The sequence below is a fragment of the Subtercola sp. PAMC28395 genome (assembly GCF_018889995.1).
GTDB lineage: Bacteria > Actinomycetota > Actinomycetes > Actinomycetales > Microbacteriaceae > Subtercola.
The window spans coordinates 1,256,662-1,314,332 of sequence record NZ_CP076547.1 but is presented as its reverse complement, the minus strand read 5'-3'; the positions used below and the strand labels follow the sequence as shown (position 1 = coordinate 1,314,332).

The 57,671-nt window shown below is 61.8% G+C and carries 47 protein-coding genes and 1 tRNA gene (2 of these 48 only partly in view); 14 read left to right on the top strand and 34 right to left on the bottom strand.

Features of this window, described 5'->3' with window-relative positions; all coding sequences use genetic code 11:
- On the bottom strand, positions 1 to 2,446 hold the 5' portion of the coding sequence (topA, locus tag KPL76_RS06070; protein ID WP_216335567.1) for a type I DNA topoisomerase. The gene continues 476 nt to the left of window position 1, outside the view; the window shows 2,446 of its 2,922 coding nt (coding positions 1-2,446); it begins with the start codon at positions 2,444 to 2,446; the stop codon falls past the left edge of the window.
- Between the two features lie 200 nt (positions 2,447 to 2,646).
- Between topA and KPL76_RS06065 the strand changes: the two genes are divergently transcribed.
- A complete protein-coding gene (locus KPL76_RS06065) occupies positions 2,647 to 2,892 on the top strand; it encodes a hypothetical protein (protein WP_205110738.1) in 246 nt (81 codons plus the stop codon).
- Between the two features lie 12 nt (positions 2,893 to 2,904).
- On the opposite strand, the gene KPL76_RS06060 is transcribed toward KPL76_RS06065, so the two are convergent.
- The 5 genes from KPL76_RS06060 to KPL76_RS06040 all read right to left on the bottom strand — a co-directional run bounded on the left by KPL76_RS06060 (position 2,905) and on the right by KPL76_RS06040 (position 6,708).
- The gene (locus KPL76_RS06060) at positions 2,905 to 3,294 is read right to left on the bottom strand and encodes an Rv3654c family TadE-like protein (RefSeq protein ID WP_216335566.1); all 390 of its coding nucleotides are present in this window, start codon (positions 3,292 to 3,294) and stop codon (positions 2,905 to 2,907) included.
- Complete coding sequence (locus KPL76_RS06055; protein WP_216335565.1) at positions 3,291 to 3,650, bottom strand: TadE family type IV pilus minor pilin; 360 nt, start codon at positions 3,648 to 3,650, stop codon at positions 3,291 to 3,293. The genes KPL76_RS06060 and KPL76_RS06055 overlap by 4 nt, the downstream gene beginning before the upstream one ends.
- A gap of 34 nt (positions 3,651 to 3,684) precedes the next feature.
- Positions 3,685 to 3,915 carry a DUF4244 domain-containing protein gene (locus KPL76_RS06050; RefSeq protein ID WP_216335564.1) on the bottom strand — a complete coding sequence of 77 codons (231 nt, stop codon included), beginning with the start codon at positions 3,913 to 3,915 and terminating at the stop codon, positions 3,685 to 3,687.
- A 261-nt stretch (positions 3,916 to 4,176) separates the two neighbouring features.
- Positions 4,177 to 5,289: a hypothetical protein gene (locus tag KPL76_RS06045; RefSeq protein WP_216335563.1), complete on the bottom strand. Its 1,113-nt coding sequence runs from the start codon at positions 5,287 to 5,289 to the stop codon at positions 4,177 to 4,179.
- A 51-nt stretch (positions 5,290 to 5,340) separates the two neighbouring features.
- The gene (locus KPL76_RS06040) at positions 5,341 to 6,708 is read right to left on the bottom strand and encodes a CpaF family protein (protein WP_216335562.1); all 1,368 of its coding nucleotides are present in this window, start codon (positions 6,706 to 6,708) and stop codon (positions 5,341 to 5,343) included.
- A gap of 621 nt (positions 6,709 to 7,329) precedes the next feature.
- Between KPL76_RS06040 and acs the strand changes: the two genes are divergently transcribed.
- Positions 7,330 to 9,372, top strand: a complete 2,043-nt coding sequence (gene acs, locus KPL76_RS06035) for an acetate--CoA ligase (protein WP_216335561.1) — start codon at positions 7,330 to 7,332, stop codon at positions 9,370 to 9,372.
- A 77-nt stretch (positions 9,373 to 9,449) separates the two neighbouring features.
- Here acs and KPL76_RS06030 read toward each other — a convergent pair whose 3' ends face one another.
- The gene (locus KPL76_RS06030; protein ID WP_216336132.1) at positions 9,450 to 9,998 is read right to left on the bottom strand and encodes a RidA family protein; all 549 of its coding nucleotides are present in this window, start codon (positions 9,996 to 9,998) and stop codon (positions 9,450 to 9,452) included.
- A gap of 74 nt (positions 9,999 to 10,072) precedes the next feature.
- Positions 10,073 to 10,321, bottom strand: a complete 249-nt coding sequence (locus KPL76_RS06025) for a DUF4177 domain-containing protein (protein WP_216335560.1) — start codon at positions 10,319 to 10,321, stop codon at positions 10,073 to 10,075.
- A gap of 49 nt (positions 10,322 to 10,370) precedes the next feature.
- On the opposite strand from KPL76_RS06025, the gene KPL76_RS06020 reads away from it, so the two are divergent.
- From KPL76_RS06020 to KPL76_RS06010, 3 genes are all read left to right on the top strand, one after another.
- Positions 10,371 to 12,884: a transglycosylase domain-containing protein gene (locus tag KPL76_RS06020; RefSeq protein ID WP_216335559.1), complete on the top strand. Its 2,514-nt coding sequence runs from the start codon at positions 10,371 to 10,373 to the stop codon at positions 12,882 to 12,884.
- Between the two features lie 13 nt (positions 12,885 to 12,897).
- Positions 12,898 to 13,863, top strand: coding sequence for a metallophosphoesterase (locus KPL76_RS06015; protein WP_216335558.1), 966 nt, complete (start codon positions 12,898 to 12,900; stop codon positions 13,861 to 13,863).
- A 124-nt stretch (positions 13,864 to 13,987) separates the two neighbouring features.
- Positions 13,988 to 14,061, top strand: a tRNA-Pro gene (locus KPL76_RS06010).
- Between the two features lie 246 nt (positions 14,062 to 14,307).
- On the opposite strand, the gene KPL76_RS06005 is transcribed toward KPL76_RS06010, so the two are convergent.
- The 7 genes from KPL76_RS06005 to KPL76_RS05975 all read right to left on the bottom strand — a co-directional run bounded on the left by KPL76_RS06005 (position 14,308) and on the right by KPL76_RS05975 (position 24,200).
- On the bottom strand, positions 14,308 to 16,650 hold the full coding sequence (locus KPL76_RS06005; RefSeq protein WP_216335557.1) for a transglycosylase domain-containing protein: 2,343 nt from the start codon (positions 16,648 to 16,650) through the stop codon (positions 14,308 to 14,310).
- Between the two features lie 343 nt (positions 16,651 to 16,993).
- Positions 16,994 to 17,674: a thymidine kinase gene (locus KPL76_RS06000; RefSeq protein WP_216335556.1), complete on the bottom strand. Its 681-nt coding sequence runs from the start codon at positions 17,672 to 17,674 to the stop codon at positions 16,994 to 16,996.
- Positions 17,675 to 17,743: 69 nt separating this feature from the next.
- On the bottom strand, positions 17,744 to 18,904 hold the full coding sequence (locus tag KPL76_RS05995) for an Rv2578c family radical SAM protein (protein WP_216335555.1): 1,161 nt from the start codon (positions 18,902 to 18,904) through the stop codon (positions 17,744 to 17,746).
- A gap of 112 nt (positions 18,905 to 19,016) precedes the next feature.
- Complete coding sequence (locus KPL76_RS05990) at positions 19,017 to 19,427, bottom strand: hypothetical protein (protein WP_216335554.1); 411 nt, start codon at positions 19,425 to 19,427, stop codon at positions 19,017 to 19,019.
- 389 nt (positions 19,428 to 19,816) lie between these two features.
- Positions 19,817 to 20,596, bottom strand: a complete 780-nt coding sequence (locus KPL76_RS05985; RefSeq protein WP_216335553.1) for a copper resistance CopC family protein — start codon at positions 20,594 to 20,596, stop codon at positions 19,817 to 19,819.
- Between the two features lie 145 nt (positions 20,597 to 20,741).
- The gene (locus KPL76_RS05980) at positions 20,742 to 22,331 is read right to left on the bottom strand and encodes a glycoside hydrolase family 5 protein (RefSeq protein WP_253202200.1); all 1,590 of its coding nucleotides are present in this window, start codon (positions 22,329 to 22,331) and stop codon (positions 20,742 to 20,744) included.
- A gap of 537 nt (positions 22,332 to 22,868) precedes the next feature.
- A complete protein-coding gene (locus KPL76_RS05975) occupies positions 22,869 to 24,200 on the bottom strand; it encodes an alpha/beta hydrolase-fold protein (protein WP_216335552.1) in 1,332 nt (443 codons plus the stop codon).
- Between the two features lie 314 nt (positions 24,201 to 24,514).
- Here KPL76_RS05975 and KPL76_RS05970 point away from each other — a divergent pair, with 314 nt between their 5' ends.
- Complete coding sequence (locus KPL76_RS05970; protein ID WP_216335551.1) at positions 24,515 to 24,763, top strand: hypothetical protein; 249 nt, start codon at positions 24,515 to 24,517, stop codon at positions 24,761 to 24,763.
- Positions 24,764 to 24,845: 82 nt separating this feature from the next.
- On the opposite strand, the gene lepB is transcribed toward KPL76_RS05970, so the two are convergent.
- From lepB to KPL76_RS05955, 3 genes are all read right to left on the bottom strand, one after another.
- Positions 24,846 to 25,733, bottom strand: coding sequence for a signal peptidase I (gene lepB, locus KPL76_RS05965; RefSeq protein WP_216335550.1), 888 nt, complete (start codon positions 25,731 to 25,733; stop codon positions 24,846 to 24,848).
- A gap of 62 nt (positions 25,734 to 25,795) precedes the next feature.
- Positions 25,796 to 27,178, bottom strand: a complete 1,383-nt coding sequence (locus KPL76_RS05960; RefSeq protein WP_216335549.1) for a hypothetical protein — start codon at positions 27,176 to 27,178, stop codon at positions 25,796 to 25,798.
- A 122-nt stretch (positions 27,179 to 27,300) separates the two neighbouring features.
- Positions 27,301 to 28,899 carry a DUF4214 domain-containing protein gene (locus tag KPL76_RS05955; protein WP_216335548.1) on the bottom strand — a complete coding sequence of 533 codons (1,599 nt, stop codon included), beginning with the start codon at positions 28,897 to 28,899 and terminating at the stop codon, positions 27,301 to 27,303.
- 28 nt (positions 28,900 to 28,927) lie between these two features.
- Here KPL76_RS05955 and KPL76_RS05950 point away from each other — a divergent pair, with 28 nt between their 5' ends.
- The 3 genes from KPL76_RS05950 to KPL76_RS05945 all read left to right on the top strand — a co-directional run bounded on the left by KPL76_RS05950 (position 28,928) and on the right by KPL76_RS05945 (position 30,626).
- On the top strand, positions 28,928 to 29,359 hold the full coding sequence (locus KPL76_RS05950) for a hypothetical protein (RefSeq protein ID WP_216335547.1): 432 nt from the start codon (positions 28,928 to 28,930) through the stop codon (positions 29,357 to 29,359).
- A 411-nt stretch (positions 29,360 to 29,770) separates the two neighbouring features.
- Positions 29,771 to 29,905, top strand: a complete 135-nt coding sequence (locus tag KPL76_RS14870) for a hypothetical protein (RefSeq protein ID WP_256438727.1) — start codon at positions 29,771 to 29,773, stop codon at positions 29,903 to 29,905.
- A gap of 565 nt (positions 29,906 to 30,470) precedes the next feature.
- Positions 30,471 to 30,626 (top strand): hypothetical protein, encoded by a 156-nt coding sequence (locus tag KPL76_RS05945; protein ID WP_216335546.1) that lies wholly within the window; start codon positions 30,471 to 30,473, stop codon positions 30,624 to 30,626.
- Between the two features lie 35 nt (positions 30,627 to 30,661).
- On the opposite strand, the gene KPL76_RS05940 is transcribed toward KPL76_RS05945, so the two are convergent.
- A complete protein-coding gene (locus KPL76_RS05940; protein ID WP_216335545.1) occupies positions 30,662 to 31,378 on the bottom strand; it encodes a DUF4214 domain-containing protein in 717 nt (238 codons plus the stop codon).
- 13 nt (positions 31,379 to 31,391) lie between these two features.
- Here KPL76_RS05940 and KPL76_RS05935 point away from each other — a divergent pair, with 13 nt between their 5' ends.
- Positions 31,392 to 31,580 (top strand): hypothetical protein, encoded by a 189-nt coding sequence (locus KPL76_RS05935; RefSeq protein ID WP_216335544.1) that lies wholly within the window; start codon positions 31,392 to 31,394, stop codon positions 31,578 to 31,580.
- A 124-nt stretch (positions 31,581 to 31,704) separates the two neighbouring features.
- Here the strand turns inward: KPL76_RS05935 and KPL76_RS05930 are convergent, their stop codons facing one another.
- The 4 genes from KPL76_RS05930 to KPL76_RS05915 form a co-directional block, all read right to left on the bottom strand.
- Positions 31,705 to 32,298, bottom strand: a complete 594-nt coding sequence (locus KPL76_RS05930) for a low molecular weight phosphatase family protein (protein ID WP_216335543.1) — start codon at positions 32,296 to 32,298, stop codon at positions 31,705 to 31,707.
- Between the two features lie 126 nt (positions 32,299 to 32,424).
- Positions 32,425 to 34,047: an HNH endonuclease signature motif containing protein gene (locus KPL76_RS05925; protein WP_216335542.1), complete on the bottom strand. Its 1,623-nt coding sequence runs from the start codon at positions 34,045 to 34,047 to the stop codon at positions 32,425 to 32,427.
- A gap of 330 nt (positions 34,048 to 34,377) precedes the next feature.
- Positions 34,378 to 34,824, bottom strand: a complete 447-nt coding sequence (locus KPL76_RS05920; RefSeq protein ID WP_216335541.1) for a hypothetical protein — start codon at positions 34,822 to 34,824, stop codon at positions 34,378 to 34,380.
- Positions 34,825 to 35,002: 178 nt separating this feature from the next.
- Entirely contained in the window at positions 35,003 to 35,671 is a 669-nt protein-coding gene (locus KPL76_RS05915) for a hypothetical protein (protein WP_216335540.1), read from the bottom strand.
- On the opposite strand from KPL76_RS05915, the gene KPL76_RS05910 reads away from it, so the two are divergent.
- Positions 35,661 to 36,128 carry a hypothetical protein gene (locus KPL76_RS05910; RefSeq protein ID WP_216335539.1) on the top strand — a complete coding sequence of 156 codons (468 nt, stop codon included), beginning with the start codon at positions 35,661 to 35,663 and terminating at the stop codon, positions 36,126 to 36,128. The two genes, KPL76_RS05915 and KPL76_RS05910, sit on opposite strands and share 11 nt — an antisense overlap.
- Before the next feature lie 229 nt (positions 36,129 to 36,357).
- A complete protein-coding gene (locus KPL76_RS05905; protein ID WP_216335538.1) occupies positions 36,358 to 37,782 on the top strand; it encodes a polysaccharide biosynthesis tyrosine autokinase in 1,425 nt (474 codons plus the stop codon).
- 78 nt (positions 37,783 to 37,860) lie between these two features.
- On the opposite strand, the gene KPL76_RS05900 is transcribed toward KPL76_RS05905, so the two are convergent.
- The 4 genes from KPL76_RS05900 to rfbA all read right to left on the bottom strand — a co-directional run bounded on the left by KPL76_RS05900 (position 37,861) and on the right by rfbA (position 42,803).
- Positions 37,861 to 39,363: a sugar transferase gene (locus KPL76_RS05900; protein WP_216335537.1), complete on the bottom strand. Its 1,503-nt coding sequence runs from the start codon at positions 39,361 to 39,363 to the stop codon at positions 37,861 to 37,863.
- Between the two features lie 173 nt (positions 39,364 to 39,536).
- Positions 39,537 to 40,931: a bifunctional dTDP-4-dehydrorhamnose 3,5-epimerase family protein/NAD(P)-dependent oxidoreductase gene (locus KPL76_RS05895; protein ID WP_216335536.1), complete on the bottom strand. Its 1,395-nt coding sequence runs from the start codon at positions 40,929 to 40,931 to the stop codon at positions 39,537 to 39,539.
- Positions 40,931 to 41,929: a dTDP-glucose 4,6-dehydratase gene (gene rfbB, locus KPL76_RS05890; protein ID WP_216335535.1), complete on the bottom strand. Its 999-nt coding sequence runs from the start codon at positions 41,927 to 41,929 to the stop codon at positions 40,931 to 40,933. Before rfbB ends, KPL76_RS05895 begins: the two co-directional genes overlap by 1 nt.
- Positions 41,930 to 41,933: 4 nt before the next feature.
- Positions 41,934 to 42,803 (bottom strand): glucose-1-phosphate thymidylyltransferase RfbA, encoded by an 870-nt coding sequence (gene rfbA, locus KPL76_RS05885; RefSeq protein WP_216335534.1) that lies wholly within the window; start codon positions 42,801 to 42,803, stop codon positions 41,934 to 41,936.
- Between the two features lie 592 nt (positions 42,804 to 43,395).
- Here rfbA and KPL76_RS05880 point away from each other — a divergent pair.
- On the top strand, positions 43,396 to 43,821 hold the full coding sequence (locus tag KPL76_RS05880) for a hypothetical protein (protein WP_216335533.1): 426 nt from the start codon (positions 43,396 to 43,398) through the stop codon (positions 43,819 to 43,821).
- Here the strand turns inward: KPL76_RS05880 and KPL76_RS05875 are convergent.
- From KPL76_RS05875 to KPL76_RS05845, 7 genes are all read right to left on the bottom strand, one after another.
- Positions 43,818 to 45,299, bottom strand: coding sequence for a malate:quinone oxidoreductase (locus KPL76_RS05875; RefSeq protein ID WP_216335532.1), 1,482 nt, complete (start codon positions 45,297 to 45,299; stop codon positions 43,818 to 43,820). The genes KPL76_RS05880 and KPL76_RS05875 overlap by 4 nt on opposite strands.
- Positions 45,300 to 45,399: 100 nt before the next feature.
- Positions 45,400 to 46,713, bottom strand: a complete 1,314-nt coding sequence (locus KPL76_RS05870) for a UDP-glucose/GDP-mannose dehydrogenase family protein (protein ID WP_216335531.1) — start codon at positions 46,711 to 46,713, stop codon at positions 45,400 to 45,402.
- 146 nt (positions 46,714 to 46,859) lie between these two features.
- Positions 46,860 to 51,485, bottom strand: a complete 4,626-nt coding sequence (locus KPL76_RS05865; RefSeq protein WP_216335530.1) for a DNRLRE domain-containing protein — start codon at positions 51,483 to 51,485, stop codon at positions 46,860 to 46,862.
- Between the two features lie 933 nt (positions 51,486 to 52,418).
- Positions 52,419 to 53,687, bottom strand: coding sequence for a hypothetical protein (locus KPL76_RS05860; RefSeq protein WP_216335529.1), 1,269 nt, complete (start codon positions 53,685 to 53,687; stop codon positions 52,419 to 52,421).
- Positions 53,688 to 53,709: 22 nt separating this feature from the next.
- Complete coding sequence (locus KPL76_RS05855) at positions 53,710 to 54,969, bottom strand: hypothetical protein (RefSeq protein ID WP_216335528.1); 1,260 nt, start codon at positions 54,967 to 54,969, stop codon at positions 53,710 to 53,712.
- Between the two features lie 129 nt (positions 54,970 to 55,098).
- The gene (locus KPL76_RS05850; protein ID WP_216335527.1) at positions 55,099 to 56,046 is read right to left on the bottom strand and encodes a hypothetical protein; all 948 of its coding nucleotides are present in this window, start codon (positions 56,044 to 56,046) and stop codon (positions 55,099 to 55,101) included.
- On the bottom strand, positions 56,036 to 57,037 hold the full coding sequence (locus KPL76_RS05845; protein ID WP_216335526.1) for a hypothetical protein: 1,002 nt from the start codon (positions 57,035 to 57,037) through the stop codon (positions 56,036 to 56,038). Before KPL76_RS05845 ends, KPL76_RS05850 begins: the two co-directional genes overlap by 11 nt.
- A 454-nt stretch (positions 57,038 to 57,491) precedes the next feature.
- Between KPL76_RS05845 and KPL76_RS05840 the strand changes: the two genes are divergently transcribed.
- Positions 57,492 to 57,671, top strand: partial view of a glycosyltransferase gene (locus tag KPL76_RS05840; protein ID WP_216335525.1) — the 5' portion only. It continues 942 nt past the right edge of the window; only the first 180 of its 1,122 coding nucleotides appear in the window; its start codon is at positions 57,492 to 57,494; its stop codon lies beyond the right edge, outside the window.

The window sequence follows — 57,671 nt, the reverse complement described above, 5'->3', positions numbered from 1 at the left end:
TCGGCTCACCGAGTTCGGGGTCGTCACCGACCGTTCTCGGCAGGGAGAGCAGTTTCAGCGCGGTCTCGAGGTCGATGGCGGCGAGATCCATCGTCTTGAAGAGCGAAGCGGTCCGCGGTTTGACGGCAGCGGCGGCCTTGGTCGCCTTCTTGGCCGGTGCCTTCTTGGCAGGCGCTTTCGTGGCGCTGGATGTACCAGCCGCAGCAGCGGTAGTCGCCTCAGCGACCGGTTCAGCGAGAAGCGCAGCCGCAGCTTCAGCCAGCGCGATCGTCGCTTCCATGTCGACGACTGGTTCCGGCTCGAGCTCGGTGACGTAGGGGCCGAACCGGCCATCCTTCGCCACGATGTTCTTGCCGTTCTCGGGGTTCACACCGATCACGCGGTCGGTCACGACGGGAGCCTCGATGAGCTCCTGCGCCTTGGCAAGCGTGAGTTCGTCTGGAGCGAGCTCCGGCGGGATGTTGACCCGTCGCGGAGGGGTGATCTCCCCGGTCGAGGTGTCCAGGTCATCCGCGACCTCGAGGTAGGGGCCGTACTTGCCGATACGCAGGGTGATCTCGTCAGACAGCGCAATCGAGTTGATCGCGCGGGCATCGATGTCGCCGAGGTTGTCGATGACGTCGCGAAGGCCCTTGTGACCCTCGTTGCCGAAGTAGAAGCCGTTGAGCCAGTCAACGCGGTCTTCCTCACCACCAGCGATCTTGTCGAGGTCGGATTCGAGTTCGGCGGTGAACTCGTAGTTCACCAGCTCGGCGAAGTACTCCTCGAGCAGCCGCACGACCGAGAACGCGATCCAGTTCGGCACGAGCGCCTGGCCGCGCGGGGTGACGTAACCACGATCGATGATCGTCGAGATGATCGAGGCATAGGTCGACGGGCGCCCGATACCCAGTTCGTCGAGCGTCTTTACCAGGCTTGCTTCGGTGTAGCGCGGGGGCGGGCTGGTCTCGTGGCCGGCCGCGTCGACAGAGACCGCGGCGAGCGCCTGGCCCGTGACGAGCGGCGGCAGCTTGGATTCTGTCGGCTCGTTCGAGGCATTCCGCTCTTCGTCGACGCTCTCTTCGTACGCGAGCATGAAGCCGCGGAACGTGATGACCGTGCCGCTGGCCGAGAATTCCGCCAGCGTGGTCTTCGTCAGGCCCTCGACCGGGGTGGGGCCCGCTTCGATGGTGACCGAAGCCGTTGAACCCTTTGCGTCAGCCATCTGCGAAGCCACAGTGCGCTTCCAGATGAGCTCGTAGAGCTTGAAGTCGTTGCCGCGGAGGGCCGAGGCAACCTGCGCGGGAGTGCGGAAGGTCTCACCGGCCGGGCGGATCGCCTCGTGGGCCTCCTGCGCGTTCTTGCCCTTGCCCGAGTAGAGGCGAGGTTTGTCGGGCACGGTCTCTGCGCCGTAGAGCTGGGTCGCCTGCGACCGGGCGGCGTTCAGGGCCTGCTGCGAAAGCGACGGCGAGTCGGTTCGCATATAGGTGATGTACCCGTTCTCGTAGAGCGACTGGGCAACACTCATGGTCTGCCGGGCGGAGAACCGGAGCTTGCGCGCCGCCTCCTGCTGCAGGGTCGATGTGGTGAACGGCGCAGCCGGTCGTCGCGTGTACGGCTTCGACTCGACGTTCGAGACACGGATGCTGACGCCGGGGTCTGCGAGCGCCCCAGCCAGTGCCTGCGCCTGCGCTTCGCTGAGCATGGTGGCCTTGCTCTTGAGCTGGCCCTGCTCGTCGAAGTCTCGACCGGTCGCGATCCGTTCGCCGTTCACGCGCACCAGTCGAGCGCCGAACGGGAGTGCATCGGCTTTTCCTATGCTGGCAGCGTCTGCGAGCACTGCGTTGAGATCCCAGTAACTGGCCGCGGTGAACGCCAGGCGTTCGCGCTCGCGTTCCACAACAAGGCGGGTGGCTGCGGACTGCACGCGCCCTGCCGAAAGACCGGGGCCGACCTTGCGCCACAACACGGGCGAGATCTCGTAGCCATAGAGGCGGTCGAGGATGCGGCGGGTCTCCTGCGCATCGACCAGGGCTTCGTCGATGTCACGCGTGTTGTCCCTTGCGTGCTCTATTGCCTCTTTGGTGATCTCGTGGAAGACCATGCGCCGCACAGGAACCTTCGGCTTCAGCACTTCGAGCAGGTGCCACGCGATGGCTTCGCCCTCGCGGTCCTCATCAGTTGCGAGGTAGAGCTCGTCGGCGTTGGCCAGCGCCTTCTTCAGCTCGGCTACCGTCTTCCTCTTCTCCGGCGACACCACATAGTACGGAGCGAATCCGTTCTCGACGTCGACAGAGAACTTGCCCAGAGAGCCCTTCTTGAGCTCCGGCGGAAGATTCTTCGGCTCGACAAGGTCGCGAATGTGGCCGACCGAGGCTTGGACCTCGTAACCGTCGCCGAGGTACTGCGCGATGGATTTCACCTTGGTGGGTGACTCGACGATGACGAGCTTTCTCGGGCCTGACACTGTGCTCCCTGACGTTTCATGGGTTTGCGGGCCAACACCTCGCGTGCTGGTCCGTCAGGCACACCATACACACCCCCTCCGGTGCATTGCCTAATTACGTGGCGCCACGGACCGGGTCGCACACGGTGTTTTTGCCCTTGTCCACACAGGAATGAGGAGGATGATGAGGGTCATAACTCAATGGAGAGGAGTTGACTGACGTGTCAACAACCAACGCTTCGACCTATACAGCGAAGCTCACCGACGGGCCACTCGAGGGCAAGACCATCCGCACGGACTTCACTGTGGAAGGCGATCCGCAGCCCAGATTGACGATCCCCACGAATTCAGAGGCGAAGGAATACCTCTATATCCGCGGAGGCAGCATCGAGTTCGGAGCCGACGACTCACACAGCCGCCAGCCGAGTGCAGTGGACTATCGATTTGTGCAGGCGGTCTTCCACTGACCGACCGGCCCATCACCCCGGTGGTGGTCCGGCCCTGGCGCGCACAGTGACCGATACTCCCCAGATGGTTCTGGTCACCTCCACCTTCGCGGCGACGCCCTCGACCGTACACTCCGTCAGTTCACTACCGCCGAGCTCGGCGGCTCTTGCCGCGTTCTCGCAGGGATAGCCACCCACCGCACCCGATTCCGTGTCTGCTGCTGCGAGCGCGGCGGATTCCGCGTCGGCACGGAGTTGCCCTTTCTCGCTGAGCGCGGTCGACACGGCGAGCACCAGGCCGACAACCGCCATCAGTACGGCGATGACGGCGAGGGTGATCACGGAGCCCGATCCACGGTCATCGCGCAGCAACGACCACAGCCTCGCCGGGCGGCTCCATTCGCGATAGTGCCCGGCCATCATCTACCCCCGCCCATCGCGCACGACCTGGCGACGACATCAAAGCCAAGTTCTGTCGGACCCAGGGCCACGGGCGCTGAAACGGTTGCGCAGATGAAGTCGCCCTCGGTAGTCGTCTGGAGGGAATGCGCGCCGACCAGTTTCGTCACGGATGCGTCAGCGTAGGCCGGCGACTCGTCCCTGCCAAGACTTCGTGCCGCAATCGATGCTGCATCGACCAACCGGAGGCGGAGATTTCCCGCCTGCAGGGCACCGAGCGCGAGCACCAGCACCAGCACCGCGGCCGGGAGGGTCAGCGCGAACTCTGCCGTGATGGTTCCCTCGTCTCGGCCCACTGCTGCCCGGAGACGCCTGCACATCGAAGAAGGCGACGTGCGGCGAGTCGACGACGGGTCAACCGGCGACGGTGAGCGCATGGTGGATCATCTCCGTGAGCATTCCGCGTACTTCATCACCCCTCAGAATGACGACGAGCAGGCCTGCGAAGCCCACGGCCGCCATCGTCGCTATGGCGTATTCGGCCGTGACGGAGCCAGTCTCGTCAGCAAGGGCCGACTTCAGGGCGTTGATACGGGCTCGAGCGGCCCTGAGTGAATGGCTGGTTATGGTTCTCAGTCGCGTCATGAGGAGATCTCCGGTCTGTGCTGTGAATGGGGCGTGTGGTGAATGGATGTGTTGTGAATGGGGTGTGTGGTGAAGAGAGGTGCTGCGTACGGGTTGTGTTGCGGTCGGGGTGGCTGGCGTGTTGGTTGGTGTGTCAATCGTCCGTTTCAGAATCCACTGACAGAGGGCATTTCCCACGATCTGTGGAGGGATGACGGAGAACGCGATTGGGGAGGAGACCGTACGAGACCGTCGACGGCTTGGTGCAGGATCACGGGGAACTCAGCTCGATGGGCTTCCGAGTGTCGTAGCGATGACGCTGAGCACGAGCGGAGCGACGCCCAACAGCATGAAGGCCGGCAGCACGCAGACCCCCATGGGCACCGTCAGCCGAACCCCGAGAGATGCCGCCCGAGCCTGGCTCAGTGCCAGTGCGGCGCGGCGGGCTTGGGCCCCCTCAGCGCGCAGGAGTTCGGCCGCCGGAACCCCGGCTCGGCGGGAGAGGTCGAGAACATCATCCAATCGGCCCTGCCCACCCGGGTCTTCGAGACGGTTCATGGCCAGTGCTTCGGCCACGATTCGGCCTGCGCGATCCAGTGATACTCCCCCACTGAGAGCGACAGACGTGAGTTCGAGGGTGATTCCCGGGAAAGCGAGGGAGGGCATTGCCGACGAAACGAGGGCCGAGTTCCACCAGTGCGAGACCGCGAGCAGCCCTGCGCCAGCTCCGAGACAGATGAGACCTGGCAGGGTGGTCACGAGCGTGGACACCGTGTCGAAGCCGAGAACAGTGCCCAGTGCCAACCCGAGGATCGGCAGCGCCGACATGAGCCGCGCACTCAACACGGGAGCGGAGAGCGCGACGTCGATCGCACGCTGGATGTCGCCGAGTTCGACCAGGGCGGCAGCGAAGTGCCGGAGGCACACACTGACCGGGGCTCCGCTCACCGTCGCCACAGACCAGGCCGCCGCGACTGCTGACCACGCTTGGCGCGTGCGCGGATCACAGGCTCGCGCTGCAGCAGCGATCGCAAGGTCGAGGGCACTGCCTCTCTCGAGCGCGCTCGCCACTGTCGCAAGAACTGCATCGGTGCTTCGTGCACGGGCGGGCCTGGCGGACGTCGGGTGCCACTGGGGTGACGCCACTCGGGATCCATCTGCGGACGCGGTGCCCGCAAGGTAGTGCCAGGCGCCGGTGGGCGAAATTCCTGCCTCCACCAGAACGGCGAGCCGCTGCGTTATCGCGGCGACCTCGTCGACGTGCGTGCTTCGTCGGGTCGTCTTCCAGCTTCGATGCTGGCGGAGTGGCGGTGGATGACGCCTGCCGAGAGTTTCACGCGAGCGGAGCCAGCGACCGTGTGGGTCAGGCGCGCTGGCTCCCCTACTGTCGCTCACGCTGTCGCCCCTATCGTCGCCCCGCTGTCGCCCATGCTGTCGCCCACGCGGTCACGCATGGCGCCCTGCCTTCAGTGCACTCCGTTCGTGGCCCACCCCCAGCCCGTGCACGCGAGCGGGACGCCCCCAGTCGATCCGACGCGAAACCGGAGACGCACGCCCAGGCTGATCCGGTGAGAGAGTGGCCGTGCCGATTTGCTCGCGCACGATGACGAGGCGGTCGTGGGCATCGAGTTCGAAGTGACCGACCTCAGCGAGTCGACGATTGCCGTTCGATCTCTGCAGGTGGAAGACGACCTGGATCGCGCTCATCGCCTGGCGGGCAAGAGCCTCAGGAGTGAGACCGGCGAGCGAGCCGAGCGCCTCGAGCCGGGCGGGCACGTCGGCGAGGGAATTGGCGTGCAGGGTACCGGCACCTCCATCGTGACCCGTATTGAGAGCGGAGAACAATTCGCGAACCTCTGCCCCCCGGCATTCGCCCAGCACAAGACGGTCAGGGCGCATTCTCAGTGCCTCACGGAGGAGGCGGTCAAGACCGATGCCGCCAGCCCCTTCGACATTGCTCTGCCTCGCTTCGAGGGCGACGAAATGTTCGTGCTCGACCCGAAGTTCTGCGACGTCTTCGATCGCCACGATTCGTTCGTGCGGTGGCGCCTCGGCCAGAAGCGCTGCAAGGAACGTTGTCTTGCCCGAGCCTCCCGCGCCAGAGATCAGGATGTTCGAGCGCCTGCCCACGCACTCCTCAACGAAGTGCCTCAACTGTGCAGATGACGGTGCCGATGACTGTGCAGATGACGGTGCAGATGACGCTGGGATGCCGCACTCTGCTACAGCTGCATCGAAGAAGCCCGAATGGAACAGGTCCGGAATTCGGAGGCGGGCAACGGAGGGGACCCTCAACGAGATGACGGTGCCCCGGGGTGCAACTGGTGGCAGGACCGCGTGCACGCGGATGCCGTCGTGCAGCCGGGTATCGACGCAGGGAGTCGACTCGTCTATGTGGCGGCCTCCCAACGCGATCAACCGCACGGCCAGCTGGCGGAGCTCCGCTTCACCCGGGCACGACCACGACTCGTCCCTGCTGAGACCAGAGCCACGATCGATCCAAAGGTCGTTCGGCCCGTTGATGAAGATGTCGGTCACGGACTCATCGTTGAGGAAGCGGGCGAGTGGGCCGAAGTCGGCTGATCCCGTGCGTGGTGGAGGTGCGGTGCTCTCGGTCGCCGTCTCTCCTCGCCCGATCTCCTCGGAACTCGACGGAGGCAGCTGTACGTGGGCGGTCGCCGACTCCGGGACACGCCGCACCACAGCTGATTCGCCGCCGCTGAGCCGCCGCCGGGCCACGTATCTGGCAGTCGGAAGATCGGGTCGCCCTCCGACGACGGGGAACGGTGAAACGGCATCCAGGAACTGGTTCATAGCGGGAGCCTAGGAAACGGCTGCCAGACAGCAGGCCAGGCGACGTTCCTCTGTGGTCAACCAGGCAAGGCGCCGGGCTGGGGAGGAGATGAGACGCCCGAGCCCATGCACGCATGTCTGCCAGCAACCGACTGCCAGGGCCTACCTGGCGGGCATCAGGCCAGACCTGGGGCCAGATGCCGACCTGGCGGCCAGATGCCTACCTGGCGGTTAAATGAAGGGGGCGGCACCATTTGGGGGAAAAGGTGCCGCCGTAGCAACGCATGATTGGGGGGAATCAGTATTGCGTTGCATCCAAATCAGAATCGACTTGGTAGGAAAGAGTTTACCTACCGGAAACACAAGCGCAAACCGTATCGGGAAATTCTCAGCAAGAATTCCTGCGCCCATGTCCAATTCGTTCGGCACGCACACCGACTAGCATCCTTCTGGGTGAACAACGGGGCAGACGACGCCATCGGCACCTCGATCGGCACCGCGGTTGGACCCCTCGAACGACACTGCAACTCACTGCAGCGTGCCGCAACGCCCGAGGTCGCAGAATTGAGAGGGTGCTCTCCCTGGACTGACGACCTGCCAGGGAGTTAGAGCAGCGCACACACCACGGAGCAAAGGAGCACCATGAGCAACAGCATCGACAATCTTCTTCACGAGACGCGGAGGTTCGCGCCGTCAGAGGAATTTCGGGCCAATGCGGTGGCGGGCGCAGACCTCTACGACCGGGCATCCGGTGACCGCCCTGCGTTCTGGGGCGAGCAGGCGCGCGAGTTGCTGCACTGGCATACGCCGTTCACCCGCACGCTCGACTGGAGCAACCCGCCGTTCGCGAAATGGTTCGACGACGGCGAGCTCAACGTGGCGTACAACTGCCTCGACCGCCACGTCGAGGCAGGCAACGGCGACCGTGTCGCGCTGAACTGGGAGGGTGAACCCGGCGACAGCAAGACCTTCACGTACGCCGAGCTCACGGTCGAGGTGAAGAAGGCGGCGAACGTCCTTGCCGGTCTCGGCATCGGTAGGGGCGACCGGGTCGCGATCTATCTTCCGATGATTCCTGAGGCCGTCATCTCGATGCTGGCCGTCGCGCGCCTCGGCGCCGTGCACTCGGTCATCTTCGGCGGATTCAGCGCAGAGAGCCTTCGCGCCCGAATCGACGACGCCAGCGCCAAACTGGTCATCACCGCCGACGGCGGCTGGCGCAAAGGCAAGGTCTCGGCGCTCAAACCCGCCGTAGACGCCTCCCTCACAATCGGTGGGCCCGAGAATCCCTCCACCGTCGAGCATGTGCTCGTGGTGAAGCGCGGCAACAACGACGTAGCGTGGGTTCACGGCCGAGACCTCTGGTGGCACGACCAGGTCGACGCCGCGAGCCCCGAGCACGAAGCCCAGCCCTTCCCCGCGGAGAACCCGCTGTTCATCCTCTACACGAGCGGCACGACCGGCAAACCGAAAGGAATCCTCCACACCAGCGGCGGCTACCTCACGCAGGCCGCCTTCACCCACAAGAACATCTTCGACCTCCACCCGGAGACCGACGTCTACTGGTCGACGGCCGACGTCGGCTGGATCACCGGGCACAGCTACGTCGTCTACGGCCCGCTCGCCAACGGCACCACCCAGGTGATCTACGAAGGCACGCCAGACGCTCCGCACCCGGGCCGCTGGTGGGAGATCATCCAGAAGTACGGCGTCACCATTCTCTACACCGCACCGACGGCCATCCGCACCTTCATGAAGCTCGGGCACCACATTCCGGCCCAGTTCGACCTCACCAGCCTGCGCCTGCTCGGTTCGGTCGGCGAGCCGATCAACCCCGAGGCGTGGGTCTGGTACCGCGACGTGATCGGTGGCGGCACGACTCCCGTGGTCGACACCTGGTGGCAGACCGAGACAGGGGCGATCATGGTTTCGGCGCTACCCGGGGTGACCACACTGAAGCCGGGGTCGGCGCAGGTGGCCGTGCCGGGCATCCACATCGAGGTTCTGGATGATCAGGGCACCCCCGTGCCGAAGAACTCCGGTGGCCTGCTCGTCGTCTCCGAGCCGTGGCCGGCGATGCTGCGCGGGATCTGGGGCGACCCCGACCGCTTCGTCGAGACGTACTGGAGCACGTTCCCCGGCAAGTACTTCGCTGGCGACGGTGCCCGGCTCGACCGCGACGGTGACATCTGGCTGCTCGGCCGCGTCGACGACGTGATGAACGTGTCGGGCCACCGCCTGTCGACCGCTGAGATCGAGTCATCGTTGGTCTCGCACCCACGGGTGGCCGAGGCCGCTGTGGTCGGCGCGGCAGATGAGACCACCGGCCAGGCGGTGGTCGCGTTCGTGATCGTGCGCGAAATCGAGGATGACGACGACGAGCCGGGGGCAGCGAACGCCCTGGCCGACGGGATTCTCGACGAGGTCGTGGCCGAGTTCGTTGCCGAGGCAGTTGCCGAGACCGTCGAAAGTCTGGCCGCAGAGCTTCGCGCCCACGTCGCCACGCAGATCGGCGCCATCGCCCGGCCGAAGCAGGTCTTCATCGTGGCCGAGCTGCCGAAAACCCGCTCAGGCAAGATCATGCGCCGCCTGCTGCGCGACGTGGCGGAGGGCCGGGAGATCGGCGACACCACCACGCTCGCCGACACGCAGGTGATGAACATCATCAGCGGAACGGTCGGTTAGCGCGGCCACTGCGGGCGGGCTGCTGCGGGCAGGCATCAGCTCGCCCGCCGCAGCCGGCCCTCTCGACGCGTGCCCTACTACTCGAACGAGACGATGATCTCCACCTCGACCGGCGAATCGAGTGGCAACACGGCCACGCCGACGGCCGATCGCGCGTGCACGCCGGCCTCACCGAACACATCGACCAGAAACTCGGACGCCCCGTTGATGACACCCGGCTGCCCCGTGAACGACGGGTCGCTGGCGACAAATCCGGTCACCTTGACGACCTGGGTCACGCGGTCGAGTGAACCCAGCACGCTCTTCACGGCTGCAAGAGCGTTGAGGGCGCTGAGCTGCGCGAAGGCCTTCGCCTGAGACGGCGATACGAGACCGGATGCCCCACCGCCGTCACCCGCAGTGTTGCCCACGCCGTTGCCCTCAGCGTTGCCCACAGCGTTGCCCACACCGTCGACGACGCCGGGCTCGCCCACCTTGCCGGTCTGGCTGAGCAGTCCGCCGACGAAGGGCAGCTGCCCGGCAGTGAACACCAGGTTGCCCGAGATCACCGCAGGAACATAGGCGCCGGCGGGAGCCGAAACGGTGGGAAGAGCGATGCCCAGTTCGGCGAGGCGTTTCTCGATCATCCCGAGCGGCTCGCCCAGCGGCTCGCCCAGCGGCTCACTCGGCGGCTCGCTCAGCGGCTCGCTCAGCGACTCGCTCACTGTGCGCCCTCGGCACCAGCGCCCGCACCGGGCTCGCTGTTCCATGACCCCGCAGCGGCAGCAGCAGAAGCGGCGGCCGCCGCAGGCTCCGAGCCCTGCAGCGGGCGCTTCATGTAGGCGACGATTCCACCCTGTTCATTGGTGACGATCTGCACGAGCTCCCAGCCATCTGACCCCCAATTGTTCAGAATCGCAGCGGTGTTGTGAATCATCAGCGGTGTGGTCACGTACTCCCACGTAGTCACGCGGTGCTCCTTTGGCTCTTTATCAGGTTTGTCACTTAGGCTCGATCTTATGTCTGCCCCGAAACGTAAGGTTAGTGGCGCGGTCGGAGCTCTCCTCGGTGTTGTGGGCATCAGCGCAATCGCTGGCGTCCTCATCACCGCCATGGTGACGCCCGCCCTCGCCGTCACCGGCCTCGCCGCCAACAGCACCATCAGCGTGTTCGAGAACCTGCCGAGCTACATCAAGCCCGACGCTCTCTCGCAGACTTCCAGCCTCTACGGCAAGAACCAGGACGGCTCGAACGTGCTGCTCGCGTCGTTCTACGTTCAGAACCGCCAGACCGTCGGCTGGAACGACATCTCGCAGTACGTGAAAGACGCCCTGGTCTCCACCGAAGACCCCCGTTTCTATGTGCACGGCGGCATCGATGTGCAGTCGACCACCCGTGCGCTCGTCGGCAACTTCATCTCGGGCGGCATCCAGAGTGGCGCGTCGACGATCTCGCAGCAATACGTCAAGAACATTCTCGTGCAGCGCGCCGAGGCCATCAGTGACCCCGACCAGGAGAAGGCTGCCTACGCCGAGGCCACGGCGACAACCTTCGACCGCAAGCTCAAAGAGATGAAGCTCGCGATCGGGCTCGAGAAGGAATACAGCAAAGACGACATCCTGCTCGGCTACCTGAACATCTCGCTGTTCGGCGGCCGTGTGTACGGTATCCAGGCAGCGTCGGAGTACTACTTCGGCGTCGGCGCAAACCAGCTCACGCTCCCCCAGGCCGCCAGCCTCATCGCCACGGTGAACGAGCCCGAAGCGCTGCGCATCGACATCCCCGAGAACATCGACTTCAACAAGGCCCGGCGCGACAAAGACGTTCTCGCCTCCATGCTCAAAGAGCACACCATCACCCAGCAGCAGTTCGACGACGCCGTCGCAACGCCCGTTGAGCCCCACATCACCGAGCCCTCCACCGGCTGCCAGACGGCCATCAGCGGCGCCGGCTTCTTCTGCGACTATGTGAAGAAGATCATCGAGCAAGACAAGATCTTCGGCGAAACTGCAGACATCCGTGAGAAGAACCTCACCACCGGCGGCTACAAGATCTACACGACCCTCGACATGAACCTGCAGAAGTCTGCCGACGACACGACGAAGTACTACATCCCCTACAGCGGTTCAGCCCTCGACCTGGGCAGTTCGCTCGTCACCGTTGAGCCCGGCACGGGCCGCGTCACCTCCATGGCCCAGAACAAGAACTTCTCTGAAGCTCCGGATGCTCCCGCCGACGCCACCTCGGTGAACTACTCGACCGACGCCGCGTACGGCGGCTCGACTGGTTTCCAGGTCGGATCGACCTACAAGCTGTTCACCCTCATCGCCTGGCTGCAGGCAGGGCACTCGCTCGGTGACATCGTCAACGGCGGCAACGGGCAGAAATTCAACATGGCGAGCTTCAAGAACTGCGAGGGCACAACCGGTGGCTCGTATTCACCGCAGAACGATGCCGGAGAAGCGGGCGGTCGCGCAAGCGTGCTGACCCAGTTCGAGGAGTCGGTGAACAACGCGTTCATCGCCATGTCGCAGCAGCTCGACGCCTGTGCCATCCGCGACGTCGCAACCTCGCTCGGCGTGCACCGCGCAGACAACACGCCGCTGCAGACCAACATCACCGCAGTCCTCGGAACGAATGAGATCGCTCCGCTGACGATGGCTGCCGCCTACGCCGGCGTCATCAACCAGGGCAAGTTCTGCACCCCCGTCGCCATCGACAGCATCACCGATGCCTCGGGCGCCCCCGTTGCTGTGCCGCAGACCACGTGCACCCAGGCCATCGACCCGAAGATCGCAACTGCGGCGAACTACGCGATGCAGGGCGTAATCCAGAGCGGAACGGCGACGCCCGCGAACCCGCGTGACGGTGTCTCCCACGCAGGAAAGACGGGAACCACCGACAACGAAGAGAGCGTCTGGCTCGTCGGCGGCACGACCAAACTGGTGACCGCCTCGATGACGGCCAACGTGAGCGGGCACGTGTCGATCCGGCACACCACCATCTACGGCCCCGGCAGCGGCGGCGTCAACAGCGGCCAGTCGAGGCTGCTGATGTGGCGCGACTTCTACAAGAACACCGCCGATGCGTACGGCGGCGACGGCTTCCCGACGCCTGACCGCAACCTCACCGTCGGTGCCTCGGTCACGATTCCTGATGTATCCGGACTCTCGGTCGATGCAGCCGATGCGAAACTCACCGCAGCCGGCTTCGTGACGGCAGACGGTGGTCAGGTCGACTCAGACAAGCCAGCGGGCCAGATCGCCCGAACCGACCCACCGGCCGGCACCAGCATCACCAAGGGCTCGAACGTCACGATGTACACGAGCAACGGCAAACTGAGCGCGCTGCCCGATACAACCGACCAATCCCTGGCGGCCGCCGCGTCTGCCCTCAACGGGTGGAACGTCACGACAACAGCGAGCACCGACCCGAAGTGTACGCCAGACACCGTGGTGAGCCAGAGCCCTGGAGCCGGGCTCGTCAACAAGTCGGCGACCACGGTTGCGCTCGTCGTCTGCCCGAAGAAGTAGGGCTCTACCGCGCGTGACATCTCACTTCGGCCGTGCGGCCGCAACGACTCTCGCAGTCGGGGCGGCCGCCGGAGCAGCCGCGTTCGCCTGGGGCACGCTGGTCGAACGCCAGCTCTTCACCCTGCGCCGGGTCTCAGCCCCGGTGCTCGCACCCGGCTCGAAGCCCATCAGGGTGCTGCATCTCTCCGACCTGCACCTGGCCCCCTGGCAGGCGGGCAAGCAGGAGTGGGTACGCTCGCTCGCCGCACTGAAACCTGATCTCATCGTCGACACCGGCGACAACCTCGGCCACATCGAGGCGTACGCGGCACTCGAGCGTACGCTGGAGCCTCTGAGGGGCATTCCCGGTGTCTTCGTCAACGGATCGAACGACTACTGGGCGCCCGGCTTCAAGAACCCATTGAAGTACTTTCTCGGCCCCTCGAAGACGAATACCGCACCGGTCGCCCTCGACCTCGAGCGTGAACACGGCATCTTCGCCGCCCTCGGCTGGAAAGACCTCAACAACGCCGCGGCGGCAATCGACATCAACGGAACGCACATCGAGTTCTTCGGTGTCGACGACCCGCACCGCCACTACGACAAGCTCGAATCCGTCTCGGGTGCCCTCGATTCCCTCCGCGAGACAGAGGCCGAGAACGCCCCAGACGAAGAAGCACTCGAAGAGCGCAACACCCTCGTCATCGGCGTCGCCCACGCCCCGTACCAGCGCGTACTCAACGCGTTCCTCGTCCACGGTGCCGAGGTCATGTTCGCCGGGCATACCCACGGCGGCCAGGTCTGCGTTCCCGGCTTCGGTGCCCTCGTCACCAACTGCGACATTCCCCGCAAGCAGGTCAAGGGCCTGAGCACCTGGGCTCGCGGCCGTCGCAGGGCCTTTCTTAACGTCTCTGCGGGCCTCGGAACGTCGATCTACGCCCCCGTACGCTTCGCCTGCCTCCCCGAGGCCACCCTGCTGACTCTCACGGCCAAACCCTGAGCGCCACCTCGGCTGTGTGCTCACCTGCAATCTGGTCGAATCCGGCCAGATGAACGGATGCCCCGCGAAAGTCGGCTATTATAAGTAGGTTGTTCAGGGCGGTCTCGGCCGCCAGGGCACCGATCGGGGTATGGCGCAGCTTGGTAGCGCGCGTCGTTCGGGACGACGAGGTCGCAGGTTCAAATCCTGTTACCCCGACAAATGCAAAAAGGGTCGCCCACAGGGTGGCCCTTTTTGCATTTCCCGGCGTATCCGGACGCGAAGCTGCTCGTGGGCCCACGCCGCGAGAGGCTCCGGGCGCCGCCTGCGGCGTCTGGAGGAGCGGTGGGGAGTCAAATCCTGTTACCCCGACGCAACCCACGTCGCGTTGCGAGGCCACTGCGACACAATGAGACCGGCATACGGGGCTCACTTCGGCGCCAGCGGCTCCCCGAGGGGCCGGACTCACCCTGCGGGCGGCACCACACCGGGCAGCGTCACCGCTGGTGAGGGCGTCGGCGTCGGTGTCGAGGTGGGGCCAGGGGCTGGAGTCGTCGCGCCGCTCCCCGTCCCGCCGGACGATGAAGGAGACGGCGTAGGCGTCGCGGTTGGCGTGGGCGTGGGCGTGGGCGCCTTCCCGGAGTTACGCGTCATGCTCGAATCCGGCGCAGGGAAGCTGCTCCCGCCCTGCGCGTCGGCCGTGCCCTTGTAGAACTCCTTCCACAGGTACAGCCTCGAGAGTCCACTGCCGACCTTGACACCGTTCCCGCCCGTCACCGTCGTCTGGCGTATCGACACATTGCCGGTGACGTTTCCCACCCATGACGCGGAGACGACCTTCGATGTACCTCCGACCAGCCACACGTCCTTCTCGGAGTCGGTGGTGCCCGTCTTGCCGAAGTGGGCCGTGCCGTCTGCCGGGTTCGCGGCAGTCGCGGTACCGCTCTGGATGACGCCCTGCATCGCATAGAGCGCAGCCTGCGCGATCTTCGGGTCGACCACCTGCGTGCACGAGCTCTGCGGCACCGCGACAGCGGCCCCCGTCGAATCCGTGATGCTCGAGATCGCGACCGGCGTGCAGTACGCGCCGTTGTTCGCGACACCGGCGTAGGCCGCCGCCATGGTCAGCGGCGACACTTCATTGCCGCCCAGAACCGTGGCATAGAGGCCGGTGTCCATCGCTTTGCCGTCGGCACGCTGCATCCCGAACCCCTTCGCGATGGCATTGATGTCGCACAGGTCGAGCTTCGTCGCCATGTTGAGGAAGGCGTTGTTCACAGAGTCCTCGAACTGGGTCAGCACCGGGGCGTTACCGCCCACCTCGCCGGCATCGTTTCCGGCGGTGTAGGTCCCGACGGGGTCACCGCAGCTGTTCGTGATGTTCTTCGACGTGAACGTCTGTTTGTTGGCACCGTTGACGATGTCACCGAGCGAATGCCCGGTCTTCAACCAGTCGAGCAGCACGAACAGTTTGCTCGTCGACCCGTTCTGAAAACCGGTCGAACCTCCGTAGGCGGCATCCGTGCTGTAGTTGATCGCCGTATTCGTGGCGGGGTCGGCCGACGGATCCTGGCTGTATGTCTTGTTCTGCGCCATCGCCAGCACCTTGCCGGTGCCGGGCTGAACGGTCACGAACGCTCCGCCGATATCCACGCTCGACATCGACGAGGGCACATAGTCGCTCATCGACTGGTTCGCCGCCGCCTGCAGCGTGGGGTCGAGTGTGGTCACGATCCTGTAGCCGCCTCGGTTCAAAGCGTTGGATCGATCATCCGCCGTCGCACCGAAGGTCGGGTCGTTCAGAATGATGTCTTTCACGTAGTCGCAGAAGAAGCCGGCGCCGTTCGTGGCCGTCTGGCACCCTGTCGACGGTTCGGTGATGTTCGGCGTCACGGGCGTGGCCACCGCATCGTCGAACTGTGCCTGGGTGATGGCGTGCTCTTTGAGCATCGAAGCCAGAACGTCTTTGTCGCGGCGGGCCTTGTTGGCGTCGATGTTGGCCGGCACATCGATGCGCAAGCCCTCGGGTTCGTTGACCATGGCGGCGAGGCTGGCGGCCTGCGGAATGGTGAGCGCATTGGCATTCACCCCGAAGTAGTACTGCGAAGCGGCCTGGATGCCGTACACCCGACCCCCGAACAGTGCAATGTTCATGTACCCGAGCAGAATGTCGTTCTTGCTGTACTCCTTCTCGAGACCGATCGAGAGCTTCATCTCTTTGAGTTTGCGGTCAGGTGTGGTCGCGGTCGCATCGGCGTAGGCCGCGGCCTCCTGGGCGGGGTCGCTGATCGCCTCGGCGCGCTGCACCAGAATGTTCTTAACGTACTGCTGCGAGATGGTGGATGCGCCCGAGGTGATCCCTCCCGACAGCAGATTGGCGAAGAGCGCCCTGGTCGTGGACTGCACATCCATGCCCCCGTGCACGTAGAAACGCGGGTCTTCGGTCGAGACGATGGCGTCTTTGAAGTTCTGCGAGATGTCGTTCCAGCCGACCTCCTGGCGGTCCTGGTCGTAGAAGGAGGCGAGCAGGGTCTGCGAGCCGTCAGCGTTCTGCGAGTAGATGCTCGAGGTCTGCGAGAGCGTGTCGGGCTTGATGTAACTCGGCAGGTTCTCGAACAGCCCCAGCGTGCTGTCGACCGCGACCCCGGTGACGGCAACGGCCGGTGTCACGATCGCGGTCACGAGGACTCCGGCGATGACGCTGGCGCCGATGAAGCCCGCGATGGCCCCCGGCTTGCCGGGCGACCTGTGCTTGCTTTCGGAGTCGTTTCGCCTCCAACCGTTTCGCCTCCAGCTGTCTCGCCTCAAGCTCTTTCGCCTGGGGCTGTTGCTTTCGGGCAGTCTTCTTTCGGGCATACAACCGATCTCTGGTACGCGGGCGAGTCTGTCTCGCAGGTCTGTCTGGCAGGTCAGCCCGCCAGGACTGTCGGGCAGGACTGTCTGGCAGGACTGTCGGGCTGGGTCAGTGCAGGAGAGTGAGTTTGTCTCCGCCACCCCTCACGACGCTACGTTGCGCACCTGAGCGCCACCGCAGAGAACCCGGGGAATGTCTCAGGGTGCGGTCAGGGAGGCAGTCGGCAGCGGCGGGGAGCCAGCCCCGATCAGCGGCGCTCAGTCGCGATCACCGGAGCTCAGTCGCGATCACCGGAGCTCAGTCGCGGTGGGCTGCGCCCAGCAGGCCGTTGCTCTCCTCGAGGTAGCAGACCCCGCAGAGGGATTCGTACGTGACAGCATCGCCGTCGATCGCGACCTGGTCGCCGTCGAAGACGAATCGGCCGTTGACGAGCCGCGGGTTGAAGATCGCCTTGCGACCGCACCGGCAGATCGTCTTGAGCTCTTCGAGGCTGTGTGCCACCTCGAGCAGGCGGGCGCTGCCGGGAAACGCGCTGGTGAGGAAATCGGTGCGGATGCCGTAGGCCAGCACGGGCACGCTCTCGATCAGGGCGATGCGGAGCGCATCATCCACCTGGTCTCGCGTGAGGAACTGCGCCTCGTCGATGAGGAGGCAGCTCACGTCACTGCTCACGTCACTGCTCACGTCACTGCTCACAGCGCCGGGTTCGTCAGTGATGACGTCTCTGTGCCGCACGCCATGCGTTTCATCGCGGTGCTGCTGGAACGCCTCGAAGAGAGAATCGTCGGGAGAGACCAGAAAATCCACGTCTCGCGTCACGCCGAGTCGCGAGACGACCTGCCGGTCGCCCTTCGTGTCGGTCGCCGGCTTGGCGATGAGCACCCGGTGCCCGCGCTCTTCGTAGTTGAACGCGGCCTGCAGCAGGGCCGTGCTCTTGCCGCTGTTCATCGCGCCGTACCGAAAGTAGAGTTTTGCCACGGTTAAACCCTACGGCCTCTGGTGAAGACGACCGCCGGCGTGCGCGACACTGCACTGGGCTGCGACATCTCAGAAGAGCGACTGTGACGCATCGACGTGCCGAGCAACGCCGCTGGCGGTCAGCCGCGATGTGGCCGCCGGGTTGCTGTTCGGCTTCAGGTGCTGAATCGAAGCCTGCTCCCGAACCGACTCGTGACTCCTCACCATGGCTGGCCCTCGCGCCAATGCAGGATCCAGCGCCGACGACCGCACACCACCGGTGACCTCGTCTTCCTCCCCCACCGAAATGCGGTGTCTGGCCATCAGCGGCCGAATCCGTGCGGCCAACCACTTTCGGTACTCCTTCGGCGCGTACGACGCGGCACCGAAGTACATCGACCGATACGACTCGACGAGCTCCGGATGCTCGCGCCCCAGCCACTGCATGAACCACGGTTTCACCCCCGGCCTCAGGTGCAGGGCCGAGTAGATCACGTTCGTCGCCCCGGCCTCGGTGATGGCGGCCAGCGCCGCATCAAGGTGCGTCGTGGTGTCGGTGAGGTGCGGAAGGATCGGCATCATGAACACCGAGCAGTTCAACCCAGCGTCGCGAACAGCTTTCACCGTGGCGAGCCGCGCCTTCGCCGTCGGCGTGCCCGGCTCAACCGACTGCTGCAGTTCTTCATCGAACACCGCGATCGACATGGCGATGTCGACCGGCACCACCTCGGCTGCCGCTGCCAGCAGCGCCAGGTCGCGACGAAGCAGAGTGCCCTTGGTGAGAATCGAGAACGGCGTACCCGACTCCGCGAGCGCGGAGATGATTCCCGGCATCAGCGAGTAACGCCCTTCGGCCCTCTGGTACGGGTCGGTGTTCGTGCCCAGGGCGACTGGATGCCTGCCCCACGACGGCTTCTGGAGCTCACGCGTGAGCACCTCGGCCACGTTCACCTTCACGATGATCTGGCTGTCGAAATCGGTGCCGGCGTCGAGGTCGAGGTAGGTGTGCGTGGGTCGTGCGAAACAGTAGGTGCACGCGTGACTGCACCCGCGGTACGGATTGATCGTGTAACCGAACGGCATCGTGCTCTGCCCAGGGACCTTGTTGATAGCCGACTTCGCGAGAACCTCGTGAAACGTCATACCCGCGAATTCCGGCGTCTGCACGCTTCGGACCAGATTGTTCAGCCGAGCGAGCCCAGGCAGCGCGGAATCATCTGTCGCACCCAGTTCCTGCCCGCTCCAACGCATACCTCATTCGAACATATCTTCGAATTTCGCGCAAGCTGCCGGCCGCAATCTGCGAACTGCAAACTGCAAACTGCAATTCAAGCGGCAAGCGGCAACCAGCACCCAGCACCCGTCAGTTGCTGACGATCTCGCTCTGCTGGCGCACGTTGCCCTCGCGTGCCGGGTTCAACCACACACTCAGGTAGTTCGGCGAATCAGGGTCGGTGTCGATGAGAGCGTCACAGCTGGGCACGCGATTCCAGAGGGCAAGCCAGCGCACACGGCGACCGATGTCTCTGGTGAGCCGATCATCCAGTTCACCGGCGACCGCCCGATAGGAGGTGTAGCGAAGCACCACATGGAGAACCTTGCGTCTGCCGACGACCCCCGGCACGATTCGCGCCCGGATGTTGTCGCCGAACGTCTGCTGCAGTTCGGCGATACGCTTCACCCCGTCGATGTCATCGTCGGTCTTCACCAGGATCGGCCCCTGCTCGACCAGCTCCGGCAGCACCACGAGCTTTCGACGTCTCTTGTTCGCCATGTCACGCACCCCCACTTGTGAAAACGGTTCAGGGATGCTCGAAAGGGCTACGATGCCGAAAGCAACCCTGCTGCAGCCAACCGTAGCCGACTCGAAAGCCGGGTGCACCGGTTTCATTGGGTACTTACATATTGAGCGGCGTGGCGAGTCTGCTGGATGCGATCTCTCTCAGATTTGGCGCAAAATGACGCTCTCTGTCGCGAAATGAACTTTCGAGGGGTCAGACCAGAGAAACCGGGCGATCTCCACGGCGAGGGGTAGAAGCCGCAGAGAACGCCCGGTGAGACAACGCGAGCCGCTGGAGGATCCATCGCAGTTGGAGACCGCCGACGACCCGCGCCAGTGTGTATTCGGCGTGCCCGTCCCGTCGGATTGCTCGCACTCACCAACTACTTGTCATCACCGCCGGTGTCGCGCGCAGCTCTCCGCGAGACGACCAGGATCACCACGACCCCACCGACAGCGAGCAGCACGATTGCCCCCGCGATGACGAGAATCACCCACGGGTCGATGCTCAGGCCACCGCTCGACGACGCACCACTCGCACCTGCACTCGGCAAAGCCGTCACCGGCGCTCCGGAGGATCCCCCTGCCGACCCGCACGCCGGCGCGGTCGCGCTCCCTGCAGAAGGGACAGCACTCGCAGAGGGAACACTGCTCGCAGAAGGAACAGCACTCGCAGAGGGAGTACCGCTCGCCGCAGTGTCGTTTCCAGCCGCTCCAGAACCGTCGCCAGCTGCACTGCCTGCCGCCGGGCTGTAGGTGAACCCGAACGACCCCGACACCGGATGCCCGTCACTCGACACCACCTGCCAACTCACTTGGTACCTTCCTGCCGCCCCCAACGCCACTGGCGCGCTCACCACCCGGCCCAGGATGCTCGCACACCCGGTCTCGAAGTGAGTGGATCCTCCATCGGGGCCGGTCACCTCCATAACCGAACTCGACCCGTCACCCGCGAGGTCGAGCACAAGGTCATTGAAGGTGACGCTCACCGAGCCGACCGGCTGCGTGACGGTCGAGTCGGCGGTCGGCGAACTGCTCACAACGTAATCGTGAGCGCTGGCCGCACCAGCTGGAGCGATCGCCATCACCACCGCAAGGAAGCCCGCAGCAGAGAGTGCAAAAATCAACGCCTTACTCACGCGGGACCGGAATTTCAGAACCATCTGCCCATTCTACGAACCGTAGAAGCTCGCATGCTGGGTGTGGCCAGGGCGCGACCGCCGGCTACCGCTTGGGCGCCAGGGTGATCATCGACTATGGCGTCGTTGGCAGCGTCGGGGTGATCGCTGGCGACGGCGACGGCTACGGCTACGGCTTGGGCGTCGGGGCTGGCGTGATCGTCGGCTTCGGCGTCGGGGCCGGCGTGATCGTCGGCTTTGGCGCCGGCGTTGGCGTCGGCGTCGGCGTTGGCGTGACTGTGGGTTTCGGAGTGGGCGTTGGAGCCGGCGTTGGGGTGACGGGCGGCTTGGGCGCCGGGGTTTGAGTGGGAGTTGGAGTCGGAGTCACAGTCGGCTTCGGGGTGGGCGTCACAGTTGGCGTCGGAGTAGGTGTCGGAGTAGGCGGCGGCTGCACCGGCACCACAATCCCTGCACCGATGAGCGGCTTGAGGGCGAGCAACTTCGCCGCCTGCGGCGTCATCCAGTCGTCGGTGACCAGCCCGCCGGTGTCGGCGCTGTTCGGGTTGAACGACCAGTACGCGAAGCTCATGCCCTTGGCCGCAAGGTAGGTGACGATCGAACTCATCCATGCCTTGTCGCTGGCAGTCACGAGCTTCGTACCGAACTCGCCGAGAAGCACCGGCGCGATCTTCTGGGTCGCGATGTAACCCCAGTTCTTCTCCCACAGCGCAGGCAGATTCGCGGGGTAGTTGGCTGCGGAGAACCACGTCTGGGCCTGGACTGTGGAGGGGTAGTCGTGCGGTGAGTAGACGACCCGGTTGCCCACGGTGAGCTTGACCGGCTTCGTGGCGACTCCGCTGAGCCCACCACCCCACCAGGTCGCGCTGCCGTCGGCCTGCTTGTCGATGCCCTCGACGAGCACGAGCAGGTTCGGGTTGGCCGCAAGTACAACGTTGCCACCGCGGGTCGCCGCCGCCTGCCAGTCGGTCGCCGCCACGCCGCAGCCCCAGCACGCCGTTCCGTGAGGCTCGTTGTGAAGGTCGACACCGATGACGGTCGGCTCGGCGGCATAACGCTTGGCGAGCATCGCCCAGTCCGAGAGCCACTTCGTCTCGGGGTATGCCGAGGTGTACCACAGGGCCGATTGTGCGGCAGAGTCGGGCCGGTGCTGATCGAGGATGACGTTGAGGCCGTAGACCTTCGCGCGGGCGACCACCGCATCCATCACCTGCAAGGGAGTCTTGCCCTGCAGCGTGGGGTTCACCCAGTAGTTGATCGACCCGAGGGTCTTCGAGGCCAGGCACTCGTTCGAGAACGGCAGGCGAATGGTGTTGAAACCCATCGACTTGATCTGCGCGAGGCCGGAGTCGAGGCTGATCGACCAGAGTCCCTGCGGGGCGCAGGTGGTGGTCTCCATGCCGAACCATGCGGCCGCCTTGATGGTGACGACCTGGTTGCTGGCATTCTTGATGGTCGCGCCGTCGGTGTGCAGCCACCCGGTGATCGGTGGGATGACCGGGGCAGGCGTCGGGGTTGGAGTAGGTGTTGGCGCGACGGTGGGCTTCGGCGTGGCAGTGGGGGTTGGCGTGGCAGTGGGGGTCGGCGTCACGGCCTGCGATGCAGCTGACGACACACCTGACGTCACACCTGACGTCACAGTGGCCGCGCTTGCGGCCGGAGCCGAGAGCAATCCCGACAGGGCGAGCGCCCCGGTGACCGCGACAGAAGCGGAGACAGCAACGGCGACGACGCGCCACCCTGCCTGATACTTCTTCACCACGCGGACCTACCCTCTATTCTCTCGTTCACGAACAACTCTCTAGTTCACGAAAAAGCGGCCGTCCCGCGCCAGTCAAAACGCTGACACAGATCGCCGCTCATCCGAGAGTATGAGAACGCTGCACGCTCGTCACGAGACCTCAGCCGAAGATTCGCCAAACCTGAGTAAAACCAGAGGTTCGGGCCGAATGCCCGCCGCGAATCTGACTCAGGCATGCTTGCCGATCGCGCCCGTGACATCATTCGCCGAAACCTCGGCCGGCCGAACCTCGATACAGCCGTCGCCGCCGACGAACTCGGCGTGAGCGCGCGCAGCCTCTCTCGGCATTTCGAACTCTCCCAAACCGGCATCGCCGAACAGATCCGGGGCCTCAGACTGGAGAAGATCGCCACCGAGTTCTGCGCAAACGAAACACGACCGTCATTCGAAACTCGAGTGGGGTGCCGGCGTGTATCTTCCCGCCCACTCATCTACTCCCGCCCACACGAATGCCCCCACCCACTCGAACCGCCGCGACCCCAAAATAGTCGACCACGCTCAGCCCGTCGACGCCGCCAGCCCCCACCGCGGGTACAGCGCGTTGTACCCCGTCTGCAACCCGATGTCGAGCGCCGGCCCGTCGTGCCCCGCGTTCGGAATCTCGGTGAACGACGCCTTCCACCCAGCCGCCTTCGCCGCCGCGAACACCGTGCGCACCCCCGCATTGATCTCCTGGTCGTCAGACCCCGCCGTGAACACCCCCAGCGTGTCAGGGTATGCGTGCGCCCCCGACGCCAGAATGTTCTGAGGCCACGCCGCCTTGTATGCCGCGGCATCCCCGCCGAAGTACTTCTGAGCCGCCCCGTTGTCCCCGATCGCCTGGTACTGGTCGCCCGAGATGTCCACGACATTGCCGAAAACATTCGGGTACTTCGCCCCGAAATACGCCGCACACTCGCCGCCATTCGAGAACCCCACGAACGCCCAGCTCTTCGGGTCCTGCAGCACATTGAAGTGCGTGCGCACATACGGCACCACGTCGTTCATGATGTACGTCTCGACCTTGTCGCTCGTCGCATCGAGGCAGAGCGGGTCCTTCGACGGGTCACCGAGCTGGTCGGGGTTGATCACAATCGGAGCCAGGCCTTTGTTGGCCGACGCCATCTGGTCGAGAATGCTCTTCGGGTCATCCAGCCCCGGGCTGCCAGGCGAGCCATTCAACTGGATGATCACCGGCAGTGCCGGCGCACCCTGAACCAGTGCCGCCGGTGGCAGGTACGCCAGCGCCTTGCGTGCCACGAACCCCGAGTTCGTGTTCGGAATGTCGATCGTACCCACCGTGCCGACGCTCGGCATGTCGGCTGGCGGCGTCCACGACTGGTAGAGCGGCACGGTCGACGGCGCCGCGGTGTGCGAGGACGTGCCGGTCGGGTGCGGTGTGGTGGGGAGCCCTGTCGGCACGACCAGCGGCTTCTCTGTGCCGATGCCGAGCAACGCACCCACCGTCTTGGTCAGCCCGATGCTCGAATTCACCCCGACCGTGCCCGTGAGCGCAAAAATTAGGATTGCCACTCCCGCAACGACCTTGCGCCACCATCGCGAGCGCCACAGGTTCACAATCGCCAGGCCGATGCCCGCAAAGGTTAATACGATCCACGTGATGGTCGTAGTCGAGAAGCCGACGCCGAACAGGTCGAACACCTTCTCGGTGAGAAACACCGTCACCAACGCGACCGCCGCTCCTGCCAGAAGCCCCACCAGAGCCGTGAGAACCCACACCGGGGTGGGCCGGCGAGCGAGCAGGTACCCGGCAAGCCCCAGGCTCAGCACAACGAGCGCCACCACGGCTGGGCCGTCGACGATGTTGATCGAGAGAATGAGGTCGGTCACAGGTATCTACCGTCATCCTCTCCGTGCGCGACATCACCCTACAGAAGATGTGCACACTCGACTATCTGTGCCAGCGAGTTTCACGGGTTTCATTCAGATCCATGAGGATTTGTACAGACACGCCGCAAACTCACGGCATTCGGCTCAAATTACCCCCGAAGTGGGGGCATTTGACGACGAATTCTTGCAGGATTCGCATCGATCTCCACGATATCGTCATGATCGTGAGGGTCGGGGATCATGACGCTCACAGCGCCTCAGGCGCTCAGTGAGTAGCCGCTTCGAGGGCTACTGGGGGATAGGGCAACTTCATCGTGACAGAGAACAGCATCACCGAACCGCTTTCGGCACACGCGGTCGAGACCAGTGACTCAGGCGTTCCCATCGAGTCGGGGCCATCAACAGGGCGCGCGCAGACCTCGCCCACGTCGCATCTCACCGACCGCAACCGCCGCCAGTTCGTTCGCGCCCGACGCCGCCGCATTATCACCATCACGATTCTGATCGTCGTCGCCGCTGCCGCCGTCGCCCTTGCCACGATCGCACTGATGCACTCCCGCTGACACACACACACGCTCACACCAGCTGAAAGGCAGACTGCGCGCCGCTCCAAAGCGCAGCCGTCTGCCTCTGAAGCTCAGCGCCCTACAGCCCACCCCAGTGTCCTGGCGGCAACACCACCACGAACGCCCGGCCGACCACGTCTGCGCGCCCGACCATCTTGAGGCACGCGTCATCCGCCCCCCCAGGCACTGACACCGGCACCGCCGGGTCACGCCCCCGGCACCCCGCAATCGAATCGTTCGAGTTCGAGCGATGATCGCCGAGCACGAAGTACTCCCCCTCAGGCACCGTCACCTCGCCGAAACATCGCTGCGACGCCGGCACCGTCGAGCAATCCAGCGACCCCGCCTGAAACTCAAAATCCTGAAACACATACGGCTCGTCGATCGGCTTTCCGTCGACCAGGAGGTGCCCCTGCTTGTCGCAACACGACACCGTCTGCCCCGGCCCCGCAATCACCCGCTTCACCAGGGTGTGGTCGAGACTCTGCCCAACCCCGAACACCCCGCCCAGCCACTTCACCGCATACACCAGCGGATTCGACGGCGCGGCAGCCTTCTCCCCCCACAGGTCAGACGCCGTGAACACCACCACATCACCCGCGTGCGGATCCCCGAAATCGAGGCTCACCCGGTCCACAAGAATCCGGTCGCCGATCGCCAGCGTCTGCTGCATCGACCCCGAAGGCACGTAGTACAGCTTGACCACGAACGCCTGCACCAGAGCCAGCACCACAAACGCCGCGACAACGTTGAACCAGAAGCTCCCCGTGATGCGCCGGATGCCCGCCCGCTTCCCCCGCGCACCACCCCCTCCGCCAGCAGCACCCGCGCCACCCGCTGCACCCGCTGAACCCGCAGCACCCGCAGCACCCGCAGCCAGATCGTCCGCCTCGGGCGCCCGCGTCGCTGATTCCTCGCCCAACCCCTCGCCCAACCCGTCGCCCGACCCGCCGCCCAAGCCTGTCATCACAACCGCTTTCTCGTCGCGGCCGATGCCGTTGTCGGGTTCATGCGTTCAAACTACCGCGTTCAAACTACCGCGAGCAGGCCCGCATCAACCAGTTCCGCGACGGCAGCGCGCACCAGGGATTCCGCAGCACCCTCCTCATCCGACGGCACCCCGTGCATGGCGACCACCGCATCGATGAGCTCCACCTCCGTGCGGGGCACCACTGCCGCTTCGACAATCACCGGAGCGATCCCCGCCAACACCCGCACAGTCGTGCCACTCAGCACGATCAACGACTCCCCGTCGCGCAGCACGTCGAGCGCCACAGTGAGATATCCCGGCGCCGCATCCGTCCCAGCCAACTGCTCACCATGGCCCAGATCGCCCGCGACCGCATCGTCCCCCTGCACGCCACTCTGCGCCGCCCTGGGCCCCCCAACGTCCAGCCGCCCAGCCGCCTCCTCGAACAACCGCGCGAACAGCGGTACCAGCGTCGTCGCCTCCCGATACCGCACCTGCTTCAGCCCGCCGCACGCCTCAAAAACCTCGGCCAACCGCCGCAACGGCCGCTCCCGCTCCGGCAGATAACTGATCTGCGGCACCAGCTCCCCGATCGACTCGGTCAGCCCCACGCTCCGGATGCTCGGCAACTCCCCCTCGCCGACACCCCCCTCGCCGCCAGCACCCTCCGCAACAGCACCCTCTTCAAAATCACTCTCGCCAGCAACACCCACGCCCGCGCCCGCGCCACTTGCCACCCGGTCGAGCATCACCACCCCCACCAGCTGCAGCGCCACCCCGTCCGGCGGCCGATTCAGCCCCAGCTCGCTCGGCGAGACCTGGTCCTTCCACAGCTCCGGCGGCGGGAGCTTCACCGAGAGCGGCTTGCCGTAGGGCAACACCGTCAGATCATCCATGATCGCCAACGTCTCGTCGGTCACATACCCGAACACCCGCCCCAACGCGATCGACGCCGTCGTCTTTCCGCGCCCCGACGGCCCGATGAACGCAATCACATTGCCCGTCGCCCGGTCGACAACTCCGCCCGCATGCAGCATCAGCAGGTCACCCCTGCGTGCATCGATCGCTTCGCGCGTGATCCGCCCCGAAAGATTGTCGGCGAGCGCCCGATAGTTCGCCGCCACCACATCCGGCGGCGGCTGGCTCACACTCTCGGCACTCTCGACCGCACCCTCACCCTCGCCCCGACGAGGCGGCTCGCTCGCAGAGCCAACAGCCCCTGACAAAACGCGAGCCCGGATGATCGCCACCCCTTCAGGCGCACCCTCACCCGCCGGCGCACCCTCACCCGCACGCACCCCCGCGACCTCAGGCAACTCGCTCAGTGCGGCCCCGCACCACTTCCACGACTCCACGAACTGCCCGAGTTCGCTCGCACTCACACCCTCGAGCTCCACGGCAAAACGCACACCCAGCGCGACGAGCGAGACAACCGACCCCATGCGTTCAAACTACAGGTTTGTCAACTACGGATACGTCAACTAGAGATACGTCAACTACAGATACGTTCGACTCCAGTACGGTCGACTCCAGATACGGTCAAACGCCAAGAGACCGCAGTTCTCTAATTTCCGGCGAACCGCAACGACGCCCGCCCGTAATACTCCGCACTCCCCGTGAAGCCTCCGCGCACGATCGAGTCACCGTACCGCTGGTCGAGCGGCGCCCAGAACCCCAGCTCCGAGTCCCCGGGCCAATGACGACCGAGGTACTGGTCATACATGTCCCGCACTCTGTCGGTTGCGGCCTCCCGGGATTCGTAGATCTGGTCGACCACCCAATAGGCATCCGCGCCATCGGCATAACTGTTGCCCGCTTCGCCGTGCGCCTGCGCATACGCCCGCCCCGCAGCGATCCAGTTCGTATCGTCGCCTGATGTTGAGTACCGCCCCAGGATGAACTGGTACAGGGCCGACACCCAGCTCCAGGTCCCTCGACGATGAGCGAGCTCCTCCGATGCGTAGAACGACTTCAGGATGTCGTCGGTTGTGGAGAGCCCCTTGTGCATCCGGTCGAGCCAGAATTGACGCCCTCCTGGGTCCGGCGCCCGGCCGAGTGCCTTCTTGTACGCCGCATCGATGCAGTCCAGTCGATATTCGTCGCTCTGGGCGAACGCGTTGGCGATCACGCCCGACCCCGAGCCGTGCGCCAGCTGCGCGCCCCAGAACGCGACCTCAGCGGTCGACGGCCGGCGAGCAAGATAGTCGTAGTACAAGGCCGTGATGAATGCCCGAACGGGTGCTGAAACGCCGGCGGCCGCTACCGGTTTCTGCGTCAGGTTCACATAGGGCAGGTCGTAACTTTGGCCCTCCGTCAGCGCGAACGGAGCGACGGTCACATCGTCGTATGCCTCTGGCCCTTCATAGTGGAACGTCGCTCGGTAGGCACCGGGGTACAGATCGGTGAATCTCGCGACGTCTGCTGTGAACAAATCGCCCGAAGCGCGCACCCAGAGTTTCGTGGAGGGATTCAGAATATCGAGGGAGACGCGAACCGTACCCGAACTAAGGCAGGTGAGACAGCTCACGGGCGCGTTCACGATAGCGCCCGCCGTGAGAGTGGCATCCAAGCCGGTCTTGCTCTCACCCACAGCCACCTTCACCGGCCCCGCGCCTTCCCGATTGAAGGCATCGGAACCCGGCATCTGGGAAAAGTACCATTCATCTGCGTCTCCCCTGCCCGAGAAGATGACCGAATAGCGATCAGCCTGAAGGCCCATGAGCGAATACGAACCATCGGCCTTGGTCGTTGTCATGTGTGAATCGTAATTACCAGGGTCATCCTTCTTCGGTATGGCGTACACCGTCAGCCCGGCCAGCACCTGCCCCCGTGTGCCCCGCGCCGTCCCCGAAATCTGGGCCCCGACCGCAAGCACAACAGTAGTGGCCGTCACACTCTGGGTGAGGTGGAGGACCCGACTGTCTGTAGGCTTTATTACCCAATCGTCCACGTAAGGCTTCGAGACGAAATTACCCGTGCCGAGATAGTGGTACTCGATCGCGACAGTGTCGTGATCCCCCACTGGCAGAACGAAATTCCCCGCGGCATCCGTGGTGATCTTTGCATCGTAATCAAGCGGCGTCCACGCCCCCGCATCGTAATACCAGTACCAGATCGCCATATCTCCAACGCCCGCAGGATGCCCGGACGACCCCAGATCCACGTGCCCACTCACCGTGAACCCAGAGGTCGTGGCCTGGGGGGACGGCGTTGCACCTGCCGTCGGCGTAGCACTCGACGTCGGAGTCGGACTTGGGCTCGGGCTCGGAGTCGGGCTCGGGCTCGGGCTCGGCGTAGCAGTCGTTTTGCCGGCCGGAACACCGGCAGTTGGTATCGGTGTGGCAGTTGGTGCCGGTGGAACAGTTGGTGTCGGCGTGGCCGCCGGAATCACCGCCGAAGAAGAAGTCGGTGTCGCACTCGGACTCGGCGTCGCAACCGATCCAGGCTTCGAAGAAGCGGTTGGCGTCGGCGTCGGCGTCGGCACGGTCCCCTCGGCAGACGCCCCCGGAACGAACACCGCCGCCAGACTCAACGAAACCGCGATTGCCGAAACACGAACAAACGATCGACCCACGGCGCCCCCGCCCCACTACCCAATGCCCAATGCCCAATGCCGGCACTAACCGACGCGCCTTCACTGGCGTATCGGCTTCAGCGTACCGGATCGGCGCGCGCGCCCCTCACTGCCTCGAAGCCGACAGAGCCGAACATCTTCTCGAAAATCCTTGGGCCTGAAAAGCTGCCCCGACATCGCTTCGAGCCCACTCCCCCAACTCTCACCCCGCATTCGACCGCACCTCCCCTTGCCGTCCTGCCGACAAACGGTCCGAAAGAAAGCCAGACTGCCGAAACACCGTTCCGCCGGAACACGCCCGAATCCGCCCCTCGGTTTGGGGGTCACCCAATCCGCCAGAGCACCCCCACCGCCGCGCCCCATGCGATACCTTCGGAACGGCCACACCATCGGGGGTGCGGCCTACGCAGAAAAGCGTTTCATCTTCATCGGTTTCGCAGGCCGAGAAACGGGCAGTCCCATGGCACAGCAAAGTTCAGAGTTGAACGACAACCACGCCTCACGGGTTGGGATGATCGTGAAACTCTCGGTCCTCATCCCGGCCGGTCTCATCACAGCCGCCCTCGTGGGCGTGGCTCTCACGCAGCGCCCCTGAGGCGCGGCGCAACGCAACAGTAGCGACAGCAATAACCGCGTCCGAGTCTCAGCCTCAGCCTCAGCCTCAGCCTCAGGCCCCGGCCGAGGCAAGCCTCAAAGCGTGCGCAAGATCTAAGCGACGCCTCGCATCTGACTGGGAGCGCGGTCATGCACCCAGACCACCGTGCGCCGCATTTCGGCATCCCCGCCGAACCCCGAGTGCCGGTCGATGTGCCAGGTCAAGGTGACAATAGTCGACCCCGACGAGCATGTCCACAGCAGTCACGACCCGCTGCCGCCTGATTTCATCGGTCACCGACGAAAGCGCCGCAGCGAACGCACACATTGCGGGTGTCAGAAGACGAAGATCTGTGCGCGCGCGCCACCAATCCGCTCCCGTCACCGCTCCGAAGAAGTAGTGAGTCTGAATTCAAGCAGAGCATGAACCAACGAATTCGCAAAGAATTCACGGAGTGTGCACCCAACAAGGGGGGATGCTTAATGATTCATGCTCGCGTATCGTTTAGTGCCTACAGCGCCGCACAGCCCAAAGCCGAAATACCGGCGCAGAACCGAAAGCACCAATGAGCCCCCCAAAACGAGCCGACAAGCCCTTCGAGCGGCCAGAACTCACGTCGACGTGGCACAAATTCTCGCACAACCTCGTTGTGCAGGTGACCGTCGGCGTAGTGCTTGTTGGCGGAACGGTAGCTCTCGTGGTCGTAGCTTTCACCCAGTAGCCAGCTGCCTCCTAGTCAGGGCAGTGCATGCTGCCTTACCGCCCGCCGAACCGCGCAATACTCCGCAGGAAGTACTCGTTCCCGGCGGTGATACTCTGCCTCAGTCCCGAGTCCCCCACCTGCGGCGCGTCCACAATCGACTGCTGCAACTCAGCAGCCGTCGGCACCCGACCCAGATACTTCTGATACATCGGCACAACCCGAATCCCGGTCGTCTCCGCCGAAGCCCAGAACTGCTTCACAACCCACGTACGACCCTTCTTCGCCGCATACGACGCCCAGAAGTCATACTCGGCGCTGTTCCCAGCGCGATGCAGAAGGCTCTTGTACAACGACGTGGCAAAACCCGAGTTCGTCGAACCATGCAACTGGAAGTACTCCTGCGACGCATACAGCGCGATCTCGATGCCGTCTGTCGTGATCTGCCCCGCACGCATCGCCGCAAGCCACGTACTGACTCCGGCAGGCTCCGCCACACGACCCAGAATCGTCGTGTACGCCGCTTTGATCCGGATGATCCGATACTCATCGCTCGTAGCAAACGCCTTTGCGATCACACCCCGCTTCGTGCCCGTCTGAAGCAGATTCGTGAATGTCGCTTTCTCCTGCGCCGACTGCGTGCGCCCCAAATAGTCCGTGGCGAGCGCCGTCACATACGCAGAGTACTTCGCAGCCAGTGTCAGTGGCGGTGCAGGCTGAGTCGGGGTCGGCGTCGGAGTGGGAGTTGGTGTGGCCGTTTGCTTCGGCGTCACGGTAGGCACCGGAGTGATAGTTGGCGCCGGAGTAACCGTCGGCTTCGGTGTCGTCGTCGGCGTAGGGGGAACAGTGGGTTTCGGCGTGACGGTGGGCTTAGGCGTGACGCTCGGTGTCGGCGTCACGCTCGGTGTGGGCGTGACGCTCGCCGTTGCCGTCCGCCCGCTCAGGGTAGCTCCACCCGAAGCCGCCGAAGCATAAGCAGTGACGCCCGCAGCGTCCGCCGTAGCCCCTGTCGCCGAAACCGCTCCAGCCGTGACCGAACCAACGACGAGCGCAATAATGAGTAGAACTGCCTGGCCCGATGGGCGCCCGCCGCTCACGCTCAGGCTGCCTTGAGTATCAGCGTCAGAACGCGAGCGATCTCATCCAGCGCAGGAACCATCTGCGCGACAGAGAGCTCGTAGACCTCGTCTTCGCGCCGATACGGGTCGATCACGTCATCGAGAGCCGGGTCCGCAGCCGGGTCCCCCTGAGACCGACGCGAAGCCAGCAGCCGGCAGACAGCCTTGACCTTCTCGGCATCAGACCCCCCGGCAGCAGCTGCAGCCGTAACCTCGTCGTCGCTCACCAGGCTCCCGAGCCGCGCGAACTCCCGCACCGTGAACGTCACCAGCAACTTGCGCGGAACCATCTGCACCACCTCGCTGCGATGCCCCCGGGTGAGCGGAAGAATCAGATCCGCCTTCTCGATGTACGGCTCCACCAGATAACGGGCGGAATGCGTCCCCGGCTCGAGCCCGAACCGCTCCGCCAGCGCACCCATCTCGTCCGTCATCGAATCACCATCGCGCGCCATCGTTCCTGCGCTGCTCACGGTGACCCCCGTCAGCCCGGAGAGCTTCGATTGCAGATACAGCGCCGCGAACGGGGATCGGCAAATATTGCCCGTGCAGACGGTGAGAATCGAGAGAGTCACAGTGCGGCCTTTTCACAACTAGCGGGGCATCGGGCAAGTGAAGCAGAAGTCTTTCAAGCGTAGAGGGATTTCCCCATACGCACGTGCGCTCTGTCTGCGAGCACCTCCACATTGCCGCGTACGCGGCTACTGTCTGGTTCGTCGTTGTGTGCAGGGTCGGGGTGTTTGTGTCCAGTCGATCTCGGGCGGCGGGATGATGTGCGGCGCACCCGTGATCATGACGAGTTTCCACCGGCTCTTGTGCACGTTCGAATGGTGAAAGTGACACAGCAGTACCCCGTTGTCGACATCTGTTCGACCCGGCAAATATCCTGTGTCACGCCAATCGAGAACATGATGGGTCTCACACCACGACGGGGGTCTGCCGCAGCCCGGCCACACACATCCGCCGTCGCGGGCGGCGAGGGCCCTGTTCTGCGCCGGAGTGAACAATCGTTTCGTCTTCCCGTGCTGCAACACCCGCCCCTCCCGCATCACCGTCGCAATCACATCCCCATGGCACAGCAACTGCTCGACGGTTGCCACCGGGACGGGCTGGTCGACCCCGTCAACCCAGCCCACACCCCGCCCGTCGACAACATCTTCCAAGGTGACGTGCACGTTGATCGTCGGACGCGCCCCACACAACACCGGCATACCCGGCAACCCCGCAACCCGATCGATATACGCCGTGAACCCATCCGCCAACAACTGCTCACGCGTGCGGCTGTCAGCCAACACCGGACTCACCTCATCGTCGATGTCGTCGTCGGTGTCGTCATCGGTGTCGTCGTCGTCGAAGCGCGGGCCAGAGGATTCGCCACTGCGCGAAGGACTACCCTCTCCGCCAGGTGCACGATGGTCGTTCGGAGCATCGTTGTCGCAGTTCTCATCATCGACCCGTGCCACACGACCGTCGTGAGTCTCGTCACCCTCAAGAACTCCCGAAGCGTCGCCGGGGCCGCCGAATCGCGGGAGTCGGGGGCTGAGGATGGTTTGGGCGATGGCCTGCCACTTCGCACCCTGCACCGCCGTCAACAGACCACCGACCTTGAACGTACCGTCAGCCTGCTGCCGTAACCACAAGCCGCGCTTGTCCTCCAACTCCCGAGCTGTCGGTTCAGCACCATCAGGATCCAGATGCCCCTGCCACTGCGCTGCCATGATTGCCACCTGATCCGCCGACAACGAAAGCCCCACCTCCGTCCTGGGGTCAGCGGCGAGCACCAACATCCGCTCACACTCATGCAGATCCGCACCGAACCCCACCCGGCGCGCCGAATCCCCCAACATGCGAGTAATGACCTGGGCACTATCGACCCCGAGCCGCCCCGAACGCAGCGCCTCCAGCACGGCAGGGAAGTTGCTCTCATTCACCAGCCCCACCAAGGACACCGACGACCGCACCGCCATACCGAGCCGCACCCGGCCTGCCGCGGTCTTCTTCGACACCCCCGTCAAACCACTGATCAGCGACACCACATCCGCGCAGCCATGCTTCACCGTCAACCGGTCATCACCATGCTCACGTTTAGACCGTTCAGCCAGCTCCCCCGCCGCCTCGACAACGATCCCCTCCGCACACCGCAGCAACGCCTCACCCGCCACCGCCCAGGCCAGCAACTCCTCGTCGGCAAGCCCGCAGGGCGCGGCAGCCCCAAACCCACCCGACGACACAACCGCTTCTACAGCCGCACGCAACGCCGCAACCCGAGGGTCATCAAGACCCTCAGGCGACGACCCGGAACCTCCGGCAGCTGGTGTTTTCATACCCCCATCCAAACACCCACCACTGACAATCCCTCACTAAACGAGAGCCGCCACCAAGATCAGTGCACAGCCTCTCATGAGCACCCGTTGTTAGGGACTCTTGACCCAACGAGGGCAGCGATATGCCGAACAACAGACTGTCGCGAATTCGGCAACCCTCCGCTGTTCGCGGGATGAGAAGGCGGCCCGGTTCGCCTGGTTCGGGCAGTTCAGGCGCGCTCGGTGCTCACGGGCTCGACTGCGTCACCTGGCGCGCAACCAGTGCCCCGGCCCCGACCAAGTTAAGCTCCCCACCCACCAGATCCTGGAGCCGATTGGACGCTATGCCTCTCATTGCAAGTACTGGGCGCAGAAGCCAAGGAGGTCCATGCCTGCCTGTTTGAACACGCCAGTGTCGACGGTCGCATTGACCCTGCTCGTTTGTATCGTGAGGAGCTGGCGCAGTGTGACTTCGTTCCGGTCGATCAGCCTCTCCGAACTGACTGAAGCCCGGGTGCGAACATCGTCGAGGGCGATGATTGTGCTCTGGAGCTCACCGACAGTAACGAGGGAGAGATCCGGTTTCGTCTCGAACCTTCGCACGATATCGACGGCATCGACAATTGGGCCATCTGTACTGGCTCCATACAGGGCATCACATGTGGTGTTGTCATCGACGAGCGCTGTTGGCATGAGGGCGTAGCGCCCAGCAGCTGGCGTGTCTGCAGGTTCGCCTGTGCAACCGGTGAGCGGGCAACTCACGAGGACTATTGCCGCGATGGCAGGAACGAAGCGCATCAGTGCAACTTACGTTCATGCCGCAGGATCGTCTGCGCCTACAAGTGGGGATTACGTCCGGCCCGGTCAATCGACAGTCCAACCCGCATTGCTGTGCGTGAGGTAGCAATCAACATTGCTTTACACCGGGTCTAACCCGCAAAGCCCCCAAACGCACCAACCGAAACAGCTCGCGACGCTAGGGCGCAGACAACCCCAGGTCGAAATTCAGCGCGCTCTTCCGGGGTGCCCGCTGCGACGGCAACCCAAGGTCAGACGAAGGCCGACTTACCGACTGCACAGCAACTGGCTCAAACACCTCGAACGCTGCAACCCCTATCTCAGCAGTGGCAGCCCGACGTGGCACCAGCCCCAGCAGAAACGCCGACGCAGAGCGCACCGCACCAGGGCGATGGATCGGCGCGAGCGACAACTCGAACGCATCACCCAATCTCTCTCCAGACGACGCATCCCGCACGGGCAATCCCGCTGCGAACGCCCCGCGCCCAGCGACAGAATCGCCCGACCCTGAGCCCGCCGCCACCAACCCTGCGGAGACAGGCGTCACGACCCCCGCCACACTGAAGAACCCAGCATTCGCCCCAGCATTCTGCACCCCGAATTCCCCGGCAACCCCGAAAACACCCAGACCACCACGTTGCCCGGCACTCGAGCCGAACACTGGCCTGAACCGCAGTCGCCTCACGCGCCACCGCGCGAACAGGTACGCCCCGAACCCCGCGAGCAACACCAGCCCACCAGCAATCCCGGCCAGGAGGAACGGAAAGGCATCGCGCGCCACCCCCGCCGACGGTGGCGGGTAGAACGGCAGCTCGATCGCAGGCAGAGGCGCAGCCGTGGCCGTCACAGTGGGCGCTGGCTCCGGCGTCGGCACTACCGTCGGCGCAGCAGTAGGGGTGCTCCGCTCGACAATCCCGCCGCCCGCCGGCAAGACAGCAATGTTGGTCACCGCAGGGTCCGGCGTTACAACGGGGTCCGGAGTCACCCCAGGGTCAGGCGTCAATGGCACAACGGCCGGGTCGGTAACGGTGGGTTCCGGCGTAGGCACAACGGTAGGGCTCGGGTCAACGACCGGCGGCGTCGGCACCGGGTCTGGCGGCGGGTCAACTGTCGGCACCGGCGTCACAGGCACGTCGGTCGGCGCCGGGTCGGCGACCAGCACAATGGATGACCGGCTCTCCCCACTCGCAAGCTCAGGGGCAGCCACCGCAGCACTACTGGCAAACAACGCAAATGCCGAAACCCCGATCGCACCCACAATGGCGAAGGAGCGCCTGGCGGCCCAAGTGCGTCGTGGCACGTGACTCCTCCGATAGGCATTGGCGTTCGTCCGTGTGCGAAATGGCACCAAGTTACACGTTCTGTATAGTTTGACATGCGAGATAGTTTCAAATGCGAGATTGCAGTCGTCAGCCTTGCATTTTCTTTTGCGGCCCAGACCCCTTGTCGCGCTTCGAAGCGTGAACTCTCCGAAGAACCTTTCTGCAACTTGTGCCACACGCGCCAGCCGACATCAAATAGGGACCAGACGCCGTGAATCTTGAAGACTACATCCGGGTTCTGCGCAAAGGGTGGCTGCTGGTAGTCGTCCTCGCAATCGCTGGCGCTGGTGCCGGCGCTGCAATCGCTGCGGCCGCCACACCTATGTACCAATCGACCGCGACAATGTACGTTTCGGTTCAGGCGTCCGAATCTCCAACGGCCGGTGAACTGACCTCGGGAAACACGTATGCCCAGGCAAAAGTGAAGTCATACCTCGACATTCTCACGAGCGCCTCCGTCCTCGACCGGGTCATCGACGACCTCAAGCTCAACACCACTGCCAAGAAGCTCGGCTCCCAACTTTCGGCGACCTCGCCGGCCGGCACGGTCATCATCGAGCTGGCAGCGATCGACACTGACCCTCAGATGGCAGCGAATCTGGCGAATGCCACCGCTAACAGCTTTAGCACCGTCGTGGTGCAAAAACTTGAAAAACCCACTGGTGGTGGCAACAGTCTGGTTCGCGTGCAGGTCATCGATCCAGCTCTTCCAGCCAGCACTCCATTCAGCCCCCAAATCTCTCTCAACATCGCTCTCGGCCTTCTCGTCGGGCTCGTCTTCGGAATCGGCGCCGCCTTCCTCCGGGCGGCCCTCGACACCCGCGTTCACGGGGTCCATGATGTCGAAAATGTGACGAACGCGCCTCTACTCGGCGGCACCAGTTTCGACCCAGAGTCGGCCAAGCACCCGCTTATCGTGCATAGCGACCCGCGCAACCCACGGGCCGAAGCCTTCAGATCCCTGCGAACCAATCTGAGGTTCGTCAACGCCGGCTCGAGCAACCACTGCTTCGTCATCACATCGTCGATCGGCGCCGAAGGCAAGAGCACCACCTCGGCGAATCTCGCCCTGGCACTGGCCGAGACCGGCGCACGAACGGTTTTGATCGACGGCGACCTGAGAAAACCAAGACTTGCCGAATACATGGCAATCGAAGGATCCGTCGGGCTCACCGACGTTCTTATCGGCACGGTTCCCTTGGCCGATGTTCTGCAGCCCTGGGGCACCGGCGAGCTCTACGTGCTCCCGGCAGGGCGAATCCCCCCGAACCCCAGCGAATTGCTCGGTTCACAGGCAATGCAAGACCTCATAACTGCTCTCAACGACCAGGTCGACTACGTGATCATCGATGCGCCACCGCTCCTGCCGGTGACTGACGCCGCGATCATCAGCAGCATGACAGCGGGCGCAATCGTCGTCGCTGGTTCAGGCAAGGTAAAGCGCACCGAACTGGCCCGGGCGCTCAACTCCCTGACGGGAATCAAGAGCAACGTTGTCGGCGTAGTGCTGACAATGCTCCCTTCAAAGGGACCCGACGCCTACAACGCCGAGCGCTATGGCTACTACGGTGCGGGCCCCGAGTCAGAACTCTCTCAGACTGCTGCTCCGATCCGCCAGCGACGGCGCAGCAAATAGCCTTCACGTCACAAGGCGGGTTCCCAAGGTGCGGCATTCGTTGCGCCTCTAGTCATCGCCTCGGCCGAGTTCCCACGACTAATACGCGCCGTCGCTCCCCAGAACGGCTCGCGCTGTCTTCAGCAAAATAACGAAGTCACCCACCATTGACCAGTTTTCAACGTAGTAGAGGTCGAGACGAACCGAGTCTTCCCACGAGAGGTCCGAACGCCCACTGACCTGCCAAAGCCCAGTGATTCCGGGTTTCATCAAGAAGCGCCGGTGAACGTGGTTCTCGTACTGGTCCACCTCACGTTGCAGGGGCGGCCGCGGCCCGATGAGCGACATGTCTCCACGAAACACATTGAACAATTGAGGCAATTCGTCGAGGCTGTAACGCCGAAGCACCTTGCCAATGGGGGTGATGCGGGGGTCATCCTTCATCTTGAAGAGCATGGTGTTGCCCGCATCGCGGTCCTCGAGCACGAGTTCGTTGAGCAACGCCTCAGCATCAGGCACCATCGACCGAAACTTCATCATCGAAAATCTCGAACCATTGAGCCCGACGCGTTCCTGCCTGAAGAACACCGGGCCCGGAGTGCTGAGTCGCACGATCATCGCGATGCCGATCAGCACCGGGCTCAGCAGCAGAATCAGCGCGCCCGATGAGACAACATCGAAAATGCGCTTCTGATAACGCTTGAACCCTTCATAGCGAGGAGTCTCCACATGAATAAGGGGTAGGCCCGCCACCGGGCGGGTGTGGATGCGCGGCCCTCCGATGTCGGTGAGGCTCGGCGCCACCACCAGGTGCTGGCGGCCCGGTTCGAGCGACCAGCTCAACTCTCTGATCTTGTCTGGGGAGAGTTCGTCTGAGCTCGTAATGACGATGGTGTCTGCACCCGTCGCCGCAATCGCGGGCCCGATGAGGTCGACGCTGCCTGCAATAGGAATGTCGGTGCCCGGGAGATAGTCGGCCACTCGCCCGCTCGCCGTGCAAGCGCCGACCACGTGGTAGCCCGCTTCAGGGAATCTCCCGAGCTCTTTGGCGATGTGCAGCACAGAATCCATAGAGCCGACAAGCAACACCTGGGCGCTGTAGAAACCCGATTTGCGTTGCTTCTTCAGCCAACGACGCCACAGCACCCGGCTGACCACCAAAGCGATCACCCCGAGAGGCAGCGAAATCAAGAAGAACCCACGGCTGAAATCAATTCGAAAGAGAAAGGCGAAGATTGCAAAGAGCCCAAATAGTCTCCAACTCACGTCAAAGATGACCCGGTACTCAGAATTTCCTGTACCCACGATGCGATCGCCGCGCGACCCGTACAAGCTGAGCGTCAACATCCAAAGCAAGACGACAGCAATCGAGATGAGCGTGTACAAGCCGCTGAAGTTGCTGAACGGGTCGGATGCATCGGCCCCCGTCGTAAACGCGTTTTTGAGCCCGAAGCCGAACCAGATCAGCTGCGTGAGCGCCACAGTCACTGTGATGACTAGAAGGTCGGAAATCACCAGACGTCGTGCGTAGGCTCGACGCCAGTCAAGCGACCCCTGCCCTCGATGAACCACGTTGGTCTGCTGTCTTTCGTCTACCGTCATTGCCTGCCCCCGTGCACATTCGCCATCAAGAAACACGAAAAGTACATTCGAAAGACTACTGTTCGCGTCAGCTCGCTGGCTTTCTCAAGCCAGAGAATTTACGCGCCCGACATCTTCGAGCGAATATCTCTGTACCCCGTTTGAGGTACAAGCTTAGGCCTTCGCGATCGAAGTTACTCGGTCGACAACAGGTAGTCGGCAAGAGCCTCATCCGCATCTCGCGGCCGAAAGCCCGTCGCGATTGTCTTCTTAAGGTCTAACGTGCTGTTCAAGGGGCGCGGGGCCGCACTTTTGCCTGCGAAATATGATTCCGTAGAAACGCCAGACACCCGGGCCGGGTCGTGCCCGAGAATTTCGTACACCCGAGATGCAAGGTCAGCCCATGACCGCGGTTGGCCATCGTTCGTCAGGTTGTAGGTACCGAACGGGGCCCCCGTTCGCAGAAGGTGGGCAATTCCCGCCGCGATGTCGCGGGTAAAACTCAACCTGCCGATTTGGTCATTCACAACGCTCGGCGAAATGCCGCGTTCTGCGAGTGATGCCATCGTGCGAACAAAATTGTTGCCCTCACCAATGACCCAGCTCGTGCGCACAATGTAGTGGCGAGCCAGCGCCGAGACGATTGCATCGCCCGCCGCTTTGGTCTGCCCGTACACACCGAGCGGGCTCAGTGGCTCATCCTCCGAGTGCGTGTCTCGCGCGCCATCGAACACGTAATCACTCGACACGTGAACGAGCGTGATCCCGTTCTCGCTGGCCACCTGCGCCAAGAGCGATACGCCGCTCACGTTCGCCCGCCAAGCTTCTCGCCGACCGAGGTCGGTCTCAGCCTCATCGACTTTCGTGTACGCAGAAGCGTTGATGATTACCTCGTAAGACCGCCAGTGGCGACCTTCGAAGCTCGAAGCCTCCGCGACGTCGAACTCTGCTCTCCCGACAAACTCAGCGGCAGGAAACACTTCACGAAGAGCTTTACCGAGTTGGCCACCCGCCCCCAACACCAACGTCTTGCGCCCTGACATCGGTGTGACATCAGCCATTCGAGGGTGCGCACGGTCCTTGTCACTAAGTTCGGCTTCGGCCAGGGGTATCGGCCAGTCGATTGCAACCGTCTCATCAGCCAGGTTCAGGAACGTGTATGACGCATTCGCGCTCCAGTGATCATTCACTAGATACGAATACGCCGTCTCATCTTCAAGTGTCTGGTAGGAATTTCCCACTCCATAGGGAACGAAGATCGCTCGCGACGGGCCGAGCTCGGCGGTGAAGACTGCTCCGAAAGTGGGGCCCTCACGCAGGTCGACCCACGCGCCGAATATACGACCAGCCGCAACTGAGACGAACTTGTCCCACGGCTCGGCGTGGATGCCTCGCGTCGTACCCGCCGCGCCGTTGAAAGAGATATTGTTCTGAACGGGGCCGAAGTCTGGCAAGCCCGCCGCCACCATCTTCTCCCGCTGCCAGTTCTCCTTGAACCACCCGCGGTTGTCACCATGAACCGGCAGATCGAACAAGACCAGCCCCGGGATCGGTGTTTGCGTCGCCGTCAATCCCGTGGAGCCAGCCATTACTGTCCCTGTTCCTTGTAACGAGCCTCGGCTTCTGCCTTCTGGGGCATCCACCACGATTCGTGCGCCCGATACCATTCGATGGTTTCAGCAAGCCCACTTTCGAAATCCGAAAATTTCGGCAGCCACCCCAAGTCGGTTCGAAGCTTCGCCGAGTCGATCGCGTAGCGCATGTCGTGGCCCGGTCGATCGATGACATGATCGTAGGCGTCAGGCTCCTGCCCCAAGAGGGTAAGGATGAGTTCAACAACGTCCTTGTTGTTCTTCTCTCCGTCGGCACCGATCAAGTAAGTTTCGCCGATCACGCCCTTGTCGAGAATGGTGAGCACTGCCGATGAGTGATCATTTGCATGGATCCAGTCACGCACGTTCTCGCCAGCTCCGTAAAGCTTGGGCCGGTGGCCGGTGAGCACGTTTGTGATCTGACGAGGAATGAATTTCTCGACGTGCTGGTACGGGCCGTAGTTGTTGGAGCAGTTGCTGATGGTCGCTTGGACACCGAACGATCGTACCCACGCTCGCACCAATAGGTCTGATCCAGCCTTGGTTGAAGAGTAAGGGCTCGAGGGGTTATACGGCGTATCTTCTGTGAACCTCGCCGGGTCGTCGAGTTCGAGGTCACCATACACTTCATCAGTCGAGATGTGATGGAACCGTGTTCCGTGACGACGCGCCGCCTCAAGCAGGGTGTACGTGCCGATTATGTTCGTCTCGAGGAACGGCCGCGGGTCATGGAGCGAATTGTCATTGTGCGACTCTGCCGCGTAGTGGACGACTGCGTCATGACGAGCGAACAACTCATCAACGAGCTCAGCGTCCCGTATATCTCCGTGCACGAACTCGAACCGATCGTCTGGTAGTCCCAGAAGCGAGGCCCGATTTCCCGCGTAGGTCAGCGAATCGAGAACCGTTACTGAATGACCAGTGTTCTCGATTACGTAGTGCACGAAATTTGAACCAATGAAGCCGGCTCCGCCGGTGACAAGAATCGTGCCCATATGCCTATTTACCCCGCTCGATAGCTTCAATCAAGTAGGCACCGTAGCCCGATTTCAATAGTTTATTGGCTCGCACACGAAGCTCGTCATCCGTGAGGAATCCTTGCCTCCATGCAACTTCTTCCGGTGATCCGATCTTGAGACCCTGGCGTCGCTCAATAGTACGCACGTACTCGCTAGCATCGGTCATCGAATCGAAGGTTCCCGTGTCGAGCCATGCAGTTCCGCGAGGTAGCACCTCGACCTTCAATCGGCCTTGCTCCAGATAAACGGAGTTGACATCGGTGATCTCGTATTCACCCCGCGCGGACGGGTTCAGCCCCGCCGCGATTTCGACAACATCGTTGTCGTAGAAGTAAAGTCCGGGCACCGCATAGTTGCTTTTGGGGTTCGCTGGCTTTTCTTCAAGCGACAACGCAACGCCGTTTTCGTCAAAATCGACAACACCGTATGCGGACGGTTCGGCAACCCAGTAGGCAAACACAGCACCGCCATCAATGTTGCTGAAACGTGAAAGCTTAGCTCCCAGCCCCGGACCGTAGAAGATATTGTCCCCCAGGACCAGAGCAACGCTTTCGTTACCGATGAATGAAGCTCCAATGACAAACGCCTGCGCCAATCCATTCGGCTCTGGCTGCACAGCGAAGGTCAAAGAAATCCCGAATTGCGACCCGTCTCCAAGTAACCGTTTGAACTGTTCGGCGTCATGAGGAGTCGTGATTATCAGGATCTCCCTGATACCGGCGTTGATAAGAGTCGACAGCGGGTAGTAGATCATCGGCTTGTCGTAGATCGGCACCAACTGTTTCGATATGCCAAGCGTGATTGGGTGAAGCCTCGTACCCGAACCGCCCGCAAGAATAATTCCCCTCATGTGACCATGATGGGGGATCGATCGCTCTGGTTACAAATCCGCACTTCTCATAGCAAGAATATCCCGCCTCTGACTTTCAGCGTAGGCTGTTGGTCTAGTCCCCTACTGATCGCCCCATCCGTCAATGACGCCGGTTCGCAACGAGCTCCGGAGGAATGGCTGTGAATTTTTACCCTGACGGACCATCCGTGATGCCGCGATGAAGAAGAATCGGCGGTTCCGGATGTGGGCGATCACTGCGATAGTTCTGTTTCTGGCGGCCGATATCGTGCTCGTCTTCTTCGCGCTGCGACCTCCAGCGGTTGAAACCGCTTCAGGTGTACTGAAGCTGCCGTCACCAACTGCATCGATTTCTGCCTCAAAGGCACCTGTTACGCCATCTATGACGCCGACCGTGTTGCCGAGCATCCCACCCGTCAGCGAGGGCTCAAACTTGCGCTTCCTAGGGTTCACGGGTCAGGGCGTCGGATTCCGAGCTACCCGTGGGGCATGCGATGGCCCACCCCCAATAGTTGAGCGCACCACCGACGGCGGCATAACGTGGTCATCAGTCACGCCGACCGACGTAATACTCCGGCAAATCGACGCACTTATGGTGGTCACCGATTCTCAGGTGAATGTGCTGGCGCGGGTCGAGTCGGGCTGCACCCCCACCGCAGTGAGCACGTTCACCCAGGGCGAGTTCTGGCAGGCCTACCCAGACCGTACGTCGAATCTGTCTGCAGCCATACTGCCGTCAGACATCCACATCCCCGGTATCTACGCCGTCGCCAAGAAGGACTCAGGTGTCGACATCGCTGTCTTCGGAGACACCGGGTGCTCGGGAGTGAGATTCAAGAACCTGCCCACCGGTTCGTCTTCTGCGGGTGCCGCCGATCTCGGTTGCCTTGCAGCTGTTACGAGCCCTACTGCGCTCGCGTTGGCTGTGTCGGGAGGCGAACTCTGGCTCTGGGCGAACAATGACCTTTACACGTCCGCTGACAATGCCGCCACGTGGAAGAAGGTCGAGCGAAGCTAGACCGCGAGGTCCAGAACCTTCGCCGTCTCAGAGAGCGTTTTCTTGGCCTTCGACGGCGATTCGTTCAATTTTGTGCCGAGAGAAGGAATCATCTTCTTAAGCGCAGGTACCCAACCCTCATACTGCGACGGAAAGCATCGTTCGATCAACTCGAGCATGATCGGCACAGCAGTCGACGCCCCTGGAGAGGCGCCCAACAGGCCTGCGATCGATCCGTCTGCAGAAGTGACCACCTCGGTACCGAACTGAAGCACGCCGCCCTTCTTCGCATCTTTCTTCATGACCTGCACTCGCTGACCTGCAGTGATCAAGTACCAATCCTCGGCCCGCGCAGTGGGCATGAACTCCTGAAGCGCCTTCAGCTTCTTGGTACGACTGGCGAACACCTCGCTGATCAGGTACTTGAGAAGATCGAAGTTGTCACGAGCAACGGCCAGCATCGGGCCGATGTTGCCCGGCTTGATCGACAAAGGGAGATCCATCCATGAGCCCGACTTGAGAAACTTCGGGCTGAAGCCGGCGTAGGGCCCAAAAAGCAGCGAAGCTTCCCCGTCGACGACACGCTTGTCGAGGTGGGGTACTGACATGGGCGGCGCACCCACCGCGGCCTTGCCGTAGACCTTCGCCTGGTGCTCGCGCACCACTGCAGGATTGTCGGTGCGGAGGAATTCACCGCTGATCGGGAACCCACCAAACCCCTTGATCTCGGGAATGCCCGACTTCTGGAGAAGATGCAGAGCACCACCGCCGGCGCCCACGAACACGAATCGGGCGTTCACCTTTGCCGGGGTACCCCCCACGAGGTGACGGAACCCGACGTTCCACGTGCCGTCACTCTGCTTCTTCAGGCTGTTCACACTTCGACCGGTGTGCAGCTCAGCGCCATTGTCGCGAAGGTAGTCGAAAAGTTGATGCGTCAGCGACCCGAAATCGACGTCGGTCCCGGCCGGCACGCGAGTAGCAGCGACGGGTTCGCCTTTGCGACGGTCACGCATGAGGAGCGGCGCCCACCCATAGATCACTCTGGGGTCGTCAGAATACTCGATCCCTTCAAACAATGGCTCCTCTTTCAGAACCTCATATCGCTTCTTGAGGTACTCGACATTCGACGCCCCCGAGACGAACGTCATGTGAGGAGTCTGGTTGATGAAAGTCTCGGGTGCGCCGAGCAATCCTCTTTCAATCAGGTACGACCACAGCTGCCGGCTCACCTGGAACTGCTCATTGATGGCCACGGCCTTCGAGCTTTCGACGCTGCCGTCAGCGGCCTGCGGCATGTAGTTCAGCTCACACAGCGCGGCGTGGCCGGTGCCGGCGTTGTTCCACGGGTTGGAGCTCTCAAGCGCAACAGCGTCGAGCTTCTCAAAGATCTGGATGCTCCAGCCGGGCTGGAGTAGTTTGATCAATGCGCCAAGGGTGGCACTCATGATGCCACCACCGATCAAAACGACGTCGACGGGTTTAGTTACTGTGCTCACCCATCAATTCTACGGCGCCATTTCCGCGCAACTGGGCGGTAGCGGAAAGCAAGAAACGGCGATCTTTCCAATTGGCCGCATCGGACAATCCCCATAATCTCTAGGGGCGACCAAGCCCCTTGTAGGTCCAACCTGCTGCCCGCCAGGCAACCGGGTCGAGACAGTTACGCCCGTCGATCACGAAGGGTCGGGAGACGAGGCCTGCGACGCGAACAGGATCGAGTTCCCTGAACTGCTTCCACTCCGTCACGACCACCACTGCCTCCGCTCCGGTCAGTGCGTCGTCGACGTCGGAGACATAGTTCAACTGCGGGTGCGTCCGTGCAGCGTTTGAGTTCGCCTCCGGGTCGATCGCGAGAACCTCTGCACCGAGGCCCTTGAGCTGTACAGCTACGTCCAGAGCGGGCGAGTCTCTGATGTCATCGGAGTCGGGCTTGAACGCCAGGCCAAGCACAGCAACTCGCTTGCCGAACACGCTGCCGCCGAAGGATTCCACGACGAGATCGACGACCTTCTGGCGGCGTCGCAAGTTTATCGAGTCGACTTCCTTTAGAAATGCGACTGACTCACCCCGGCCGAGTTCTTCGGCTCGAGCCGTGAAAGCCCGAATGTCCTTTGGCAAGCAGCCTCCGCCGAACCCGACCCCGGCGTTCAGGAAGCGACGCCCGATTCGGGCGTCGAACCCGATGGCATCGGCAAGCTGAGTGACATCAGCGCCCGTGCTCTCAGCGATTTCAGCCATCGCATTGATGAAAGAGATCTTGGTTGCAAGAAAGGCGTTTGCCGAGACCTTCACCAATTCAGCGGTCGCGTAGTCCGTGACAACGAGCGGTGTTTCTATCGACAATGCTGTGGCGTAGACCTCATCGAGCAGAGCCTTGGCCGCCGCCCCGATCTCGCCCGGGGCGACGCCGTATACGAGCCGATCGGGGCTGATGGTGTCCTGTACCGCGAAACCTTCGCGCAGAAATTCTGGGTTCCATGCCAACATGGCTCCTGATCCGGCCTCGGCGAGTCTCTCTGCGAGCCGCTGCGCGGTGCCGACAGGTACCGTCGACTTCCCGGCGACAAGTTCACCCTCGCCGAGATATGGCAGGAGTGCCTCGATAGCAGCGTTGACATACGTCAGATCTGCAGCGTTCTCCCCCTTCTTCTGAGGAGTGCCGACTGCCACGAAGTGGACTTGCGCACCTTTGACTCTTGAAATGTCACTTGTAAACAACAGGCGACCTTGCGCGATGCCGGTGGAAAGAATTTCGGGAAGGCCAGGCTCGAAGAAAGGGGCGCTACCGGAGGCAAGAATCTTTATCTTTGCCTCATCAACGTCTACCCCCACCACATCGTGGCCTAGCTCTGCCATTGCTGCTGCGTGAACAGCACCCAAATACCCACAACCTATGACCGAGATTTTCAAATTCGCTTCCTTACTTGACCTGAGATTGCCGCAGTATTGTGCTCTGAGAACATTCTTACCAGTTCAGTGTTTCCACCATGGTTCCACGTGACACCCCTCAGCAGAACTTCTCGACTGTGGACGTGTAAATTGGTGCGGCTCTACGGCTACGGGGCGATGACCACGTCGATATAGGGCCGGTAATTGCTTTCCCTACTCATAATCGCGGTCCCGATGCCTCCGAAGCTGTAATACCAGCTGTCCTGAGTCACACCGAGCGACATCGAAGAGGACCCGGCCGAAACCAGAGCCGCCGTATACCCCGTGACATCCCCCGATCGATAAGCCAAAGTCCGATCGGCCGTCAGACTCGACACCGTCGCACCCAACGCAGGAGCATTCGCGTACGTCAACCCCGACTCCGACCACGCCCCCGTCACCGCATGCGCATCCAACCGAACCGTAGCTGGCCCCGACTCCAAAACCTGGGAATCCAACGACAACACCGCCGACTGAACCTGAGCACCCTGCAACGCAGACAAATCAAACCGCAAAAACGCTGACCGATTCGAACCAGCGTCAGTACTCGGCTTCACCGACAACGTCACCGCAGACCCATAATTCGTCGACGCCGTCGCGCCCCCTTGCACGTACGAATCCTCACTCGCATAAATCCTGAACCGAGTAACGTCCGACACCGCGACAGCAATCGAGGCCTTCGCCGTGACATCGCCTGATACAACCGAAACAGTGATCGTTGCGTTACCAACCGCAACCGCAACCACCCGCCCCCCAGAATCAACCGACGCCACCGACGAGTTACTCGACACAAACGAAACTGTCATCCCCGCCGAACTCATCGACAATCCCGTCGAATCCTTCACCGCATACGACGCTGATGCAGCCTGACCCAACGTCATCCCCGCAGGAACCCCAGACACCGAAACCGAGCCCAGAATATGAGCAGGAACCACCGCAGCCGGACTCGGGGCGATGACCACGTCGATATAGGGCCGGTAATTGCTTTCCCTACTCATGACGAGGGACTGAATACCTCCGAAGCTGTAATACCAGCTGTCCTGAGTCACACCGAGCGACATCGAAGAGGACCCGGCCGAAACCAGAGCCGCCGTATACCCCGTGACATCCCCCGATCGATAAGCCAAAGTCCGATCGGCCGTCAGACTCGACACCGTCGCACCCAACGCAGGAGCATTCGCGTACGTCAACCCCGACTCCGACCACGCCCCCGTCACCGCATGCGCATCCAACCGAACCGTAGCTGGCCCCGACTCCAAAACCTGGGAATCCAACGACAACACCGCCGACTGAACCTGAGCACCCTGCAACGCAGACAAATCAAACCGCAAAAACGCTGACCGATTCGAACCAGCGTCAGTACTCGGCTTCACCGACAACGTCACCGCAGACCCATAATTCGTCGACGCCGTCGCGCCCCCTTGCACGTACGAATCCTCACTCGCATAAATCCTGAACCGAGTAACGTCCGACACCGCGACAGCAATCGAGGCCTTCGCCGTGACATCGCCTGATACAACCGAAACAGTGATCGTTGCGTTACCAACCGCAACCGCAACCACCCGCCCCCCAGAATCAACCGACGCCACCGACGAGTTACTCGACACAAACGAAACTGTCATCCCCGCCGAACTCATCGACAATCCCGTCGAATCCTTCACCGCATACGACGCTGATGCAGCCTGACCCAACGTCATCCCCGCAGGAACCCCAGACACCGAAACCGAGCCCAGAATATGAGCAGGAACCACCGCAGCCGGACTCGGGGCGATGACCACGTCGATATAGGGCCGGTAATTGCTTTCCCTACTCATGACGAGGGACTGAATACCTCCGAAGCTGTAATACCAGCTGTCCTGAGTCACACCGAGCGACATCGAAGAGGACCCGGCCGAAACCAGAGCCGCCGTATACCCCGTGACATCCCCCGATCGATAAGCCAAAGTCCGATCGGCCGTCAGACTCGACACCGTCGCACCCAACGCAGGAGCATTCGCGTACGTCAACCCCGACTCCGACCACGCCCCCGTCACCGCATGCGCATCCAACCGAACCGTAGCTGGCCCCGACTCCAAAACCTGGGAATCCAACGACAACACCGCCGACTGAACCTGAGCACCCTGCAACGCAGACAAATCAAACCGCAAAAACGCTGACCGATTCGAACCAGCGTCAGTACTCGGCTTCACCGACAACGTCACCGCAGACCCATAATTCGTCGACGCCGTCGCGCCCCCTTGCACGTACGAATCCTCACTCGCATAAATCCTGAACCGAGTGGGATCAGTTAGTACGACCGGAACCGACCCATACTCGACCGTCCCATCGATCGAAGTAACTGTCACCCCTATCCTTATGCTGCCAGCGCCTCTAGCGGTTACTAAGCCAAGAGAACTAACACTCGCGACATTCGGATCGCTTGTTGAATATTTGACAGACAAACTTGATCTATCTTTCAGAGCGCCAAGTATGTCCTTCGCAATGTAATCCGCTTGGGCGGTCTGGTTCAATGTCATCTGCCCAGGGACACCAGTCGCTGTGACACTCCACGGAACCGAAATGGGGCTCGATACCGTCTGAGTTATGTCATAACTGAAGAATTTTGCTTCGATAACTGCGGAGTACAAATCGGAACTCCCGTCTCCATGGACGACTAATCGAACATATTTTGAGATGGGCCCCGCGGGGAGAGCCAATGTTTGCCATGCCTGCGATTTAAAAGTATTTGATGAGCTGACCTGAGTCGCCCAGCTGGTTTTGTCCATTGATGTCTGGATCTCGAATTTGGTCAATCCAGCACCGTTGCCGCGCCAAAAGATTTGTGCATAGCGCACTGGCTCAGGTTCGACCAACGAAATCGTCAAACTCTGGTCGCCCCATGTGCCCCACCATGTGGACTCGTTGCCGTCAATTGCGGATTCGGGAGGAGTTCCTACAGTTGACCAAGAGGCCGCTGCCGCGCTAACGGCGATTGCTGACCGAGCGAAGAACACCCGATAAGTGCGGGGAGACATTCCTGGTTCAGTAATTGTCGTGGACGCCCAACCAGGCAAACTAGACGCTGGTGTCGAGGTCACGACTGACTGGGGAGATCCTTGCGCCTCAACCACTGGCTGGGTAGCCGTAGGGGACAGCGCGGCGTCATATGACAGCTCGGCGGGCGCAAAATTGGCGATTGGTACGCTTCCGACCGTGATTCCTGCTGCAGAACTGGTGCCCTCGGCACGAAGTTGCCATTGATCCAAGGCCAATACTTTGTCCTGGACGGGGGGAGCTACTTGCGGATCGCGCACGGGGCTGAACTGAACACTAACGGTAATATTCCCTTGCCCCTGTATCCGGATGGCCAGGGTTCTGACGCCGTCGTTACTACTTTGTACGGGAGAAGGAGAGGTTGGTAACGGGCCTGCCGGTGCATCTACAAAGGTGTATGGGTCGGCTGAGTTTATCCGCGCAAGAAGCTGCACGCCGTTCTGGGTAAGTATCGCGGAGCGACCGTCAGGCGCGACTTTGATCGCTGCCTTGGTGTGCATTGACCACAAAGCCTCGACCGGATTGGGTGCGACTATCTCATCCTGAACTACAGTCTGCTCCTTGAAATCGAATACCTGGACACCTCGTTTCCAAGACGAAACATCTGGGTACTGGGCACTCAAATCAGTGACCATAAATCCCGAGGTGGAGTTCGACGAGAACGATGAGACACCAGTAGGGGTATCTACCCGCGCCGAGTTTGGATTCGACGGGTTGATGACCAGCGTATTCTGTCCCTCGGCGCGCTCCCGTAGGTAATTCCATCGATCAGATGTGCCAAGCCCCGAAAACGAATCGTTTTCCTTTCCAAGTTCGACTGCCCAGTTCTGACCAAGAGCATCTAACACGAAGGAACCAGCATCCAGCTGCTGGTGCCCGTTTGTCGAGGGAGAGTAAAGACTCGCCCCGCGTTCACCAACGAAAGTCGCGTTTGGATTCGTCCAGCTAGAACGGAAGGTCCCCACGCCGGCATTCGAGAAGTATTTGTCCATGGGAAGCTGGGCTGCTGTCGGGGACTGACTTGTTTGCGACGGATCGAACCAAATCAGCCGTTGAGCAAGGTTGTCAGAGAGATTGCTGTCTTGCGCCCCAGCATACGTAAATGTTGGATTGTTGAATATCTTGCCTAGCGCTAAGAGAGTGGCCGGGCGAAAGCTGCTCGGGTCTGCGTCTCCGAAATTGAACGGCACCCCCGAAGCGCCCCGGAGATATGTACCGAAGTAACCGATTTCAGATACACCGGCAAGCGAGCTAAGGCCGTAGTCACTGCCTGTAGCCGTTCGAAGCGATGAAATGAGCGTCACTAACTTGTTTGAGGCGAAGTCCCAATAATTCAAGCCCTCGCCATAACCACCAGATGGTGCGAAAGCCGATACTCCGATCGGTAAGCTGTTCAACGCAAAATTGAGCACCGTGTTGGCCAGAGTGCTATTTTCCGACGCTACGGCTAAGGCCCCGAGTGCCATATCGCTATTAGAGACCACGTTCCAGTTCGAGCCGAGCATGGCCCAATTTCCCCCGTACGCGTATGGCCCTGTCGGATCGGTTGACTGGTACACCGGTATCGATCGATTCAATCCACGGTTCTGAATTGACGAAACCAATAGGCCCCTACGGGCACTTGTCCAATAGTCGAAAGCCCAGTCGTAGGAGATAGCGAATGCCTCGGTAATCTGGGCAGTGTCTATGAAATGATCCGGATTCCAATCTGGAAAGGCCATCGCAGCAGCCAAGTCTTTCCAAAGTCGCTCCGCATACTTTCCGTTACCCGAGAGCTGCCAGACGAGCCCAAGTGTGTAAGCCCTATTCGCGATTGTTTGAGCCGCTGATAGAAGCCGAACGCCGTCAGTCTTGTCATAAGTAACAATCGGAGCACTCAGAATCGCATCGGCCTGCGTCCTCAGAGCTGTATACCATTTGATCGACTGAGGGTCAGTTTGGATCCGGCTTCGGAGGGCACTGAAGTCTGAGGAATTTGCGAGAAGCCGCGGGTGAGCCGCCGAGACTGCAGCCGCGTAGTTGATGCTCGGCGAAGCAGTCAAGGAGAGTGCAGAGGTTGACTCCCGCGCTAACGCTGGGCTCGCCGCAACCCCGGTGAAAACTGACAGGATGACCAGGAAAACGAGCCCCCGAAGAATGTTCAATTCTAAACCTCTCGCCCCGTGCAGCAAGCTGCATCCCGCCAAAACACTGGCACTGACCCGAGCTTACCCCCCCATTCGGGGCTCAGACTTGCGCCCCGAACGAAATAGTGGTCAATCTGAAATAGCTACGCGGGACAATCAGGGACTCGAAGCGGTCATAACGGGAGGCGCTTGCGTTGTCTGTGCGATCTTCATTGCGGGCCGGATTCGCCCCGTCTTCTCGTGCAGACGGGTAGCATCGACCGTCGGCTTGACCGAGCTACTGTCGCACCACTTCAGCACTACTCGAACGCACCGATTTTGCACGTTGGCTGGCTGGAGGTGACCCGTAGCTTGCTATTGGTTTGCGAGCCCGCACCCGCGGCAGCTGGCGATCCGCGAAATGCAACAGTCGTAGTCTCAAATGCAAGCTTCTCGCTCGATCAGAGTCCCCGTCGAATAATTTGGCGGCCTCGCCGGTCATCCGGAAGGGCACAAAACTCGACACCTCGCTCCGACACTGACGTCACGTCACCTAGCAAACAGCGGTTGCTGGCGGCGCGACGGAAGCGCCTTCCTCAAAATGGCCAATTGCACCGCGATCCCCGTCACCTCTGCGAGGATTTCACCGAGGACCGCCCCATGGGCCCCCAACCAGAATGAAAGCGGCACTACTGAACCAATCGCGACTATCGCCGACATCAGCGTCGCCGTCGTGATCGAATTTGCACGTGCCGCGGCCACCAACGACAGCCCGAGCCCTCGCGAGAAGCAAATTGACATCATCAAGAACCCGGACAAGGCCGAGAGTGAAATGGGGATGTCTATCGCGCCGGCAAAGATGAAGTGACTCACAAAAGGCGCGAGCAGCGCGAAGAAGAAACCACATACGACGCCAAGCACCAAATTGAGCCAAATAGACGACCGGCTTCTAGAATTTCGTTGGGCGCGGTCCGCGGAACCTCCAATCCAACTTTGAAGACGCGACGGAATGCCCGTCAAAATGGCTAGGGCCATGCGCATTAGACGTTCAGTTGCGGCAAATAAAGGCACAGCTCCAGGAACAAATGCGCCAACCATTGAGATCGGGAGTGTCGTATACAGCACGCTGAGGCCCCTGCCACTTACGAGCACAAGCTGCTTTCGAATCACCTTGGGAACATTTCTGAAGTCTCTAGCTCGTGGAATCGAGAGCTTGCCAATTAGTAGCGCAGCTATTCCCAGCGTCACCAACGGAACGGCGAGCATAGTGAGCCCGTACGTCATCAGGGGAAGCCCGGCAAGAATCATTAGTGCAGACAAGACGTTGAAGACTACTCGCGGTGCCGATTCCGACAGGAGTACCTTTGCTGGGGATCCCTCGCCAATGAAGAACCAACTTGGCGTCAACGCCGTCAGTGCCATACCGACGGCCAGGACGGTTGCTACGAGCTTGTCGTCGATAGCTATAACGTATGCCGCCGCTCCGGCGATAGGCGCAACGACGACTGTCGCAACTAACTTTGAACTCAGTGAGATTCGATAAATCACGATCCTGCGTAGTCCGGAAGTGCTAGCGACACGCTGGGGGCCAACGACGCCCCAACCGAGCTCGGCGATCGCCGCACCCGCCGCGCCTATCGATTGCGCAATCGCAACAGAAGCCCACGAAGTTGCCCCGAATCGCGACGAAATTGCAGGGATTACCAGCAAAGGGGCTACCGCTCCCATCGCGGGAATAGCGAAGTACGTCAGCAACACGAAGAGTTGCCTTGAATACCTGTTCACGCGACCCATAAAGCTCTGGTCACGTTTTGCCACGCGACTTTCTCGGCCAACGCGTTCAAGACGCACCGATTTGGTCAACGGTTGACGCGATTGCACTATCGAAATTCACGCCCAACGAAGACATGAACGCGTCGTCGAAGCCGGACGCCCTTCGATCAGCTTCATGCTGCGATCTTGCCTCGAGAATAGCCCCGCATAGCTCATCGGGATCCGGGTTGACCGCGAACAATCTTGGATGCAAATGGGCTCGGGTACCCGCTACTTCATTTGTAACTGATCGACCGCCGCTGGCGACCGCGTCCAATGGCGGATGGGATGGGTGGGGACTAGCTTGCAATGACAGAAGGACATCCGCCGACGCTAGAACCTTGAAGTACTCACCCCAGCTCACCTTGCCTACCGATCGAAGCACAGCGCCGTCAGATAGTTCAATGTCGCGATGCGTTTCCCCAATCGATCTGAACGTGACGTGACAACCCGATTTCACTAGTTCTGGCGCTACAGATCGAAGGGCCGAGACGCCCAAGTTGAACATGTTTCGAGGCTTCGATGGCCTTCCATAAAATAGAATCCGTAGTGAGCCCGACATACTCTCTCGCTCGAGCGCCGCCTTCTCCAACAACTTATGATCCAACCGTGGAGCGAACGTACGTGCGGCATCTACCTGCAAAGACTCCCGCTCCTTGAGGAAAGCTCGGAGCGGCGTAGAATTCACCAGGGAGACGAAGCCAGCGTGATATGTGGCCGAAGCGAGCGCGGAATCCGTCGAAGCTGGTAGGAAGAGCGGCTCATAATCTTGAATGAGATAAATGACTCTGCGTCGGTCAATAAGCTGCAGTCTGGCGGCGACATCCAAGGCATGCGCAGTGGTCCAGTACGTCGCAATCCACACATCGCTCTCGGAGAAACCTGAATTCTTCATTTCGTGAATGGGCACGACCTCGATACGCGATATCGAGATGCCAAATTCGGCAGCCAGCTTGCCACATAGGTACTCAATATCAGATTTCGACGGCGGCGCATTCATCACGACAAGGCGCAGCTTGACGCCTCTCGACAATGCCACCGCGACCCCAACCTCGAGCGCTGTCTTTATACCCGCAAAAAGGCCATCGCGGCGCAATTCAGGGAGAAGCAAATTCACTGAAGGTTCGGCGACTGACAACAAACCAACGAGCGAGAGTGATTCAGCGTGGAGGCCTTGATACCTCAGTGCCTTCGGCATATGTTCGACGGTTCGCTGTGAGAGTTCAGCAGACCGCTGAAGATATCGTTTCCGATTCAATCCAGCCTGAACTTTTCCGAGAACCGTCATCGACGCCACACCTTGAACCCCAACTCCACCATGTCAAGAACGACAATTCCTATGAACTATCTGTACCCGCGGGCGACGCTGCACGATTCGGTTCTTCGATACTATCGCCTCCAGCAAAGACCGAAAGACTCAGGGTTGTAGGCGCAACCGAGTTCGGGTATTGGTCGCAAACCGTCGAATTGCAAAGGCCGACTTTACTCCCGACCAACTTGATCGCTCAACCAGCGCGGCGGCGAGGATCACCGTGGCGTCACGCAAAATGGACAAAGGTAGGTTCCCAGGTCGGTCAGTTCGAAGACGAAACAGAATCAAGAAGCGATTTCGCACTCCGAGCAGGTCAGGAATTTCTTTTCCCCTAGTCGCACCCCGCACAGAACGAACATGTCCAAAGCCTTCCATCGCCACCACGCGGGAAGTAATCCCGGCAAGTCCTGCCCGAATTCCAAGCTCTGCATCTTCCCGATACGCAAGAAAAAGATCATCGAAAAACCAACCTGTGCGTGAAACGATCTCATCGTAAGCGCACGGAGTGACGAGGAGACACGCTCCACTGACACCTGACCTTTCGACGATCCGCCCTTCGGTGATGTTCCACGCTTCACCCTGCCCAATGTCAAGATGCCGACCCGTCTTCGTCCACATCACACCCAAAGTGTCTGTAATTTTCTCCGAGCGAGGTATGGAGTCTGGGTCGATTCGTTCGAGAGTTGGCCCATACAGCGCGCAGCGCGCGTCTTCGCGAACGTAGCTAAGCAACCGGGTGATCGCCCCGCGCTTGATGGTCGTGTCCGGGTTGAGGACGAGGACGGATTTTGCTCCGGCGCTGAAGGCGTTGCGGAGCAACAAATTGTGTCCCGAGGCAAACCCGAGATTGTCGAACCTGTGAGTCAGGTGCACGCGATCAGTAAGGTCACTTTCTCTTACCAGGTTCTCAACGGTCTGACGCTGTTCTTCATTGCCCGAAACAAGCAATCTGAGTGTGGCGAACTCGGATCTAACTCCACCTAAGGCCCTAAAAGTTCCGACGATGTCTTCGCGTCCCGGCCTGAACAAGACCATGCTGATGTCAGTTGTCATTATTCAATTGACCCATCAAACCAACTACCTGCCTGGCTCGAATTTCCCATGAATTGGCGTCCACGAATTGGCTCCGAGCTAGATCCGTTGGTTCAGGACTGTCGACCCATTCACGCACTGCATCCGTGCCCACACCGATATCGAGGAGCAGTACGTTTTCGAGGTCTAGTCCGCTGGGCCAAAGTAGTCGAGGGCACATGACTCTGATTCCGAGGGCCTGGTATTGATATGCCTTCATGAGATCTTGACTCAACGTATAGTCACTCACCACATGCGGGATAAGGGCGACCGTGCGGGGCCCGAGATATTGCGATGCACCTTCAAGTTCTAACCAGTCTCGAAGTATCAATTCGGATGTCGTTTGCGTTCGGATTGATGAAATCACCGCCCCCATCTCCTTAGAAGAACCCGGAGATCCTATAACGATTTGATCGAAACGTCCCTCACGACTGATCTTCTCGAGAAGTTCGAAATCCGTCCGCCCGCTGAAAAAGTGCCCCAGGACGATAAGTCGCCGGGCAGAATCACCATGATGTTCGACTCTTGCCAAAGATTGATCAACCCCATTGGGAACGAGAAAGCGATCTTCAAGACGCAACTTAGCTTGCATGTATTTCGAGTTGCAGGTCATCAGGCCGGATCGTTCTTTAGCTTTGCGGGCTTCGCGGTAGGTCCTCGCACTCAAGGCGCGATGCGCAAGATTGATATCCGGCGCGAGCGACCAGTCGTCGTAGAAGTCCGACCACAAACGCGAAGCATTCGCGCGTGCTTGGAACACCGGCGAGAAGACTGCTGTGGGCGTATCACCCGCAGGCACTCTCGGATAGACGCTCCCTGCATTGACTGAGATGCCGGATGACTTGGCGCGGCCATGAAAGTAATAGCGCGAGCTTGCTGAAACCACTCCGAGTCTCACGAGCTGGTCAACCAGTTTAGCCGGTCGAGTTTGGGTTTTCGAGCCGGGTGGCAGCGCCCACGCGACGGCATTCATTACCGTGTCCAACGTAACTCCGGAGAACTGGGAGCCGTGGCCCTAGAGAGCAAACCCTCTTCAGCACGCGTCCAAGTAAAGTGTGTTTGAACCAAGCCCCCCCCAAGCAACTTCATCGAATTGATGATTGTTCGGGCCAAAAGCCCGAATTCATTCTGACACGTGTTGATGAACTCGGCGGTTACCATACCCCCAGTTGGAAACGTTCGCCCATCGCGATATGTTCGTGAATTGATGATCCGGGATCAGCGTGCTGATCTTAATGGCAGGTCTGAGTGCGTTGGCCACATTTGCACCATGATTTCGCCTACCTGAGTGTGGGAACAGGAATGTGAGAATCGATAGGCTCCACTAAGCAAAGATTAAATTGGATTGCGGTCTGATTGAATTAATGAATGCGTGTCGCAAGAAATGTCGCAAGGAATCAACCAGCAATCCCCTTGGAGGACTCGATATGCAATCGGCCGGCACGCAAACTCGGATCCTGTATTTCGGTGTTCGGGATTCGAGTTATCCGCGAAATGAACGAATTCGCAATTTTTTGGAGACCCAGACAAACTCATCGGTGACCATCGTCCGCGCTCCAGCTTCTGGAGGCCGCTCCAGACGATATTGGTCGCAGATCAAAGCCTCG

Bases quoted from the DNA above. Each gene is read 5' to 3' on its own strand.
- KPL76_RS06060 (WP_216335566.1), bottom strand. From the start codon at position 3,294: ATGATGGCCGGGCACTATCGCGAATGGAGCCGCCCGGCGAGGCTGTGG.
- KPL76_RS06055 (WP_216335565.1), bottom strand. From the start codon at position 3,650: ATGTGCAGGCGTCTCCGGGCAGCAGTGGGCCGAGACGAGGGAACCATC.
- KPL76_RS06050 (WP_216335564.1), bottom strand. From the start codon at position 3,915: ATGACGCGACTGAGAACCATAACCAGCCATTCACTCAGGGCCGCTCGA.
- KPL76_RS06040 (WP_216335562.1), bottom strand. From the start codon at position 6,708: ATGAACCAGTTCCTGGATGCCGTTTCACCGTTCCCCGTCGTCGGAGGG.
- acs (WP_216335561.1), top strand. From the start codon at position 7,330: ATGAGCAACAGCATCGACAATCTTCTTCACGAGACGCGGAGGTTCGCG.
- KPL76_RS06030 (WP_216336132.1), bottom strand. From the start codon at position 9,998: ATGATCGAGAAACGCCTCGCCGAACTGGGCATCGCTCTTCCCACCGTT.
- KPL76_RS06020 (WP_216335559.1), top strand. From the start codon at position 10,371: ATGTCTGCCCCGAAACGTAAGGTTAGTGGCGCGGTCGGAGCTCTCCTC.
- KPL76_RS05995 (WP_216335555.1), bottom strand. From the start codon at position 18,904: ATGCGTTGGAGCGGGCAGGAACTGGGTGCGACAGATGATTCCGCGCTG.
- KPL76_RS05990 (WP_216335554.1), bottom strand. From the start codon at position 19,427: ATGGCGAACAAGAGACGTCGAAAGCTCGTGGTGCTGCCGGAGCTGGTC.
- KPL76_RS05985 (WP_216335553.1), bottom strand. From the start codon at position 20,596: ATGGTTCTGAAATTCCGGTCCCGCGTGAGTAAGGCGTTGATTTTTGCA.
- lepB (WP_216335550.1), bottom strand. From the start codon at position 25,733: ATGACAGGCTTGGGCGGCGGGTCGGGCGACGGGTTGGGCGAGGGGTTG.
- KPL76_RS05960 (WP_216335549.1), bottom strand. From the start codon at position 27,178: ATGGGGTCGGTTGTCTCGCTCGTCGCGCTGGGTGTGCGTTTTGCCGTG.
- KPL76_RS14870 (WP_256438727.1), top strand. From the start codon at position 29,771: ATGGCACAGCAAAGTTCAGAGTTGAACGACAACCACGCCTCACGGGTT.
- KPL76_RS05945 (WP_216335546.1), top strand. From the start codon at position 30,471: ATGAGCCCCCCAAAACGAGCCGACAAGCCCTTCGAGCGGCCAGAACTC.
- KPL76_RS05925 (WP_216335542.1), bottom strand. From the start codon at position 34,047: ATGAAAACACCAGCTGCCGGAGGTTCCGGGTCGTCGCCTGAGGGTCTT.
- KPL76_RS05920 (WP_216335541.1), bottom strand. From the start codon at position 34,824: ATGCGCTTCGTTCCTGCCATCGCGGCAATAGTCCTCGTGAGTTGCCCG.
- KPL76_RS05900 (WP_216335537.1), bottom strand. From the start codon at position 39,363: ATGACGGTAGACGAAAGACAGCAGACCAACGTGGTTCATCGAGGGCAG.
- KPL76_RS05895 (WP_216335536.1), bottom strand. From the start codon at position 40,931: ATGGCTGGCTCCACGGGATTGACGGCGACGCAAACACCGATCCCGGGG.
- rfbB (WP_216335535.1), bottom strand. From the start codon at position 41,929: ATGGGCACGATTCTTGTCACCGGCGGAGCCGGCTTCATTGGTTCAAAT.
- rfbA (WP_216335534.1), bottom strand. From the start codon at position 42,803: ATGAGGGGAATTATTCTTGCGGGCGGTTCGGGTACGAGGCTTCACCCA.
- KPL76_RS05880 (WP_216335533.1), top strand. From the start codon at position 43,396: ATGGTGGTCACCGATTCTCAGGTGAATGTGCTGGCGCGGGTCGAGTCG.
- KPL76_RS05865 (WP_216335530.1), bottom strand. From the start codon at position 51,485: ATGGCCTTTCCAGATTGGAATCCGGATCATTTCATAGACACTGCCCAG.
- KPL76_RS05855 (WP_216335528.1), bottom strand. From the start codon at position 54,969: ATGACGGTTCTCGGAAAAGTTCAGGCTGGATTGAATCGGAAACGATAT.
- KPL76_RS05850 (WP_216335527.1), bottom strand. From the start codon at position 56,046: ATGACAACTGACATCAGCATGGTCTTGTTCAGGCCGGGACGCGAAGAC.
- KPL76_RS05845 (WP_216335526.1), bottom strand. From the start codon at position 57,037: ATGAATGCCGTCGCGTGGGCGCTGCCACCCGGCTCGAAAACCCAAACT.